Origin of the sequence: Bartonella acomydis, assembly GCF_039543025.1 — a bacterium.
Classification (GTDB): Bacteria; Pseudomonadota; Alphaproteobacteria; order Rhizobiales; family Rhizobiaceae; genus Bartonella; species Bartonella acomydis.
This window is the reverse complement of sequence record NZ_BAABIY010000030.1, coordinates 1-57,671: the sequence shown is the minus strand read 5'-3', so window position 1 is coordinate 57,671 and position 57,671 is coordinate 1. Positions and strand designations below refer to the sequence as shown.

Below are 57,671 nucleotides of genomic sequence, written 5' to 3'. Positions count from 1 at the left end.
TTATGAAAAAATATTTTGCATTTGATATTTATTAAATATCAAATGAGCTAAAATTAGACAAACTATTTATTTCTAAGAAAATATTTATCTAACTCTTTGTGAGGTACGCAAGAATGATTGAAGATTTAGCATTGCTATCATTTAGCAATGGAGGGTGGGGTGTGGTTATACTTTCTAGTGCTGGCATGACATTATCATTGGCTTTGTGTTGTGGGCTCTTAGGATTTCCTTTAGGTCTTTTTGCTGCTGTAATGATTCGATCTAATATTAAGATAGCTAAAACTATCGCTACCCTCTTTTCTTCAGTGTTTCGTGGATTACCAGAGCTTTTAACTTTATTTTTAGTGTATTATGGCTTGCAAAATATTATGCAAATTGTTTTTGATTATTTTAATATTGAAATCATGTTCAGCATTAACGCCTTTGTTGCGGGTGTTCTAGCTCTCAGTATGGTTCTTGCTGCCTTTTCTTGTGAAGTCTGGCTTGGAGCATTCAACATTTTTGATAAAGGTCAATATGAAGCAGCTAGAACTTTAGGATTGTCACGTTCAACAACGTTTTTTCGTATTGTCTTTCCTCAATTGATCCGAAACGCTTTACCAGGACTCTCTAATAATTGGCTTACTTTGCTAAAAGATACATCCTTGGTGTCAACCATTTCGCTTGTTGATCTTATGCGACAAATAAACTTAGCAGTTGCAGCCACCGATAAAGCCATGTTGTTTTATCTTGTAGCTTGCTTACTCTATTTGTTATTTTCAGCGTTTTTTTCTGCAATCTTGCGTTATCTAGAGACACACACGCAAACAGGATATAGAAAGGTTTCGGGCTTATGATTCCTGAGTGGCTTTATTTCCTTTTTAATCCTGCTCTTTTAAACCGTTATGGACCAAAATTTATTGAGGGCTTTATTGTTACTATTGAGCTTGTTTTGTTTGCTTGCTCTATTGGTTTTGTTCTTGGTATGCTTATTGCGTTTGCACGTTTGTCAAAGAATAAGTTTTTACGATATATTGCACATGCTTATGTCTATTTTTTCCGCGGCTCTCCTTTACTTGCCCAACTTTTTCTTTTCTACTACGGACTTGGTTCAATGAACAACTTCTGGCAACAGATTGGTCTATGGTGGTTTTTTCAAAATGCATGGTATTGTTGTCTCTTTATTTTCGCACTCAATTCTGCTGCCTACCAATCCGAAATCTTTAAAGGAAGTTTTCTATCTGTAACAACTGGACAACGTGAAGCATCAAAAGCACTAGGCTTGAATCCTTCTGTAACATTTTTTAGAATTATTCTGCCGCAAGCAATGGTTTTAGCATTACGCCCCTTAGGTAATGAGTTAATTTTAATGATTAAATCGAGTGCTATTGCCTCACTCGTCACTATTTACGATTTAATGGGTGTTGCCAAACTCACCTATTCGCGTACATTCGATTTCCAAGTTTACGTTTGGGCTGCCCTTATCTATCTTCTTACCGTTGAATTCATTCATCGCTTTATTGTTTTTATCGAATATCGTTTAACCAGATATTTGCGGTAAATAAAATAGTCATAAAAATCTTTATTAAATCAAAATGTTAAATTAATAAACTTATTTATCAATGAAAGAATACAACAAGATGAATTTGGAAAATAATAAATCTGTCCATACTGTACAAAACTCTGTGATTTCCATTCGAAATTTAAATAAATGGTACGAAGATTTTCAAGTACTCTACAATATTAATTTCGACGTTAAAACTGGCGAACGAATCGTTATCTGTGGTCCTTCCGGATCAGGAAAATCAACTTTAATTCGTTGTATTAATCAATTAGAAAAAGCACAGGAAGGTTCAATTTGCATCCATAATATTGATATTCATGCTGCTTCCCCTTACCAGCAAAAAAATGTTCTCCGTAAAATAGGAATGGTTTTTCAGAACTTTAATTTATTTCCTCATATGAGTGTTATGCAAAATTGTATCTTAGCACCTATGACTGTTCAAGGACTTTCTAAACAAGAAGCACAAGAACGGGCAATGCGTTATCTAACAAATGTTGGTATTGAAAAACACTGTAATAAATATCCTTTACAGCTTTCTGGTGGCCAACAACAACGTGTTGCGATTGCTCGTGCACTTTGTATGGAACCTGAAGTGATGCTTTTTGATGAACCAACCTCAGCGCTTGATCCTGAAAGTGTTGGAGAAGTTTTAGAAGTTATGGTTCAATTAGCAAACACGGGTATAACAATGCTTTGTGTAACCCACGAAATGGGTTTTGCACGTGAAGTCTCAGAAAGAATCCTCTTTCTCGAAAATGGGAAGATTATTGAGGATATAGATTCTAATACGTTTTTTACAAATCCTAAAAGTCAGCGTGCCTGTGAATTTCTTGCTAAAATTAAACATTAATTACCAATATTGTTTTGTCTACACAATTCTAAATGTTTTGTTTTTCCAAGAAGGTTCATAATAACTTGAGCACCAACAATTCCTGATGGAACTCCAGTTTTCATTTTCTGTTCCACTACTTCAAAAGAATCAAGCTGTGCTTGTCGTAACAAAGGATTATATAACAATTGTTCTAGCTGCCTTGCCAACATACCAGGGCGTATAAGTTCATTCAGATATTCTGGCATAATAGGTCTATCAGAAATAATATTTGGAAGAGCTGCACTCCATAACATTATTTTGGGGAAAATGAAGAATTTAGAAAAAAGATCAAGTTTATAGCAAAGAATCATGGGAATTTTTGCTAATGCTAATTCCAATGAAATCGTTCCATGTGCTGCAAGTGCAACATCTGCTTGTGCAAAAGCATGCCATTTTGCATCTTCACCCACAACAATTTCTACTTTGCTTTTCCAGTTCTGTACAAAATTACGAATATCATTCACTAAACGTGGTAAGGTTGGTAAAATAATGTGTAAATGAGGAATGCGTTGTGTGAGAATTTCTACCGCTTCTTGAAAAGGTGGCATTAAAGAGCGAAGCTCTGAATTGCGTGAACCTGGCAAAAGAACTAATGTAGGAGATGATATTTGTTTACCAGACAATTTTTTTTTCTCTGCTTGCTGTTTTTTTTTCGCTTGAACCGTCAAAAGCGGAGGATATGTCAAAAGAGGATGCCCAACATAGGTAGTGGCAGGTCCTCTTAAATCCTGCATAATTTTTTCTTCAAAAGGAAAGATGGCTAAAATATGGTCAACAAATTTGCGCATAGTTCTAGCGCGTTCCGGTCGCCATGCCCAAACAGTTGGTGCAACATATTTAATAATAGGAATAGAAGGCACTAAAGTACGCACTCTTTTTGCAACACGATGACTGAAATCAGGACTGTCAATCATAATTAAACAATCGGGCTGTTCCTGCGCGATAAATTTAGATATATTGTGAATATGCCGTAACAATAGTGGTAATTTTTTTAACACTGCCCCTAAACCAATTAAAGCAATATCTTGAGAATCAAAAAAACTTTTTAAGCCTAAAGCTTTTAAATTCCTCCCACCAACACCAATCAAATGAATATTGCTTCCTGTTTGTTTTGCTAAACAAGAAATTAAATCTGCTCCAAGGAAATCGCCTGATTCCTCACCTGCGATAACAGCAATTTTTAAAAAACAATTATTCATGATTAAACTTTTCAAATGTTTCTATAAATAAGGAATATTGATTGGCTTTTTCTATTGTTGTTTTTGCTGATAGTATAAGACTTTTATTTGCCTCCACCGCAATGCCAGATAATCCACTTTTTGCAATATTCATTATTGTCGCAGGCCCAATTGATGGTAAATCAACACGATGATCTTGTTGTGGTTTTGCACATTTAACCAAAACACCACCTTTAGGTGGAATCTGTTCTCTTTTTCGCATTTCACAAACCCGCCATAGCATATTATCGGTTCCCTCTGCTCCCTCAACTGCAACCACCCTGCCATTAATAGCTACCGCCGCTTGCCCAATATCTAACTGGCCTAAAAGCTTCGCGGCTTCTACTGCTAAGAAAATATCTTTTTTTTCTTTCCTAGTAGCGCGCCGTAATGTGACATCAAATTCTACCGGTGCTAAAAGATTCGGTACTATTTCATGAACACCAATCACACTAAAACCATAAGATTCAATTAGTCGTATAAAAGCTTTCAATAATGCGTCATCCCCAGATCTCAAACTACTGATTAATTTAGGAAGAGCTAAAAATGTTGTCCAATCAAAGCGAAATTGTGTAAAAAGTGGCCGTCTTTTTACACCACCTGCCAATACAATATTACAAACTCCAGCTGCCTTTAAGACTTTAACGAGTCGCGCTAATTCTATAATTGATAATATGCAATGCTCATAGCGACACAGCATAGGATCCGCCTCATCACGCAAAAGCACAAGAAAAGGATTCTGTCCATGTTTTTCCAATTCCTGTGCAACAGAAATAGGTAAAATACCATTTCCTGCAATAATAGCAGTACGACCGGGGAAAGAACTTCTAGCACTCGAGACAGGCACTTTTTATCCCTATATTCTTTTATTCTACCACTTCAAATTTTGGTGTACAATAAAAACGTTTTCCTTTTTGTTTAATAAAATTAACAACATCAACAACTGACTGAGAACTAGAATAGAAAGACGCAACATCACTAACACGCTCTTTAAATGGCTTACTATGATCAAAAAGCATAACGACAGCATGGCGTAATGCATGAATATCTTTACGCTCAAGACCTGCACGTTTCATACCAATAATATTTAACCCTGCAAGTTTTGCTTGCACACCAACAGCTGTTCCATAGGGGATAAGATCACCAACCAATGCCGATACACCACCAATAAATGCATGATGCCCAATACGAACAAATTGGTGAACAGCAGCACCACCACCAATAATAACATAATCACCAACAGTAACATGACCTGCGATCATTGCATTATTGGCAAATGTTACATGATTCCCTACATGGCAATCATGAGCAACATGTGCATAACAAAAAAATTGACAATTATCCCCCACAATTGTCACTCCTACACTCGAATCAGAGCCTCTATGCATTGTTACGCCTTCACGAATGATAGAATTTTTACCAATAGAAAGCGTTGTATGACCTCCCTTATGTTTATTATTTTGCGGTTCTGCTCCTAAAATTGCATGTGAAAAGACTTTACTATTAGCGCCTAATGTTGTGTTTCCCATTATTACAACATGACTCATCAAATTGCATCCATCGCCAATAACAGCTTCTGAACTAATATGACAAAACGGCCCAATTTGTACATTCTCACCAAGCTGCGCTCCCTTCTCCACAAGAGCAGTTGGATGGATTTTCGTACCGGACATTTTTAAATCCCCATTAATATCGTTTATTCTTTGTCAACAATCATCGCAGCAATTTCTGCTTCAGCGACCCGTATATTGTCTACTTTTGCAACACACAAAAAACGCCTCATACCAGACCTTCTTTTTAAAAGTTGAACATGAATCTTTAACTGGTCGCCAGGCACAACGGGCTTACGAAATTTCGCATTATCAACCGTCATAAGATAAACTAAATTTGTTTGCTTATTTCCTAATGCCAATAGTGAAATTGCTCCGGCTGTTTGTGCCATAGCCTCTAAAATCAATACTCCAGGCATCACTGGCTTTGCAGGAAAATGTCCGGTAAAATGCGGTTCATTAATCGTTATATTTTTAATACCAACAGCTTCTTGTTCGCCATTAATGTCAACAATGCGATCAATCAACAAAAATGGATAGCGATGCGGTAATATTGAGAGCAATTTTTCAATATCTACAACTTCTAAATTTTTAATTCCTTCAGTGCTGATCATATCAGCTTTTCTCCTTTTTAACTTTTCCCATACTGCGCAACGTCGCTACTTCTCGAAACCACTGCTTAACTGGTCGCGCTGGACTCCCTCCCCATTTTTCACCATCAGGAATATCATTCATAACACCACTACGACCAGCAATCTGAACAGATTTCCCTATTACGATATGATCCGCCACTCCAACACCTCCACCAAGCTGAGACATATCACCTATAGATGTGCTTCCTGCAATTCCACATTGAGCGGCAATAAGGCAATAACGGCCAATTTTTACATTGTGGGCAATCTGGACAAGATTATCAATTTTGCTTCCTTCACCAATAATGGTATCTTCAAATGTTCCACGATCAATCGTGGTATTTGCACCAATCTCTACACCGTCCTCAATGATGACACGACCAAGTTGTGGGATTTTTTCAATTCCGGAAACACTACCAACATAACCAAAACCATCTTGTCCAATACAAACGCCAGGGTAAAGCTGAACTCTGTTACCTATTAAAGAATACTGAATTGTTACCTTTGGACCAATATAGCAGTCACATCCAACACGACAATTCTCACCGATAACAGCTGTAGAGGAAATAAGCGTTCCTGCACCAATTTTAACATTTCGACCAACAACAGCACCGGCTTCGATACACACATCATGTGCAAATTTAGCAGTTGGATGAATATGCGCATGCGGTGAAATTTCTCTCTGCCCAAGCCATGGCACAGGCTTGACAGAATCAGGAAATAAAATGCGTCCAATCTGAGCAAAATCACGCTGTGGTGTAGATGTAACCAAAATTGCCATAGTTTCAGGAACTTTAAAAACAATTTCATTCGTACAGAAAACAGCCACTGCAGAACTCCCTATGAGAGCATCAGAAAACTTCCGATGCTCTACAAATACAAGGGACCCTTCCACAGCTCTCTCAAGTGAAGAAAGAGTATTAATAATTGTATTAGAAAACTCTGGATTAAGAAGTTTTGCCCCTGTCAACTCCGCAACATTAGCAACTGTTAACCGCCGGGACGGCGTAAAAAAAAATGTATCCGCCATCAAAACGCCTTCTCTCCCAGCCTAACCCACTCTTTTCAATTTTTTCCTTTAAAGAAAACTAAAATCAGAACTTCGTAGAAATACCAAAGTTTAATTTCTGCAAACGATCACCTTCCTGCTTCTTTATTGGCCAAGCATAATCAAAACGCAGAGGACCAAACGGCGAATCCCACATCAAACTAACACCTGCAGATGAACGCAAAGCACTTTTCGTATGAGTAACGGGAGATTCGCCTTGAAAAACAGGTTGATAATTATTCCCATAGAGTGTCGCAACATCAGCAAATAAAGCACCGCGCAATCCTAATCCTTCAGGAACAACAGGGATAGGGAACTGTACTTCAGCAGTTGCATTCATATAAGTTGTCCCTCCCAAGAAATAGACTTCACCTTTATTAGAAACTTGACGTGGACCTATTCCATTGTATTTGAACCCTCGGATCATATCAGAATTCACCTTAAACATATCAAAGATACGAACACCATTTCGGCCGATTTCGTGAATATACCCCCCACCAAGAGAGAATAAACCGACAAGATCCATTTGCTCAGACAATGTCTTGTACATCATTGCCTTACCCGTTGTCTTCAAGAACTTTGCACTTCCACCAAGTCCTGCATACTCTTGAAGAACACGCACATACCACCCATCATGGGGATTTTTCATATCGTCAATAGTATTATAGGTAAAACCATAACTAATTGACGAACGTTTCCAAGGACTATGCTTTGCTGCTTGAACAATTGCACCAGAATATTTCCCATATAATTCTTTTAAGTCAGCTTCTTTGTTTAAGTCATATTCTTTACCAAAATCATATTCTTCCTGAACATAAGAATAAGCCAAATTAGCAGATAATTGATCATTAACGGGCACTGAGAATCGAAGTGATCCACCAGTCTGTCGGACATCATATGCTTTATCTGCACGATAGGTACTACGAAAAACATCAACACCAGCAGATAAGCGATAGCCTAAGAAATAAGGATCAACAAACGACAAATTGTAATTACGGGATTTTTCCTGCCCTGCACCTAACCCCAAACGAACATATTGACCACGTCCTCCAAGATTACGTTCAGTAACCGATACTTCCAGTGACATACCAGGACTTGTACCACCTGTTGTATAGCCTCCAGACAAAGAAAGATCACCAGTTGGAGCTTCAACAACATCGATAACTAAAGTAACCTGATCAGACTGATCTGTGGGAACCATGGAAATGTTAACAGCTTTGAAAAAGCCTAAATTTTCTAGACGACGTTTTGCCCGTTGCACTAAGGTTTGATTGTATGCATCCCCTTCATTTAAATCAATTTCGCGGCGAATGATATAATCACGAGTCTTTTCATTCCCACGTATTTCAATACGCTGAATATAAGCACGCGGTCCTTGTTCAATGTTATATAAAATCGAAATTGTATGATTTGCAAAATTACGATTGCCCCGTGGCTCAACTTTAGCAAAAGCATACCCAGAATCAGCAGCTTTATTATTGATAATTGCAACAGACTGCTCGATATTCTCTGCACTATAAATGTCACCTGAACGCGTTTTAAGCAATCCTTTCACAGATTGAACATCAATCCCATCAATATCACTTTCAATCTGAATATCACTAATTTTATAGCGCACACCCTCATCAAGAACAAAATAAATTTTATATGTATTACTTGCTACATCAAAAGTCGCTTTAGAGGAAACAACACGAAAATCCGCATAGCCACGATTGTAGTAAAAACGACGCAAAGCTTCCCCATCAGCAGCTAAACGTTCTTCACTATAAACATCCCCCCCTAACAACATCGAGAAAATACCCGAAGATTTTGTTGAAATTACATCACGCAAACGACTGCTACCAAAAGCATAATTCCCCTTAAAGATGATATCACCAATCTTTGTTTTTCGCCCTTCAACAACATTAAAAACTACATTTACTCGTCCTTTTCCCAGATTAATGGTTTGGACTGTAACAGTAACATTATTACGACCAACAGTTTTATAAGCTTCACGAATCGTATTAATATCCGCTGAGAGTTTAGCAGAATTGAAAGGTTCATTTGGTTTTAAAGAAATAAATCGTTTAAGATCAGGATCTTTAAGAGATTTATTTCCCTGAAACAATACCTGATTGACTATCTCATATTCCTTAACGAATACAACGAGCCTATCGTTAACCTGATTTATTTTCACATCATAAAATAAGCCTAATCCAAAAAGACGCTTTACCGCAGCATCAATATCGCTATTAGAAAAACTATGTCCAGCTTTAATGCCCATATTGTCTTGAACTGCCTGAGCACTTACAAATTTGTTCCCGCGAACCTCAATAGAACGAACTACAGATGCTTGCACTTCCCCAACCATCGCAATCGATATAAAGGCTGTTGTAGGAGCAATCATCCCCACATTTAACACCAACACAGATGCTGCACTTAAAAACTTCGAACTTATAGTCATTGGCTCTTTTTACCTTATCTTATTCTCTAGACATGATGTCCCAAAAAGCTAACCGCCATAACAACTCTTCTTTCACAGCGAGACTTTTCACCCCTTAATTACTGATTATAGCAAACAATGCCACAATATTTTGTGGACATGGTAAACAACACTCAATCTATTATTACTCAATTTGTAAAATATTTTCCATAATTTAATTATCCAAACCAACAAAAATAATCATTAACGAACGCAAAACTCATAAAGCAGAGGAGAACAAAAAAACCTAAACGAAAAACAATTGTTCGAATTTTAGCTGATACCGTCCCTCCCGTAAGGACTTCTAGTAAATGAAACAACAAATGCCCTCCATCAAGTGGCGGAAGTGGAAAAAGATTAATAAGTCCAACACTTATCGAAAGAAAAGCCGTAAAATTTAACAAGGAAACAAAACCTGTTTCACTTACCTTCCAAGCGATTTTAGCAATCCTTGAAGGTCCACTTATTCCACAATGGTCTTCCTTTCCTCCTATTAAACGACCAATAAAAAAAACTGTTTGGGTAACAATAAATGTGGTGCGTTTTGACGCTTCTTCCATAGCTCTTATAAAATCGTAGTGGATATGTTTTATATAAGCTGGATCTAAACGCGCCTGGTTATTCGGATCAACAGGAGCACCTACACCGATCATGCTCTCTTGAATCCGATTACCGAGCCCATCATCCCGTTCAATCAACTTTGGTGTAATCACCTTGGTAATTATTTGTCCCATACGTTCTATTTTAAATTCTATAGGATCTTTACCATGCAAAGTTACATAATTCATCAAATCTTCAAAACTTTCAATCCGCTGACCATCCATTTCAATAAAACGATCACCTAATCCCAAACCTGCCTGAAAAGCAGGTGAATCTTTTTCTAAAGAACCAACAATGGGTTCAATGGCTACACGACCATACATAAAGAAAAAAAATGTTAAAATAATAACAGTAAAAAGAATATTGAATAAAGGACCTGCAAACACCGTTAGTGCTTTTTTCCAAGTATGCGCATTAGCCAATGAACCCTTAACTTCTGGTGAAGACTGAGATGATGATACATCTTCTCCATCCCCAATAAATTTTACATAACCTCCTAAGGGAATAAGAGATAAACACCACTGCGTACCCTGCCTATCTCTATACTCTAAAACCTTTGGTCCAAATCCAAGCGAAAAAACAGCTGCCTTAATACCGCACAAGCGCCCAATAAGATAATGCCCAAATTCATGCACAAAAATAATAATCATAATGACAAAAAGAATACTTAAACTTCTGAAAAGTAAGCCACCTACTGTAATCATATGATTTACAATTTCCAAAATATTTCCTCCTAATTAAACCATACAAAAAAGATTAAAAGGTGTATTCATATCCGATACAAACGAACCAATTAGATAAAGAAGGACAGCAGCACCAACTAACCCATCCATACGGTCCATAAATCCACCATGTCCAGGTAATAAAAAACCAGAATCTTTAACAGAAAAATGTCTTTTGAGCCATGATTGCCCTAAATCACTCAATTGCGAAAAAATTGATAAAATAAAAATAAGCAATGGTACAAAAAAACTCGTTAAATTTACATCAAAAAATCGAACAGCAACCAATATACCACAAGTAACTCCGATAAATGTACCACCAATGGCCCCTGTCCATGTCTTATTAGGAGAAAATTGTGGTGCTAATTTAGGGCCACCAAATGCACGTCCACTAAAATATCCAGCAATATCTGTTCCCCACACTATCGCAAATAAGAAAATAACAACTTGGAACCCTAACGTTTCATGCCCGCGTAAAAAGCATAAAGCCACAACTGGAAAAGATGCATACAAAAAACCAAAGAAAATCCACCCAATCTTTTCGAGTGGCCCAATAGCTAATACCACTGCTAAAATTATAACAACAAAAAAAATCAATGAAGCCGATAGACTCGAGAGCAAAAAAGAGCCAAAAACTAAATAAAAAATACCGGCGAATATTTTTTGTGAAACACGCCATTTTTCTTTAGTAATGCTAATCCACTCATAAAGGATAAACCCCCCAATCCCCCATACAAACACAAAAAAAGGAGTTCCTCCAACCCATGTTAAATATAAAGTAATAATGCCAAAAACAAAAGCTGTCAGAATACGATAAAAAAGATTAGACAAAATAACATCCAAACAATACAAATAAACATTACACACTCAAAAACTGACGCAAGGAAAGCATTTTACTGTGTAGTATTTTTATATCCGCTCTTTTCAAAACTTTTGCAATTTATCACAAATTATTCAATATGCAACAAAGTGATCATCAAACTAATAATCAGTAAAAATAGCCCAAGAGTCTAAAGATAAAGACTCGTTTTAAAATATGCTTTCAAACAGTACGATCAACCTAAAATGAAAAACTTTACTCTTTACCCCAATACTAATTATGAAATGTAGGTGGGACTTAACTTTGCATAAAAGCATTTTTCTATAATACCGTTCATCCTGCTTTGTGTTAAGCTTTCTCAAAAATCTGCTCTATAATATTTATAAACTTTTGATAATAAAATATTTTCATTAAGCAATGCAACAACAACCTCTCGTTGTACTATTCAAAACTTTTTCTAATAAGAAGCTTCATCCACAGTGCAGATGAAAAAATTAAAATGCTCACCACATTAAATCAATTTATCTTTTAGTATAGAATTGCGGTAAAAAAATAATGATCATTCTCTATCTATCACTTTCAATAGCAGACAGAATTCTCTCACCTTACCCACCCCAAAATATTACACACCATAACTAAATATTTTTAACAGTCCAATCACCTTAAACATGCATAATTTCAGATTCTTTTACAGCTAAAATTTTGTCAATATCAGCAATTGTCTCATCTGTAAGTTTTTGAACTTTCTCAGACAAACCATGTACTTCATCTTGACCAAGATCACCTTCTTTTTCTAATTTTTTTAAATTATCCATGCCATCTCGGCGAACATGGCGGGTAGCAATACGTGCTTGCTCTGCATATTGATGTGCAATTTTTACAAGTTCTTTACGTCGTTCTTCATTTAACTCAGGTAAGGGAATACGTAAATTTACACCATCAGTAATGGGGTTTAAACCAAGACCAGAATCACGAATAGCACGCTCTACAGCTCTTACCATTGTTTTATCCCACACTGTAACGGAAAGCATCCGTGGTTCTGGGACAGAAATATTTGCAACCTGATTTATATGTACAACGGAACCATAAGCGTCAACTGTTAATGGCTCTAATAAACTGGTAGAAGCTCTTCCCGTTCGCAAACCACCTAATTCATGTTTAAAAGCGGAAATAGCACCATCCATGCGACGTTTCAAATCATCCATAATCGATGCAACATTCATATCTCTGTCTCCTTCAATCATATCTTGAAGCTTATCCTTATTCCGATACTATTGTAAACCGTCCTATCCCATTTAACACTTTAGCTAAACCGCCTTTTTCATGAATAGAGTATACAATAATTGGTACATTGTTTTCGCGCGCTAAAGTGACCGCCGTTGTATCCATAACAGATAATCCCCATTGCAAAATCTCAACATGCGTCAATTGATCAAAACGCTTAGCCGTAGGATCTAGCTTAGGATCTGCAGAATAAATACCATCCACTTGTGTTCCTTTCAAAAGGACATCTGCACCAATTTCTGCAGCACGTAAAGTGGCAGCAGAATCAGTAGTAAAAAATGGATTTCCTGTACCACCAGCAAAAATAACAACTTTTCCTTGATTCATATAACCTATCGCTTTACGTTGTGAAAAACTCTCACAAATTTGTGGCATAGCAATCGCAGACAATACAACTGTTTCAACTCCTAGTTTTGTCAAGGATGTTCGCAACGCTAAAGAATTAATAGCAGTTGCAAGCATTCCCATATGATCACCTGTCACACGATCTCCACCATGCGAAGCAACCGCAACCCCACGAAAAATATTTCCACCACCGATAACAATAGCGACTTCCACGCCCATTGCCCGCACTTCAGAAATATCAGCAGCAATACGATCTGCAACGGAAACATCAATTCCAAAGCTCTGCGCTCCCATAAGGGCTTCACCTGAAACCTTTAAAAGAATACGCTTATATTGTGGCACCAATGTCATTGACAGCCTCCCCAAAAGCACATTTTTTTTGCTTTCGACACACCCAAGACACCACCTCACTAGGTGATGCCCTTTTAATAATCACACTTCTTCATAGCAATGATTTTATCATCAATGCTATGTTTTCAAACCTCGAAAATAACCTATAACAAGTTACCCTTTTGCAGCCGCAGCAACTTCGGCAGCAAAATCAGTCTCTTCTTTTTCTACACCTTCTCCTAGTGCAAAACGAATAAAACCTGTTATTTTTGCTGGTGCACCAATCGATTTTTCAGCATCCTTTAAAGCTGCTTCAACCGTCATATCAGGGTTCATAACAAAAGCCTGTGAAAGCAAAACAACCTCTTCAAAAAACTTACGCATACGTCCTTCCACCATTTTTTCAATGATATTCTCAGGCTTTCCAGATTGGCGTGCCTGATCTGAAAAAATTGCTTTTTCACGCTCAATAGCACTAGCATCAACATTTTCTGCTGTGAGTGCCAACGGATTAGTTGCCGCAATATGCATTGCTACCTGCCGACCAAATGCTGCTGCTGCCTCTTTATTTCCTGTGGTTTCAATAGCAACCAAAACACCAAGTTTGCCAAGACCATCAGCCACACTATTGTGTATATAAGTAGCAACAACACCACCCTCAACAGAGAGTTTAGCAGAACGGCGAAACGTCATATTCTCGCCAATAGTACCAATCGCATCTTTAATTGTTGTCTCTACAGTTTTCTCAGAACCAGGATAAAAAGAGGCCGAAACAGCGTCAACGCCTCCTTGTGTTTCCAAAGCTGCTATTGCAACATTACGCACAATGTCTTGGAATACATCATTGCGTGCTACAAAATCTGTTTCAGAATTAATTTCAACCAAAACCGCACTTGAATCCTTTGATACAATTCCGATCAATCCTTCAGCCGCTGTACGACCAGCTTTTTTGTCTGCTTTTGCTATCCCTTTTTTACGAAGCCAATCAACAGCAGCGTCTATATCACCATTGGTTTCTGCCAGCGCTGCCTTGCAATCCATCATACCAGCGCCTGACAATTCTCGAAGTTCTTTTACTTGTGCAGCAGTAATGCTCATATTTGCCTCTTTATTCTATTCTGTAATGATGAAAGCGTGCTAAAAATATGCACGCTTACAACATCTTCTTTAGAAAATAAACACCTAATAGGAATCTTAATAACTACTCGGAAACTGGAACCGTATTTTCCAAAATAGTCTCTTCCAAAACAGTTTCTACAGGTGCATCAGCTTGAGCTCCTAAATCGACACCCATTGCACCTTGTTGGCGAGCGATCCCATCAAGAGCTGCACGAGCAAAAAGATCACAATAGAGAGAAATTGCACGTGATGCATCATCATTCCCTGGAATGGGGTGTGTCACATTATCAGGATCGCAGTTGGTATCAATAATAGCAATAACTGGGATGCCTAAACGTTTTGCTTCTTGAAGTGCAATATTTTCTTTATTGGTATCGATAACAAATATAAGATCTGGAACAGACCCCATATCCTTAATACCACCAAGTGCACGATTAAGTTTCTCACGATCACGTTCAAGATTTAAACGCTCTTTTTTGGTAAAACCCTGCGCTTCAGCAGCGAGAATTTTATCTAGTTTACGCAAACGATGTATCGAATTGGAAATTGTTTTCCAGTTCGTGAGCATGCCGCCAAGCCAACGTGCATTAACATAATACTGTGCTGAACGATTCGCCGCATCAGCGATAATATCTGATGCTTGCCGCTTAGTACCAACAAAGAGAATACGACCACCACGTGCAACTGTATCTGAAACAAGTTTAAGTGCTTGGTGTAAAAGAGGAACTGTCTGTGCAAGATCGATAATATGAATATTATTACGCTCACCGTAAATATAAGGAGTCATTTTGGGATTCCAGCGATGAGTTTGGTGACCAAAATGGACACCTGCTTCCAAAAGCTGGTGCATAGTAAAATCTGGTAGTGCCATAATATATCCTTTCCGGTTTAACCTCCGCGGAAAAAGTAGAGAAACCTACTACCGGCGGACGCTTGCTAGTTTTTTCTTGCAAACACCCAAACTCCGCGTGTGGAATAGTGTCAACATACTAATATTTGATTCTTTTTCAAGTTATTTTCTATAATTCTTTAATGTTCACATTGATTAAGATTCTTTGTAACTTCGAGGAATTCAAGACTATTCAATTTAGCACGCACTGCAAAAGTTCCATAATCCACATGAAGATCCCGCATCACACCATTCTCATATAAAAGAAAACTTGTACGATAGACTGGCAAACCATCTTTTTTTTCTACATCATCAAAATAAGAAATTGTAATCGGCCATGATTCTTCTTCATCTAATTTTCCCATTTTTTTTGTTTCAACATCAGAATGTGGCAATGTCTTTTCCCCAATAACTATACTTTCTCTAATAATTTTATCTGCTTTATCGGTTCCATCAAAGACATTAACATTGTAAAAATGATGTCCTGCTTTTGCATTGCGGATAATATTTTTTAGTTGCATAATCGGAAATTCAGCCATTGCAAGTTTGTATTCTTTTTCTTTTGGCTTTGTCAGTTTTACGACAAGACCATCTTGAATACGTTCAGCTACCCCTTCCGCACGATGTACAATTTCTTGTCCAGTCTGATCTGTAACATTAAAATGAAATATACGACTATCACCCGTTTCATAACTTACCGTTTGTTGATCAGTCAAACGTACAGGCATATCGTCCATGTGAATACGGCTAATAAAGCGAAAACGTGTGGTATAGCCCTGACATGCTGACCCCGTCAGCTCATAAACCATGCGCCCAGTCATTCCCGAAATTGTCATTTCATGAGAAACACTATCAAGCTGAAAATCATAAATTGCTCGGTGAGGCGCAATAAAAATAGACTCTTCAGCTCTCGCAGTACATGAAACAACAACACATAAAACTATTATAAATAACGACCTGATCATTCTTAATTTCCAATTTTTATCTTCGTTGCATAACACCATACACGAAGGCAAAAAAGGTTCATGTCTCAATTAACCACACATTTCCTTAAATCAAAAAATAGTTTATGCAATAAATATCTTCATTAGAAAGCTAAGGAGTTTAAATTATGACAGATATAATTGAAATTCATCTTCAAAAACTGGGTATTGCCCTTCCTGAAGCAACGCAACCTATTGCCAATTACGTAACTACTTTACAAAGTAGTGGCAACCAATTGTTTGTTTCTGGACAACTGCCTCTTTTAAATGGAAAGCCAATAGCAGCTGGCAAAGTTGGTGTAACAGTTAGCGTCGAACAAGCAAAAAAAGCAGCTGAAGTCTGTGCACTTAACATTCTCGCACAAATCAAGACAGCTCTCGGTGATTTAAAGAGAATAAAACGCGTAATAAAAATCACCGTTTTTGTCGCTGTAGATCCTCATTTTACTGACATTCCTCTTATCGCCAATGGCGCTTCTGATTTATTTGTCAATATTCTCGGTGAATCTGGAAAACATGTTCGTTCTGCTATTGGTGTTGCTTCCCTTCCTATGAATGTTCCAGTAGAAGTTGAAGCTATTATAGAGATCTAAATCTTCATCAATGACAACATCACCTATATAAAGCGATAACTTAATGTTAAATCTTTCTTTTTTAACGCTCTGCCAGCTTTCACATTCTTCGTTCTCGAAGTTAAAATTCATAAATTAACCACATAACAAGGAAATATTGATATGAAACAAGCTTATGATGACAATAATGTTTTTGCTAAATTGATTCGTAATGAGATCCCTTGTGTTCGTGTCTATGAAGATGATGATGTCATTGCATTTATGGATATCATGCCACAAGCACCAGGCCATACGCTGGTAATCCCCCGAAAAGGCTCGAGAAACTTATTGGATGCAGATACTGAAACATTATTTCCTGTTATTAAAGCTGTGCAAAAAATTGCCAATGCGGTTAAAAAGGCCTTTCATGCAGATGGTATAACAATCATGCAATTTAATGAAGCTGCTAGTCAACAAACCGTTTATCATCTGCATTTTCATATTATTCCACGTATGGAAGGAATAGATCTTACCCCCCATAACAATGTTATTACACCTGCAGAAATACTGGAAGAAAATGCAAAAAAAATCCGTGCTGCTCTTTAAAACTTTCTTAAGTTGTTGAGCTTTTTTTCATCACACGTTGTTTGGTAAAATGCGCTGTTTTGTTATTTTTTAAAGGAGCAGATACATCAGAAGACGAGATGTGTAACTGCAATTTCTCTTCTTCTCCATTTGATTTTTGTGTCGACACGTGAACCATGCCACCACTGCGCAACTTTCCAAATAAAATTTCGTCAGCTAATGGCTTCTTAATATGTTCTTGTATAACACGACTCAATGGACGTGCTCCCATCTGGAAATCGTATCCTTTGTGAGCAAGCCAAGCCATTGCAGAAGGGCTTAATTCAAAACAAACGCCTCGATCAGCTAATTGTGCTTCAAGCTGAAAAATAAATTTATGCACGATTTGATTGATGGTGAACTGAGATAAAGGTGCAAACGGAATAATTGCATCCAACCGATTACGAAACTCCGGCGTAAAAAGTCGATTAATTGCTTCAATATCATCACCATCGCGATGTATTTTGCCAAATCCGATAGCTGATTTTGTCATCTCTGAAGCACCGGCATTCGTTGTCATAATTAAGATAATATTACTAAAATCAATTTTTTTACCATTATGATCTGTTAATTTTCCATAATCCATTACCTGCAATAAAATATTAAACAACTCTGGATGTGCTTTTTCAATTTCATCCAGCAAGAGAACGGCATGAGGATTCTGATCAATCGCGTCTGTAAGAAGACCTCCCTGATCAAATCCTATGTAACCTGGAGGGGCACCAATTAGACGCGCCACTGTATGGCGTTCCATATATTCTGACATATCAAAACGTAATAGTTCAACGCTTAAAGAAGATGCAAGTTGTTTTGCAACTTCAGTTTTTCCTACTCCTGTTGGTCCTGAAAATAAATAACTCCCTATTGGTTTGTTTGGTTCTCGTAATCCTGCTCGAGCCAATTTAATGGATGATACTAAAGCGGAAATTGCTTGATCTTGCCCATAAACAGCTTGCTTAATTTCTTTTTCCAGTTTTCTAAGCATCTTTTGATCGTCACCAGAAACTGTTTTTTGTGGAATTCTTGCCATAGCAGCAACAGTTGCTTCAATTTCCTTGACGTTTATAGTCTTTTTTCGTTGTTTTTTTGGCAAAAGCTTTTGTGCTGCTCCACTTTCATCAACAACATCAATTGCTTTATCAGGTAATCGGCGATCAATCATATAACGTGAAGACAGTTCTACAGATGCCTTCATCGCCTGATCCGTATATTTAACCTGATGGAAATCCTCAAAATAAGGCTTCAATCCTTGCAAAATTTTAATTGTATCAGCAATAGAAGGTTCATGAACATCAATTTTCTGAAAACGACGCACTAGGGCACGGTCTTGTTCAAAAATTCTGCGATATTCTTTGTAAGTAGTTGAACCAATACACCGAATAGTTCCAGAAGATAATGCAGGTTTTAAAAGATTTGCCGCATCCATATTCCCTCCCAATGTAGCCCCTGCACCAATTAAGGTATGGATTTCATCAATAAATAAAACAGCTTCAGGATATTGCTCAAGTTCTTTAATAATTTGCTTTAAGCGTTCTTCAAAATCGCCACGATAGCGTGTACCAGCTACAAGCCCTCCCATATCAAGAGAAAATATCGTTGCATTTGATAAAAATTCTGGAACTTGTCCATCAACAATGCCTTTTGCTAACCCCTCAATTATAGCGGTTTTTCCAACCCCAGGATCACCAACCAAAAGCGGATTATTTTTTGATCTTCGACATAAAATTTGAATCATACGTGAAATTTCTACTTCACGACCAATTAATAAATCAATTTTTCCATTACGTGCTTTCCAATTAAGATCAACACAATAATTTGTCAGTGCACTCGTTACCTTTTCATCATTGTCTGAAATCTGCTGATCTAACTGTTCTTCAAGCCCCTCAAGTAACATGGATAATCCCTCATCTCGCGTAACACCATGTGAAATAAAGCGCACGGCATCATAGCGTGTCATACCCATCTCTTGAAGAAAATACGCCGCATGGCTTTCACGTTCAGAAAAAATGGCAACGAGAACATTTGCTCCTGATACTTCATTTTTTCCAGCTGATTGCGCATGAATCACTGCACGTCGGATAACACGCTGAAAAAACGTTGTTGGTTTTGTATCCTCATCCGCTCTAATCTGCACATCCAATTCTGACTGGATATAGTTGATTAAGCGTTCTCGCAATTCTTCTACATCTACCTGACAAGCCTGAATGACTGAATTTGCATCAGCATCATCAAGCAAAGCAAGCAGAAGATGTTCTAATGTCGCATATTCATGCTGGGCTTGCGTAGCAATTGTTAATGCGCGATGTAAAACCTCTTCAAGACTAGGTGTAAAAGATGGCATAATCCCTCACTTCCATTCCATTACACATTGTAATGGATGTTCATTTTGACGTGCACACTCCCTAACTTGTATTACTTTCATTTCAGCAACTTCATAATTATAAGTCCCGCATTCGCCTACCCCATTGTGGTGAACGTTTAGCATAATACGCGTTGCCTCTTCGAAATTTTTATTAAAAAAGTTTTTCAAAATAAAAACAACAAAATCCATAGGAGTATAATCATCATTAAGTAAAAACACACGATATAATTTAGGCTTTTGGAATTTTACTCTCATCTTTGGCATTAAAACAGCATCATACCCACATTCATTCCAATTCTTGCCCTTTTCATTCCGCATAATAGGGATTATAAAATTTTTTATCAGCTCCTGTACCATCATTATTTCCTATGGAACACATTTTTTTAGTTTTAAGTTCTTTCATAACTATTGCAAGAACTGTCCTTGTAAAGAAAAAACTTTCTTCTACGGTTATAAGATCTAAGAGCAATATGAAAACTCATAAAATAACTTCTGTAAACAAATTAGTAATACCATTCGATTAAATTGTAGCAATAAGCTGTAGAAAAAAGAGCTTTAAAGAATTTTCAAGATAAATGGAGAAATAGGACATCGCAAGTGTATATTAACTGCCAAAAAATTATGCGTTGCTACTCAAAAGTAGCAATTGCCTTTATTATTTTAGCTCTTTCTTACTCTTGGGCATCGGCTACTCCCCAAGGAGCTTATCCTGATAAATATGCTGCAATCGTTATAGATGCAAATACAGGAAAAACTCTCTTTCAAGCCAATGCAACATTGAAGCGTTATCCTGCCTCTTTAACAAAAATGATGACATTATACATACTCTTTGAAGCTATGCATATGCGTCGTGTAACGCCAAATACACCGATTCCTATCTCACATTACGCAGCAACGCGTCCGCCAACAAAAATCGGTTTTAAAGCAGGACAAACAATTTCTGCAGAAGCAGCCGCTAAGGCACTCATTACCAAATCGGCAAATGATGTTGCCACGGCCATTGCAGAATATCTTGGTGGTAATGAAAAAAAATTTGCTCGAATGATGACAGCTAAAGCTAGAAAACTTGGCATGATCCATACGCATTTTGCAAATGCCTCAGGTCTTCCAGATGTGCGTAATTATTCCACAGCACGGGATATGGCGACTTTGTCGTTAGCTCTGCGCAAACATTTTCCACAACAATATAAATTGTTCAAAACAAAAAGTTTTACTTTCCGTGGACATACAATTAACAGCCACAATAAACTCGTTAAAATGATGAAGGGCGTCGATGGAATTAAAACTGGCTACACACAAATGTCAGGTTCTAATTTAGCATCGTCTATGCGTCTTGAAGGACGCTCTATTGTTGCTGTCGTTATGGGAGGCAAATCATCTACCGCACGTGATGAGCATATGGCTAGCTTATTGAATCAATATTTGCCAAAAGCCAGTCAAATAAAAGATAACGGACGCTTAATGGCTTCTGTAAACCACAACTTGCCCACTGGGAACAATATTCCTATCCCCCTCATTAAAGCTAAACCAACCAATCTTGAAGGTGAAGTTTCTACTCTGCTGACAGCATTTGCAGAACAACCTCGAAATTCCAATACAGCAATAGCTGCAGTAAACCAAGCAATTATACCAACTCCCAATCCTCAGAAAATCCTATCCGTTGAGACTAAAATTGTAACAGCCTCTCTATCCACAAACGCAGAATGGGCCATCCAAATTGGTTCACTCCCTAGTAAAGAACAAGCACAAACTCTGCTTTCAAAAGCAAAAAACATCGCTTATTCTTCTCTAAAAAACGCATCTTCACATATGCAACTGTTTGAAAAAAGTGGACGTCGTTATTACCGTGCGCGGTTTGTAGGCTTTCAATCAAAAAAAGCTGCATTTAATGCTTGTTCTACATTAAAGAAAGCAAATTTTAACTGCTACACTGTAACTTACTAAAAAGTTGTTAGATTACGCGTTAAGGATAGTATCATGACACACAATGCTCTTGCTTCATTCTATAAAAAAGAAAAGCTATTGAAGCAATCATCTTTCCTCTCATTACGCTCTCTTCACGATGCTATGACAAAACTTGCTGGTTTAAAATACACTCCAACTGCATTAGACACGCAGTCTCTTGTCAATCTTCTTATTTGCCAAACAATGCGCAATCGCCGTCTTATAAAGCCTCCTGTACGTATTCATTTACGTGTTGCAAGCCAAACTGGTAATGTGCCTATTAAAATTCATCTAGGTGCAACAAATCTTTAATTCTATAAGTAATTTTCCCTAAGAAGTATTTTGTTAGTAAAACTGTTCGTACATTCCCTACAGTCTTTAAAAATATTTTAGAAGGCGCACTTTTTTCAAATTGAGGAGATTAGACACTCTACTTTGGATTGCTTTAAAACTTATAAGAAATCCCATCTTAAACAAGATTAGATTTTTTAGATTGCTTTTAAAAGATTATATCGTAATCTCAAATAATAACTTTATTGTTTTCAAAGGCTTTGTTTAAAGAGAATTTTGTATCTTCATTTTGCTTATAGGTTTTGATGGTGCAAAAAAAGTAAAAACCCCCTCGAAACATATACTATTGATTGAATTTACAGGTTGTATTTTTGATATAGATTGTTTTTTGAAAACTTTAAAACATTAACCTCTTGAAATATAATGGTTTTTATTTTTTATGAAAAAAAATATATAAAAAGGAATAAAAAGAATCCTCAAAACTTCATAATCATAATACTCTTATAGCATTTCTTAATATTGAGGCATATTATAGAATAATCTCTTTATGAACAGTAGAAAAACCAAGTTTTGAAAGGGATGCCTTAAATGCAATAATCAGATCGTCTTCACCTTGAAGGTTATACACTATATTATGCAGTTACCAAATAATTTAGAAAAAAACTTAATAGCAAGTGCCTATATATAAAACGCATCATATTGCAAACTCTTTGTTTGTTTATGAAAACCTTTCAAAAGAAGCATAAATGATGGGTATGATCTTGATAGCATTCATTTGAATGAGAGAACCTATAAACGCTTTTCGTTGCTATAAAGCGTATCAATAATAACGCCCTCATATTTTAGGTGGTCCATCTGAAACAAAGTACATTATCAAAATGCTTCTTTAAAACGTTTCAATGTACTTACCTCAAAATTGAGTTGCGTGAATTGAAATAATTTACATTCTAAAATTAAAACATATCAAAACGTTTTTGTAAGTCGATATCAATACAATCAAAAGCAAATGATAACTGAGTTATAACTGTTATAAAACATAGGTTTCACCATTTAAACAATTCATTGAGTAAGACTATGCATATTTTCATTTGCATTAAGTATAACTGCTTTGCAAATTGGTCGGTCCATATCTGAGCTCGTTATCTTTAAAATAGAGCATTCTTTAAACATTTTAGTTTTTTACTAAAAATTTAGTAAAATCCCATGCCTTTATAATATTCAATGGTTTTGTATTTTGCTTGCCTATCTTGTTTCACTAAATACCCCCAATTTTGGGATAACTAAAATCACTCAGCCCATATTTGGGCGCAGTGCTTTTAAACTGTAACTTTTAAAACGTTTGTTGCTCGCTTGCTTACGTTTATCATTAAAAGACTTCCAATATAATAAGATATAACATTGTGAATTTCATACCTGCTTATTTCTTACTCCAGTAAAAAATACCGTGGTTATAAAATCATCTTTTAAAAATCCTTTTATGTGTCCTTAATGAATTAAAACCTACAACTCTTATGACAGTTTCAAACGATTATTTTCTTTTTAAGGTTTCGTTCAAAAAAGAGCAAAAACCATACCATTTATTTTATTGATAATTTTAAACGATTGCGTTTTGAACAATGCAATTTGTGAATAATAAAAACGTACCATAAAATTTATGAACTGTTATGAATGATAGCTGCTTTTCATTTCATTTGAATGCACACATGCGTTATAATATTTATATCTGATTTGCTTTTTATGGTCTGTTTATAGAATGAATCACGTATAAAAATGTGGATTTATAAAAATAATTATAACAACCTAACGATGGTGCTCACTTGTGTCTTCATAAACAAAAAAATACATAAAATTTCCAGATTAGATATCTGTTTGTTCTTAACAGGATATCGCATTGACTGCGAGACCAGCTTTACTCGTTTCTTTATAGCGTTCACTCATATCATGTCCAGTCTGACGCATTGTTTCTATACAAGCATCAAGAGAAACAAAATGTTCTCCATTACCATGTAAAGCAAGAGAAGATGCTGTTACCGCTTTAACAGCCCCCATTGCATTGCGTTCAATACAAGGCACTTGTACAAGCCCTGCAACTGGATCACACGTCATTCCCAAATGATGCTCAAGCGCAATCTCTGCTGCATTTTCAATTTGCGCTGGTGTACCACCTAAAGCGGCGGTCAATCCTGCTGCTGCCATTGAAGATGCCGTTCCAACTTCACCTTGACATCCCACTTCTGCACCTGAAATAGAAGCATTATGTTTGATGACACCGCCAATAGCTGCTGCCGTCAACAAAAAATTATATATTCCCTCTCGGTCTGAATCGTCATAAAATTGAAGATAATAACGTAAAACTGCGGGTATAACACCAGCTGCCCCATTTGTTGGTGCCGTAACAACACGACCACCGGCAGCATTTTCCTCATTCACTGCTATAGCATATAGCGAAAGCCAATCATTTGCTAAAAGTGGAAAGTTGCAGTTTTTCTTTCGATTTTGCAAAAGTGTTTCGTGTAGCTTTTTTGCGCGTCTTGGAACATGCAATCCACCAGGCAATTCCCCTTCTTGTGCAAGACCTCTATCAATGCAATTTGTCATAGCTGAAAAAATTTCATCAAGCCCTGTATTAAGCACAGAACGCTTCATCTTCTTCTCTTCATTTAGACGCTTCATTTCAGCAATTGAGAGTCCTGATTTTTTCGCCATTGATAACATTTCACGAGCAGAACAAAATGGATATGGTACTTTAGAGATTTCTGATTGTATATTGCTATTCATATGACTTAATTCATCTTCAGTCACAACAAAACCACCACCGATAGAATAATAAATCTGCCGTAAAAGAATATTTCCATCAGTATCAAGCCCTTCAAAAGCAATTCCATTAGTATGTCCAGTGAGAATTTTCTTTCGTTCAAAAATAAGATCATTTTGCAAATTAAACTGATAGGCAGGGTGGCCTTTTGGTTGCACTTTTTTTTCACGCATAACCTTTTCTAATAAAAATTCTATAGAATCAGGATTAATAGTTGAAGCTTTTTCTCCTAACAGCCCTAATATCACAGCCCTATCTGTAGCATGACCAATTCCTGTAAAAGCCAAAGAACCGTAAAGATAAACACGTATACGAAAAACTTTAGCATCAAATGGCTGGGAAAGATTCTTTGTAAGAATCTCTTGCAAAAACATATTAGCTGCCGTCATCGGCCCCATTGTATGAGAACTAGAAGGACCAATACCAATTTTAAAAAGTTCAAAAACAGATAAAAACACGCATCACCTCAAAACTCTATAGTTTTCAAATATATGCTTTTTTATCACGCTTGTCCCATTTAAAATCAGATTGCAAGATAAGCTAAAAAAATAACTGCTATAAATACAAATATAGCCCGTCTTGCTACTATCCAACACTTACTTTCTAGAGTGCTTTCCATAGGCCAACCTTCAAAAATGGAAAATGATCTAACAATAATCACTCTCTTAATGTTATGAACGTAGTAAAATAAATATTAATATACAATATTAAAATTTAATAGGAATAAGAGCTTCCCACCAAAATATTCTTACGATGCCCAAAATTCTTAAAAAATTAAGCTCATTGATGTAAAAATATTTCTATGGATATCATGAAATAAAACGAACAAAATTCTCTATTGGTTCGCGTTCAGTTTCAAAACTGTTCTCTGGAGCATTCTTATCACGATAGCCAAGCGCCATACCACAGATAATATTTCGATCAGAAGGTACAGATAACAGTGTACGAATTTGTCTATGATAATCAGCAAAAGCCGCTTGAGGACATGTATCTAATCCAAACCCACGTGCTGCCAACATAATGTTCTGCATAAACATACCCAAATCAAGCCAACTCCCCATTTCCATATCATGATCCATTGTAAATAAAAGACCTACAGGTGCGCCAAAAAATGAAAAATTCCGCGCTTTTTGGCAAAGCATTTTTTTCTGATCATTTTTTTCAATTCCAAGGCTTTCATAAAGATCTACACCAATTTTTCGACGTCTTGAAAGATAAGGCTCACGCCATTTACGTGGATAATAATGATATTCACGCTCTCCTTTTACACCTGAAAGTGCAAGATGTGACAGCTCCTGTCCTAACTTCTGTAATGCATTTCCTGTAAGAACAATAACTTGCCATGGCTGAAGATTTGTCCCAGATGGAGCACGTGCTGCAAATTTTAAAATTTCTCTAATTATTTTTTGCGAAACGGCTTGGTTCGTAAAAGCGCGAATCGACTTACGTGATAGAATGGATTGGAAGATATCAAGAGGAGAATTATCTATCATTGCTTTTAGTTTTCTCTAGGCTACTATTCTCTTTCTTATCACACACAACCTATTACTTTAATGAACATTTTAAACGTAAGGGATGATTCAAATAAAAAAGGATTAGCATTTTTCAATACACTTTTACAAAGCGTATTCTTTATTTACTAACTTATTTCTTATAACTCTTTGAATGCGTTTTAGCTCTTTTGAGAAAAACTATTCACAGTGCGAACAAACAAGACAATAGCTTTATAACTAAATGAATCAAAGGATTCTATAAAAAATGCGCAGTAATTACCAATTTCTTTTTTAGTACTATGATCTTTTGAGTACACTGTTTTCTATGAAATTAAAAATATTTTTATCAGCATATTTGGCTCAATTTTTTTCTAAACTTTAATATTCTTTTTCAAAGAGATGTGGACTTTCAACAATAAGCTTTTCTCGTGCTTTTTGTAACTGCTTAATGACTTCATCAATTTTTGATGGGGAATGGAAAGATTCTTGGCTATTTAATAAATGCTGTTTTTCCTCCCCTTCATAAAAACATTGAATCTGAGATTGCAGTATTCTCATCTCTTGGAAGAAAAGACGTCCAGTTTCCTTGAATGCACTGTTAAGTGAAAAAAGTTGATCGGAAATTGACAGCAAAATCTGTTTTAAAAAGCGCTCATTTTCTTGGCGTTTACGATATTCTAAAATAAGAGCATGACTTATCTCGTCCAGCTGTTTTTTTGTAGAATCAATTTGACGCAATAAATTTGGTTTTTCCCCCATATGACCTTCTTTCGCCTTCAAAAGCATAGCATGAATATTTAATAACTTAACCGCGGAATGAGATAAATAATCAACTAATGTAGGCGTATTGGCATAGTGCTTTCCTGCAACCATTATGAACTCACCTAATGACTGGTTTTTATATTCATTCCGCTATTCATTTTTTATTTTACAAAGCCATTCTAAAAAAAGTGCTAAAAACATTGAGCACTTCTCCATTCTTTTCACAGTTAATGTGGAGCGAGTGGAGACAATAAGCGTATTGGAGTATAAAGAATAATATGTGTTGTTTTCTCCAATACAGTACTACTATCAGTAAGAAGCGCCTGGCTGGGTGACAACTCTGTACCCTGCATAATTGTGGAAGCTAAAGAACCCTCTCGAGAAAGCGCCATCAATGTTGGCGAAGATGCAAAAACATTGTGTTCTCCACCATCGACATTAGAGACATCAAGAACAGCTATACCATTTTTACGCAACATTTCAATATCTGAACCATCCCCCACACGATGATGACCACCTGTAAGGCGCCCAGAAACAGCGAGTGCTTTGTCCATCCGAGAGACCAAAATAGCGGTTGGCTGAGGTAATCTCTTAATATCATTAAGTTGGCGTTCAAACACATCAACATCAATGTCGGGTGCTGCCATTAAGAAACTGGTAATACGGCGAATAGGTTTATATTTTCCCTGTAATGCTAAAGTTCTAAATGCCTCCATGATAACGAAATTGCCCATAGAATGTGCAATAACAGAAATTTGATCAGCATTTGTTTCGCTAATGAGTGTTAAAAGCTCTATTAATCCATCACGTGCAAAATTAGCGCTATCACGGTCATAAATATAAAGAGGAACTGACCCAGCAGAAGGCCATGAATAATGTAAAGTGACAACATTTAAAGAATAATCGTATGCAAACTGAGCTGTGCGAAATGTGCCATCTGCAAAATTATTATTATAACCGTGAATAAAAAGGAAAATTTCTCTTTTTCCTTTTGGTTTTTTTGCTAAATCATTATTTAATTGCTGCTTAAATTGTTCTTTATTTTTATATTTTTGCAAGGCTACTGCTGAAAAATATTTGTCGTGAGAAGGTCTATAGGCGTTTGTTTCTACCATCCCCTTCACATGTTGTTGAGGAATTCCTACATCGACGCGGTTATAGTGCACTTTATTTGACCGCTCTGCTCCATAAGGCTGAGCATAGTTGTTTTGCATCATACGACTTGTTGCAACATACACTGGAACAATAGCTTTAGGAAGGATTGGTTTTTCTTCAACTTCCCTTTGTACTGCAACCATAGATGGTGTTGCATGCACCCCATGCCAAAGCACAGCACGCGAATTGCTACATGCTGTTAATAAAGAAATGCAAATAAAGAATGCCAAACACTTTAAAAACACTCTGCCTTTCATTAACACCACTCAACCCTCTTAAATATTTAACAATTTAAATCTACGGGAAAATGCAAAATTTTCGTTGATTTGAAATAAACTCATTATGTGAAATATACTAATAGATTATATACGAAGAAAAACTTTACTGCAATGCAGTACCTAAAATGAACAACGTATAGAATAATGCTCTTCATATAAAAAACACTTATCCCGCTATGGAAGATTTAAATGGTGCGGTCGAGAAGAGCCATTTAATAATAATTCCTTACTATTTTTCAATAAGTTAATAAAAATATTAAAAAATAAAACCACCTTTTAAACCACCTAGCATATAGAATCCACAGCGCTATCAGATAGCAACATCATCTATATATTGCAATTGCGAATCAGGAGTTCTTTTCGAGGTGTTTTTTCTGCCATACCTGCTACCCAAAGGGTCTCTACTTCTAAAAAGTCAAAATCTTTAAAGATATCTCGAACCTTATCACAATCATTCAGACTCAAGACAAATTTGCCTTGAATACCTTTAAGAACTTTTGCCATGATCACAAAATCATCTTCAACAAAATTCCCAGAGCTATAATACTTCTTCTTAAAAAGATAAGGTGGGTCTAGATAAAACAAACTGTCTGGCGCATCAAACAGCTCAATAACTCGTTCCCATGATAAATTTAAGATAGTGGTGTCTAGAAGCTTCTGTCTAACACGTCTCATCCTTGCTAAAAGTTTGTCGGGATTAAACATTGCTGTCCTTTTTTTGCCAAAGCTAAAAGATACATAATCTCTTTTCCCATACAGGACACAACGTTGGAGAAACAAAAATCGTGCAGCTCTTTCAACTTTGGAGAGGCTCTCTGGAGCAATTGCCGCAAGTTCAAAAAACAACTGTCGCGAACAAACAAACCACTCCAATCGTTTGGCTAAATCATCAAAGTCATTTTGAACACATTGAAACAGATTCGTTATCTCTCCATTCAAATCATTAATGACGGAATATTTCGCTGGTCGTTTGTTTAAGAAAATGACGCCTGAGCCTAAAAACGGTTCAATATAAGTTGCATGATTAATACTATTTAAAATCGGTATAATTTTCTTACGTAGATGATGTTTTCCACCCATCCACGCAAACATTGTTTGTGTAAAGTCTTGTTGCATCATATTTTAAAGGAAAGATTTGGTGTGTTACTAACTTTTCGTTATCCACTTTTTAAAGTGTGAGAAGCTATTCTCTATGGCATCTATAAAACGGGATAAATCGATTACAAATATAAAGAGAATGAAGGCTAACCATTTCATGAAGCGTGACATCATCTTTAAGCCTTGATAGGTTTCTATCATCTCGTGAAGAAGCTGTTGTTCTGCTTGTGTAAGCTCTTTTTCTTGGTTATTTCGTTTCTTGGACATCTTTCCAACCGCATAAGCGTGCTCCCTGTTGATTATGTTTCAATATATCTCTTGCTAGGTTGGAACTGATGACATCAAAATCTTGTTTGTCTAAATAAATCGGTAACCAGCCACCACAAAAAAAAGATCTATTTGCCGCGCACCCAACGAGACAAAGCAGAGCGCACATCGGTATCGCTTTTTTGATTAACTTCATTTTCTACCTCAAGACGAGTTGTTGCTGCCTTTAATGTATTCTCTGTTTGCTTGTGCCGTTCGCTCTTCTTGCCAAGATGAAAGGCTTTCGCCAAAGCTATAAAAAAAACGGCTAAAGCCGCTAACAGTAAAGAAAGATTTCTTTTGAACCAAAAAATCACAAGCGCTGCTCCTTAAAGCGTTTGGCGACAATCACAATCCCTGTACAAGCTGCGAGAACCATGATCCCTGCCAATGCCCATTGGATCGGTCCATTGCCTACCAACAATCCACCAAAGCCTGAACAAGACCCTATAATCGAGGCTAGCGCTTCTACCTTTAAAAGTCCTCTTGCCTCACGCGTTTCTACCCTGTGATAGTTCGAAGCAATGTAAGCCCCCTTTGCCCACAAACCGGCTTCGGCTGCTCGACGGTTGGATAATCCCACAAAAGGCTTGCCACCCACTTTATTCCATTTCTGTAATTCTCCAGGAACAGCTTCATAATCCCCTTGATTAAGCTTCTTCAACAACGTTGACTTGCAAAAAGCTTTTGTCCCTACATTATAGCAAAACGACACCAAGGCAGCGAATTGCGCATCCGTTAACGAAACCGTCACTGCTTCTTCTACTGCCTTCTCAAATTGCTTTAAGTCTTTACAAAGGATTTCTTCCGCTTGCTCTTGGGTGATACGCATACCTTTTTTAACAAGCGGGTGACCAGCATTGCTGGTGTGACCATAACCAATCGTCCAAATACATGCGACATCTCTATATGCCTCTAAACGTAAACCTTCCCATTGTTTAATCAGCTCTAACCCTTCTTTCGATATTTTCCTCATCCCATCCTCCATAAAAAAAGCCCCACATAAGTGAGGCTAAATAAAAGCTTCTTTTATGATCTTTATTGGCTATGTTCTTTGATCAACTGCTCGATTTCTTCAACACGAAAGCCAAGTTGAAACAGCGGCGCATATTCGCTTTCCTGTAATTCATACTGACAACGCTTTTCTACAAAATCACCCTCTAAATCAGACGGCATTTCGGTTGTGAGAACAACCTTATGCCTGTCATCTTCTACCCCCTCTTCTCCTTCACTGAGCTCTTTAACAAAGACCCAGTAAAAACGCGTTAATAAAAGCATCTCTAATCGTCTCAACGTTTCTACCTTATCAAAAGAAAGCATGTTTAAATAATCTTCCTTGCTATTTAAGTGCTCTGGATCATCTTTCATTTTTCCCTCCTAAATAAAATGCCGTGGGCGGCTACTTCCACGAGCTCCTAATTGTTCATAGCCTTTAGAAGAGACGGCAGCACGTGCAAAACAACCGCTATCCGCATGACTCCATCCTCCTCCTCCTAATAACCACCTGATTTCCATCTTAGGCAGCCCTCTATTGGTTATTTGCATAGGAAAAGTTCCTGATAAAAACTGCCAAACATAACCGCAACCATCCTCGCAGCCTATATGCGATATCATTCGACGATATGCCGTATCCTTATGTCCTCCTGAAGTCTTAGGAGAGGGTGCTTTCCTGCTGAAAATACTTGTCTTGTCATTGCTTCCATACATCGCAGAGGAAAATTCCTCATCACTCAATAAAGACTTATTTACACGCATCATATCCGTTACATGATCTGTATAGGTACGACCCGTTGTGATAGGAACCTTATACGCTGATTTCGTATTTTCACCTGTACCTGACTGAAGATAAATATCAACCCAAAGATCTATAGAGGGATCATAGACCATCCCCTCTGGTGAACTATGCGGGCGGTGATTCAAACACCAAACTGAATTAGGTAATATATCCCCTGCTCGATAACCAGACAATGGATGACCAGAAATTGTACCAACATCTGCACAAAGCGTATGAAACCCTCCTATCTTGCGTGAATTATCACCTGTATAACCTCTTGGATAGGTAGAGTTTTCTGATACAACAAATTTGTGAGACTGTCCTCCATCATAAACCAAATAAATATAATAATCCTTACCCGCCAAAAGAGACGAAACCCTTATTATTTTATCTACCGTATTATTTGCAACCAAAATATTACTGGGTAATTCCAAGGTTAGACACGTTCCTTTTTGCAAGGTTAATTGCGCTTTGCCTGTAACAAAAAGAAACGGAGTGAAAGTTGACAAAACCGTTAAATTAGACAATTTCAAAAAAGCGTTTACTGTTTCAGCTAGATTTTTTGCTTGTATGGCTACTGTATAAGCTGTTGTCGCTGTTGCTAGAGAACTCCTGATACCACTAAGCTCTTTCTTCGTTGTATCGGCTGTTGTTTTGGCTTCTTTAGCAATTTTTTCCGCTTCATTCGCTACTGTCTCTACCTGTACAGCTTTCTTCTGCGCTCCTTCGGCAACCTTTTTTGCCTCTTCCGCTAGGCTTTTCACCGCCTCAGCACTTACTTGCCCTGCCTCCTCTCCTGAACGCACCGCCGCCTCTGCTGCTGCTTTCGCTTCATTGGCTATTCTCGTTGCTTCTGTTGCACCCTGTTGCGCTTGCTCGGCTTGCGATGTTGCGCTCTCCGCTGCGCTTTTCGCTTCTAAAGCGGTCGCTTTGGCACTGCTTGCCTCTTCTTTCGCTTTTTCTGATAAACTTTTAGCAATAGAAGCAGTTTGACTTGCCTCATCACTCGTTTCTTTCGCTGCATTCGCAACTGTTTCTAAACTTTCAGCTTTGGCTTTTGCTTTGTCTGCTACTTCTTGTGAGGTCGATGACAACTGTTTTGCCTCTTCTGCTAACGTCTTCGCTTCACTAGACTTCGTTAATGCTTCTGAGGTTTGTTGACTGATCTCATCACCTTTCTGCTTAGCTGTATTCGCTATCGATAATGCCCTTTCTGCAAGACTTTTAACATCACCAATCGTTTGTTTGGCTTCATCACAAGTGGTCTTGCTTGTTTGTGCTAAGCTCTTTGCTTCTTCTGATAATGTTTTAGCTTCCTCTGCAATCCCCTTGGCATCATGAGCTGTCGTCGATGCCATATCCGCGGTTGCTTTTGCAGCTGTAGATTCTCTTAACGCTTGCTCTGCTGTCTTTTGCGCCTCTGTAGATGCCGTATTAGCTGTTTCCGCTAAACTTTTAGCCGTTTCAGAAATACCTTTACTCTCTTGTGAAAGCGTTTGTGCCCCTTCAACCTTCTTCTGAACTTCTTCTATCAAACTCTTAGTGCTTTCATCACCTTCACGAACCGTTTGTCTATCAGCTTGCAATGCCTGCTCTGCTACTGCCTTCGCTTCATTGGCTACTCGAGATGCTTCTGACGCATCTTGTTGCGCCTGGTCGGCTTTCGCTGTTGCACCAGCCGCTGTACTTCTTGCTTCCTCTGCTAAACCCTTCGCTTCGGATGCTGTTTGGGATGCTTGTTCTCCTCTTGCTTTTGCATCCTCTGCAGTACTCTTGGCTTCTCTGGATGCTGTTAAAGCTGTCTCTGAGGTGCTTTGTATTTGTGACGCTGTTTTTATAAGTTCTGTAACAGAGGCTGTTGCACGTTCCGATAAACCTTTTGCTTCTTCTGCAATATCTTTAGCATCATCCGCTGTTTGTTTGGCTACATCCGCCTTAAGACTGGCTTGGGTCGCTACCGTCTTTACTTCATGACACGTCGCTACCGCCGTCGCGGCTACTTGGGTCGTCTCTGTCGCTGTTTGCTTTGCCTCTCTCGCTGTTTGTTCTGATCGTTCAGCAATCGACTTTGATGCATCGGCTAACTTCTTAGCTTCTGTCGAGACATTCACGGCATTCTCACTTGCCTGCTTGACATCTGCTAAACTTTCCAATGCTGTAGCAAGTGAACCTTTTGTTGCTCCTACTTCTCCTGATACCCTATCTATTGCTGCTTTCGCAAATTCTGACGTACCCTTCGCTTCTAAAGCCATTGTCTTCGCTTCATTGGCGCTCGTCACTGCTCCAGAAGCTGCCGTCAATGCTTGTCCAACCGTCACTGCAGTCCCATCCGATAATTCTTTTGCATCATCCACCAACCTTTTCGCCGCATCTGCTGTCTGTTTGGCGATCGTCGCTAAACCCAGAGCACGTTCTGATGCTTGCTGTGCTTGGACACCCTGTTCCGCTGTCGCAAAAACTTCATACGCATAAAGACTCGCCGTTCCTAACAATTTCGGAACAACAAAACTATCTTGCGAACTCCCTTCTAAAATTTCTTCTCTCGTCGCTACCGGTATTGAATATTCATGGTTATGATCAGGTATTTTCATATGCTTTCGTCCTTACATCATCTACAGCGCTTCATCTAAGGAACACCCTTTTAAATCTTCAACTTCTTCCCTTAAGTCCCCTAAACGCTTCTCTAAATCTTTCACTGAATCTTCAAAATCTGACTTCAAAACGCCACGAAACAACTCTAAAATCCCATTAAGCGGCGCATGGACAAACCCATGCCCCGTATACAAAACAACCCGTACTTGAGATGGGTCACTAATCTCTGATATCGCAAACGGTTTCGATAACATTAATTCTCCTCCTCAGCTCTTTATCCCATAAACAACACTCATATTTATCGGGCGAGTTTCAACCCCACCAAAACTATTCATCAGGATGGTATGATCATGCTCTCCTAAATCTTCTCCTGATGGACGAGGAATTTTAAAAACATTAAATCGTGAATGCTTGAGAAAAAAAGGATGCGAGGTATATATCTTGCTTTCAACAGATGATTCTTCTCCTGGTGTCTGCTCTATATTGTCAAATGCTTCGTTACACCTTTTAAAGGCGTCACCTGTTAAGCCCACACACTCTTCATCTACATGGGATGTATGCGGGAGAATCTCATAATCTACATAAACGCTTCTCTTGCCCCTCGAAGTGCCTGAAGAAAGAGCACGTCTACCCCTTGAACGACTTTCTGAGGGAGGAAAAAAACCAATACTGTGTTCATGGGCTCTCAACGAACATTGTTGCACACTGGGAAAAACTCTATCTGCATCAACAAAACCAAAATAATCATAACCACGCAAAAACATCCCACGTAAATCAGGAACATTAAACGTTGTTTCATTATCGCCACCACCCCACATCGTTCCTATCGTCGCAAATAGATCACGATACGTCGCACGTAAATAAGTACCACCATCACACAATAACCAACCAGCTGGAAGGTTTTCCATGGCAAATGCTCCTATAAATCCTGTCGGTAAATGTCTTAAGCGTGAAGATCTTTTTAACGTAGGATTAAGCAACTGCCATCCTGAAAGACCTTCATCATAGACCAATGCGTAAATGCAACCCTGCTGGATTTCCCCTCCTTCTAATAAAACCGGATTACCAACTTCTGAAGCCTTGTAAATAGGCTTACTTGCAAAACCATTCAGAAAAAACTTCGTCGCACCAACATTCTTGCCATTCGCTTTAAATCGTACAACAATGTCATTCTTGTACTCTAAAAATTGTGTTTTGCTTTGAAGTCTTATCGATGTTGTTTGCTGCGCGTTATCAACGCTAACAACACCTTCAAGCCCACCACCTGTATCCGATAGGTATTCCCGTACACGTTGCATCATGCCGCGTGCACTATCATTTACTGTATGCGGCGCTTGTCCTTCTGACCAGTTGATAAAACTATCCGCACCAGCGTTGTTCGACGCCGTTAAAGACCAATTATAAATTGTCGACATATCTACCTCAGGTTTTTATCGCAAATACTACCGAAACATTAATGGGGCGCGTTTCACTGCTTCTATCCCTCAATGATGAAAGATGTTGGGTGTGGTGCTGCATAAAAGGAGTACTCAAAATATCATAAGTTCTAATATCTTCTGCTCTTACTCCGGAAACCGCTGCAACTCTCGTTTTTTGATTTTCATCAAGCGAATGCCCCCATAAAATTGTTGCATCTCCATGCCAATAATGTTCATTATCCTCACTCATCTGTGAAATAGAAATCCTATGATCATTATGTTTATGAGATTGGATTAAATCCTCCTGTACACTCGCAAAATCCCGTCCAATATCAATATTACCCCCTCCATCAAAGCCCCGTAAAAACATCCCACGCAAATCAGGAATATTAAACGTTCTAAATCCATCGCCACTCCCCCAACTCGTGCCTATCGCTGCAAAAAGATCACTATAAACACTGCGTGAATAAGCACTTCCATCACACAACAACCAACCACTTGGCAATGCTTGCATCGCAAACGTTCCTATAACTCCTGCAGGATAAAGAGAACTGGCCAAATCTTGTGGTGACAACGTGGGGGTAGGATTAAGCAACTGCCATCCTGAAAGAGATTCATCATACACTATACTATAGATGCAACCTTGTTGGATTTCTCCACCAGATAATAAAACCGCTCCTAATTCTGTCGCCTTGAAAACAGATTGGGCAGGTAACGTATTCAAAGAAACTGTCGTCGCTCCAACATTCTTGCTCTTGGCTTTAAAACGTACAACAATATCATTCTTATACTCTAAAAAATCAGACTTGCTTTGAATCTTTATCAAAGTCGCTTGATTACTATGATCAACTGTAACAATCCCTTCAAGCGCTCCACCCGTATCCGATAGATATTCCCTTACCCGTTGCATCATACCACGTGCGCTGTTATTGATCATGCTGGGGCGTTGACCTTCTGACCAATCAATCAAATCATCTGCACGTGTGTTATCCGCCGCTCTAAGCGACCAATCATAAATCGTCGACATAGCTCTATCCTAAATTCCGTAAAAAGCCCGCATGAATTGCGTCATCAAAGGATTATCATCATCACGCTCTTCTTCCGATGGCTCTTCCTGTGATGCTAATAATGCCCGTAAAACCTCTAGAAAGTTCTCTCTATTGCCAATGCTCCCTCGGGCAATAGGAGAACCATAAGCAAAAGGAGTTGGGCGTGCTACTTGCTGCCCACCATACATCTGAAAAACACGATTGGTAAAATCACTGGCACGCATACCGCTGTTTCCACCATTCAAACCAACCGCATTGCTGCCAACAATTTGCGCCGCATTGGCATGAGGATTTTGTAGAAGGCGCGCTGCTCCCCCTGCCCCTTGTTGATGTGCTAAATACAGTTCCGCTTCCGAGGGCGCCCTTCCCAACAGACGGCTTAAATGGTTGCGATTATCAAGCGTAAACCGCCCCATAGCATCGGCTGCCTGCATGGGGTCAAAACGGTCTTGCAAACCATATTGTTTGGCGGTGCTGTCTATAAACTGATATAACCCACCCGCAGAAGAACGTGGATTCCTTGCATTGGGATTACCGCCACTTTCAACTTGCGCAACACGGTATAAATAGCTTTCCGGCAAACCATAACGCGCCGCTGCTTGACGGATCGCTTGATCTATTGAAGGGTTATAACGGGTCATTTCGCGTACTCTATTGAAACACTAGGACCTAGCCCTTTTGCTATAGCTCTAGAAACAATCTTCAAGCCACCATCTGTTAATACCTCTGCATGATGCCACTTCAAAGCACTTTGAATGAGTTTAGCAATTTCATTGCGCTCCATTCCTTTAACGCCAAAAGTTGCTAATTTTGCTATTCCGCGTTCTAACTCTTGTTTTGCTTGCAATGCCTCTGGTGCGTTCGGATGAAAAAATATGTTGCGTGCTAATTTAAAAGCTTGAACTGGTACATCAGGAATACTGTGCGGTACACGAACTCCATCAAAAAGAGAAACTCCAGGAGTGCCTTGAAATTCTTGATAACCTTTTGGGGACGCATCAGAATAGAATTTCTCCTTATCTACTGCCTTTTTAAAAGTAGAAAACCGTTCAGGTCCTATAATCCTTTCAAGATTCTCAGATGCAAGATCTTGTTTTAAAAGATTAGAGAATTCATTAATAGGATCACTCTTTTTCCTTAATAAATCATCTAATGCATCTCTCAACCCCATTTTATAGGTATTATTTTGTTCACTCCAATTTCCTTTAGAAAGATTTTCCTTAACGGCATCTCTCTCAACACTCTTTTCAAGTTTCGTGTGAAGAGCACGCCTACCTTGTTTTATCGCTTCTTCAAAGCCTTCATATTTTTCTGCACTACCTCGAGCTACTTTATAAATAGGAGAAACCTTGTCCGCTATCTCTACTAAATCTTTCTTAAGCGATTGATATACAGAAGCCATTTGATTATCGCCAAAATTTTTATTCTTTCTATAAAAGTAATCAAGAGACCTCTTGATTTGATCTAATAACTCCATTGTAGGTTTATAATTAATATGTCTAAAATCTCTAGAATCAAACATTTCTGGTTTTGCATTGCGAATGTCTTTTCTTAAGGTTTTAACAGCTCGCTCAACAGCTTCTTGAAATGCTTCTTCTTCAAAAAGCCTATTAAGAGTCGGATAATGCTCTTTTCCTATCGGAGTACGATAAGCTTGAGCATAGAGAGGACCATGTGCCATGTCCCCTTGCTGTTTTAACGTCCTGCTTAACGTATCTCTATGCTGGTATGGCGCAATTGTCTGTTCCATCATATCATCAAGTCGTTGAACAACACCGCCTAATCTTTTCTCATGCGCTTGCTTTAAGATATTAAAAACATCTTCATTTGTTTTAGACGAATTCCACAAAGCTTGTCGTAGCTTTTCATTCATGTCTGTCAAAAACACCTCATGGGGTTCTGAGCTAAGGCGTTCAGTAAAGTTTTTAGTTTTATTATCGTAAAGATGCTTAGCAACTTCTCTCAAAGCTTTATTGGAAATCTCTTTATGAGCAGGATTAAAATAATTTCTTACAAGTGGAGGTGACTTTAAAGTATTTATCGCTGCACCACCTAACTTAGAAACTAAGTTGCCTCCTAAAGCAGCAACCGGTGTTAAAACAGCACCACCCGCAGCTCCAGCTAGTGCCGAATTCAGCGTATCATTGTAACCTTCTCCCGCACCAGAACCATGTAAAGCACCAGAACCAGCTCCTACAAGTGCTCCCCTACCTAAACTTCCTAAAGTTGTCCCTGCTCTCAAAAAATTTAATGCGGGAATACCCAATGATGCCAATGTTGGCAAAATAGAACCAGCAATATAAGCGCCGGAAGATAACCATGGATATTTCTTTTTCAAGGCGTTTTGGTAAGCGCGCTCTTCTACTACCCGTCTATTATAAATCTCCTCTGCCCGTTTATCTCCACGCCAATAATCCGTAAGACCTGCTTCATTCACTGCTTGTATCTCATCACTATACCCTGCTGTCAAACCAGATGTTCCATGACTCCTTAGTGCATCCCACCACGTAAGATCTTTATCATCAAATGAAAAATCGTCTGTTGTAGATTTTGAATTAAATGAAGCCGTTTCATCATCATCAATAATACGAGAATAAGGAATATAACCCGTTGTTTTTTTGCCTTGATAACCACGACCCTTCTTGACTGAAGACGCGCCTTTATTATCAGATACATCATCAACAATACGAGAATAAGGAATATATGCCATTTTAAGCCCCTTTAACCCTTATCTTACCATCTTCACCAACAAAGCGTGCACCATCAGGCAATGCATCTTCCTGTTCTTTGCTGCTAACAAGCGATAAATCACTACGTTCTTTCTGTGGTGCTACGGAGTGTGGCTGTGAAGTAACTTTATCAATATTCTCTTGCGTTATTGCAATGTTACCGTTTTCTAGCAACGACAATACGTCTGATTTCATTTTACCTAAAATCTGATGAATTTTTTTCAATCTAAACAACAGCTCTTTATGACCTAAGTTGTATTTTATCTCTCCCAAATAGCTCGTTAATACATCAAGCTCTTTTTCTGTGAGATTACCAAAACCAGAAGCGCCATTACGTGAATACTGTCTCATGGTTTCTAAGCGGTCAATACCTATACGGTTTCTAATAGAATCAAGTAGTGAACTCATATCACGGTGTTGAGGAACACCTAACTTAGCTTGTGCATTAGCCCAATTACCTGTAGCCCATTCCCCCTTTTCTTCTATGTAATTCATAAAACGTTCAATGTCATGGAGTGTATTACTACTGATCGCTTCACTATTTTTAAGCTCTATCGTTTCTCGTAGGCGATCAAGTTCTTCTTTAGATCTAGCACCGCTGCCCCCATTCGCTGTTTGTACTAAAAAGGCATTTAACGCATCTTTATTCCCAGCTATGAACCGCGCTTCTTCTTCACTGTAGCCTTTAGACTTTAGATACTCCACGGTTTGGTTAACCTGTCCTCTTTGTTTATCACCTTCATTAAGATGCTTAACACCACTTGCTAGCGCATCCCATCCAGAACCACCAGATGGTGCCGCAGACATACCTGCAAAAAGATCTTGAAGCTTTTTATAAAAATCCGATTGTACAAACTTTTCAAAACCAGTCCCCGTAACTACTGGAGAAATTTGTAACTGTGGTGACGAAGTTGCCTCTACCATAGGCGTAAATGCTTGTCGATTAACCTCCTGTGCAGTGGGGAGAGGTGAATGATCCCCTACACCAAATGGTATTTCCGCTTCAGGAACCATATAGGGTTCTTTCTTCTCATAATAGATTCCATCAGGAATAATAGAACCTACGTTAACAGAAGAAAGAGAACCTGTATCAAACGGTTGATTAAGAGAAATTGCGCTAGGAACAACGGGATCTTGATGCTGCTGTATTAATTGCTGCAATATTTTCATTTTATCAATTGGTCTTTCACCAAACTTCGGAATAACCATTCCTAACAGCTTTCGATTATATATTTCTTCATATTTTTGGCGTTCTCTATCTTCTTGAACTACAGACCACTTCTTTTTCGCACGTTGTATTGTAGGTGAAAGGTGTGGACTAATTAAGCCATCAGCACCCATTTTAGACATTCTAACTAAAGGATGTTCGCCTTGATCAGGAGGAATAAAAAAACGTGAAATGTTATTAAACCAAGAACTTTTTTCCATCTCTTCCTCTCCTATACACCAAATCTTTTTCCTAAAAATGCACCAAAAGGCTTAGAAATAACAGGAATCCCCATAAAACTTGTCGCTAGATTTGCTACTGTCGCAAAATTCTTCCAAGGATTGTTGCCTTGTATCAAAGAATTCGTACTGTTATTCGTCGTCGTGCCATAATTTCTTGCAAAACCATGACCGGCATTCATCAACATGTTTAATCTATTCCAACCGCTATTGTCTTGCTCCAGCCAACGTTCACGATTGGCATCAACAAGCCGTTGATTATAGTCATTAAGAACAGATGAACCCTGCAACATATTGGAATAGGCATTGTTGTAAGAGGGGAATAAGTTTCCTACCATGCCTAAGCGATACTTGTTTAAGTCACCTAGTAAGGCATTAGCTTGTAGCATATCCTGCTTATTCTCACGATAATGATTAATCCTAGCACTTTTAGACAATGCATCAAGTTCACGTGCCAACACTTTCACATGCGCACCAGATCCATAACCACCAGAACCTGCAAAAGAGCTGTTAATCGTATCTCTCACATCCTCCATAGATTTTTGAAGGACATCTTCAAAATCTTGATCATATCCCCCTTTATAACTAGAAGCCAATGCACCAATATTACTTTCTGCCTGCATAGGCGTATTCATCAAATAATTCATATAATTCTGATACTGATGAGGAATACTTCCAAGCCCCCCAATGGCTTGATAAGTTGGAGCACTTAACGGCGCAACACGAGGTCCCCCATAAACATTGCCACCAATCCCTGCGTTATACATTTGATAAGCATCCGCACCACCACGTTTAAAAACATTCTGCATCCAAGAAGGCGGGGCGCTTGTCTGCACCTGTTTCTGTTCTGTTGTTGTTGGTCGTCTGCTCCCCATGTCACAATTCCTTCCTGTAATAAAGCATATCTATGCCGTAACCTTGCTTGTTCAGTGCACGCTTCCAACCCAGACGCCCTAAAATCTCTATCTCGAAGGCACCATTCTCACGCGCCCAATCCTCTGCAATTTTCAAATTGTCAATTTGATCAAGAATGCCCTTGCCACTGCATTCACAAATCAAGGCGCGCTTCTTTCCCAAAACTGTCTCTTGTATCTGGGTCGTAACAGCCGCTAAAAATCGCTTGTCATCATCCAAAACAAGCCACAACTGTTTCTTGCCACTACAAATGGCTTCAATCAGTTCCTGCAACGTAATTTCATGTTTGAAACGCTCTACATATGCACTCAATGACGCAATGATATCTTCAAAGTATGGGGCTATGCGCTCCATATCCCAAAAAGTGGTCAAAAAAACTTTTGCCATTACCCTCTGCCCAAAGGACGTAAATCCACATTAAAACCCGTGATATGGTTCCAATGAACCCTTTCAGGGATACGCAATTTAAAACGGTGATAACGATTGCGCGAACGTCCATGATAAGCACCCGTGACGTAAGAACACACCCTCTCCTTGTGCCATGTGATCGGCGTCTGATCATTGCGAAACCTACGTTCTCCTATGCTTAAAAGACCTTCCATCGTATCAACTTCTGCAAACATCTTCGTGATAAAGCTAAAACTGTCATCCAGTGCCCCCATCTCTTGCGAAACAACCGTTGCCTCCATCGGCGCTCCAGTAAACACAACAAGATGATTTTGATCATCAAAACCACCAAGCATTGGAGCGCCACTTTGCCAACGAGGGCTATCTAAAGAAGCCGGCAATGCCTCAAGACTTGTCGAAATCTCATCCAACTGTTCTAAGCTATAGCCTGCTGTAAACACTGGAAACAATGTGAAAGGCTTCCCTTGTATCGTCGACCATTTCTGCAAACCCCAATCATAAACAAAGGTGGTTTGCTCATGATTACCCCTCTTCAAGGACCAATAAATCCGGTTATTAATGGGGTCTATAACCCCTTGCATCTCATCAAGAGCAAACTTATCAAATGTCTTAAAAACCGTTCTATCAACTTTTTCAAAACCTATCGGCAAAACTTGACCATCGCTATTTATCTGATAAAAGCCTCCATCACCGGCAAAAAATGCATCATTGCCACGACAAGCTATAGAGGCTGCACTGCGCGCTCCTCGCTTATCTTGAATCTTTTGGAAACTGTATACAAGTTCAGACCCTGGAGTAAATAAACCTGCATAAATAGCAGAACGCATAAAAATAAGGGGATTGGTAGATTCTGTTGCCCCTTGTACATATTCTCCATCCGAAAAATCTATATGATCACATTTTTTTTTGCCTATTTCCCAGAAATTTACATCATTCACACCCGACCAATGAATCCGATTGGGATTATCTGTCAATTGCATCAAACAAACAAAAGGTCCCCAAACTTTAACCAATCCCGCTTTCGGTGGATTGCCACCTAAATCTTCAAACCGTTCGGAACTACGAACATTAAAAACTTGCGGTTTGTCGTTTTTATTCACCGCAATAATGGTTTCACCAAATAAGGCAAATGACCATTGATTATCCTCATTTGCTTGATAAGTCACACCAGTTTGGCTAATATCTTTCCAACCCTGCGTTTGGCTGTCATAACTATAAAGCTTTTGCTTACCTCCAACAATAATCTTAACACCATTGCCACTTCTAAAAGCTATGCAACCCAACGGTTTCTCTTCTAAAGGAATCTTAGAAACAACCATTGCACTCGGCATGGGGATATAGCTACCATCTGCCGGTAAAACATTCACAAGCGTATCTGTAAAGCTGCCATTAACAACCGCAACATCCGGTCTGTAATCGGCTACTGGAAAATAAACCATGTTAGAAATCCGTTGGAATTATGCGGGTGACGTTATGGCGTTGAGAGGTCTCTGCACGCAATTCATGCAACTGCTCGTTAAAGTCATTGTAAGCTGCCGTTGCACAATCGGGCTCTTTTAAAATATTCTTGTAAAGTTCATATTTTGCACGCGCCTTAATCAGATCAAACGCATGCACAAACCATAGATGCTCTTCATCAACACTCTCTATCTCTGCTAAGCGCAAGGGAGAGAGAATGAGTTGAATCTCATAGGTTCTATCCGGTGTGGGATAAAGATGCAATTTCCTATCAAAATAACTGTAACAAACCGGCATTCCTTGCTGTTCTGATCGCAACAAAGGCTCTAAAGAAACATGGTCCTTCCATTCTAATGCAAACTTATGATGTTGATTAGAACTCAAATAAACGCTTTTGATTTTAGCAGCGGTTTCGATATGGTGGGTATCGGTTGCATCATAAGCCCCTTGCCCCGCTCTTGTTTGAAACACCACATCACGGCTTTCGTTAAAATAAAAACTTTCCCTCTCACAAAAACGAATAGCAGCAAATATACTTTCTTGTATTTGCGCTACATATTCATCCCCAATGTCATCAATCTCATCTTGAATGACAAATTATATCATAAAAAATACAATAAAGTCAATATGTTGAGTGCAATTATTTTATATGAATCCACTCAAGAATCCATCCTTTTATACGTGTTTAATTTGACCATTTTTTATATAGGATTGTCATGTATGAATAGAGCATAAAAAGCAAATCATGATGAAAATATTATTGCATGTGTGCATTCAAATGAAATGAAAAGCTGTTATCATTCATAACGGTTCATAAATTTTATGATACGTTTTTATCACTCAAAATCGCATTGTTTTAAAATTTAGTCATTTGAAATTATCGATAACATACGTTTAAAGAGCATAGCTTGTTTTAAAGATTGGATTGTTATCACATAAAAAGAACAAATTAACGCTCCCCAAAATTGGGAAGCAAAAATCTAAAGATGTTATAGCAACATTAGATTATCCTGTAAGAAGGTAATCGTTTGAAACTTTTATAAGCTTATAGGTTTTAATTCATTAAGGACGCATAAAAGGATTTAAAGACAAAATCGTTTTTAAAGCGCTTTCTAAAAATTTAGAAAATGATAGGCAGGCATTATACAGATCCATCATCACAACAGATATGAAATTCAAAACGTTATGTCTTATGATGTGAAAATCTTTTAATGAATATAGTGCATGCTTAAGTTTTGAAGAACGGAACTATATTCGCTTTCACAAAAAATGGAGGTGCATAATGCCATAGAAGTAGAATACTATATACCTTAGACATGGTATTAAAAAACGTTTTAAAAGTTATCGTTTAAAAATACGAAGCCAAATGAGATCTCCTCAAATTTGAGGGCACCTATTGAGACAAAGATAAGCAAGCAAAATTCAAAATCGTTGTAATCTCAAAACATGGGATTTTATTAAATTTTGGAGTCAAAAACGACATTGTTTTAAAAATGCTCTATTCTAAAAATAACGCCCTTAAAATTGGGGTGGTTAATATTGCCAACTCAAATTTGAGCCGGCTAATTTTTAAAGAAATTAGGTTTTAATGAAAAGTAAAAATACGCTTCTAAGAACCTCTTTAAGTGAATGTATAAACGTTTGAAACTGATGTTTTATAACAGTTATCATTTGCTTTTAAGAACGTTTCATTTACTAAAAACAAAGATCTAGATTTCACAGCAGAGCCAATCTTAAAAGCCTTATATTCTATAAAAGCGGCTGTTTATTTGTCTTATAAAAAGCTGCTTTTAAAAACCAATGCTTGTAAATGTAAAAAACGGATTTTGTTATAGACATTTCACTTAATACATATTTGCTTTTGATTGTCTTGATAAACCTACAAAGCATTTTGATAAATTTGATTTTAGACAATGCGTTATTTGAATTCACTCAATTCAATTTCGAAGTCAGTATTTTAAACATTTGAAAGAGGCATTTTGATAATGTGCTTCGTTTCAAATGAATCTCTTAAAAAAAAAGGGCATTATGATTGATACACTGATAGCAGAAAAAAGCGCTTATAGTTTCTCTCATTCAAATAAATGCTATCAAGATCATACCCATCATTTACGGTTCTTTTGATAAGTTTTCATAAAAACAATAGAATGCTTGCAATATAATACGTTTTAAACAATGTATCTTATAATGCGTTTATAACCATTAAAGGCGCCCCCCACGCGCCATTCTTTATTCTGTCTCATCAATCTTGACAAGGTTATCGCTTTCATAAACCTCATAATTTATAGGAATTTCCTTTACTTTGCTTTTCTTAGTTAATTTTGCATTGCCATAGGCACGCCCCCAGACCTTGGCACAATATGAGATCTTGGCATTGCCAAAAACAGAACCATAAATCTCAGAACACCCACCCACCAAAGCACCTCCATAGACCTTGCCATATATTTTTGCACGACCATTAATAACAGCATAATTATAAACATGGGCATAGCTATGAATACGTGCAGACCCAGCAACAATGGTACGACCATAGACCCTTGCATAATTAAAAACCGCAGCATCATAAGAAACATGGGCATGATCATAAACATGAGCATCAGCAAAAACGCGCGCCCCACCACTTACATGGGCATACCCATAAACATTGCCATAAACATGGGCATTGCCATAGACACAAGCATTGTCATAAATCATTGCATATTGAGAGATAAAAGCCTTACCATAAACCTCACAATTCCCATAAACTTGACCACAGACTTGAGAAAAATGGCGTATTTTTGCGTTTTCATAAACACGGGCATGACCATACACACAAGCCTCATCATACACCCAGCAATTACCATCATGTGATAGGTTGACTTCCTTTTCAATAAAGCCGCCTAAATCGCCAGCTTTGATATCATCAAAATCTTTTAAAGCCCGAATGCGATAAAGATTTATAATATTTCGAGTAAGAGCATGTTTGATTTTTTTGATTTCGCTGGTTAATTCATACTTTTTAGACATAAGGATACCCTCACAATTTAATGTGATAAACGTTTGCTAAAATTTGGAATGGAAAATTTGAAAGAGGGGCGCCCCCACAACGCCCGTGCTTTATTTAAGCAGCTTTGTTTTCACTAATCTTTACAACGTGATCGCTTTCATAAACCTCACAATTTATGGGAACCGAACATAAACCGCTATGTCTTTTTAACCTTGCATTGCCATAGACATTGCCTCTAATCACGATATGATCAGAGATTTTCGCATTGCCATAAACAGAACCATAAACATCAGCATTGCCCCCCACGCTAGCATTGTCATAAACCTTGCCATAAATTTTGCAAGCGCCACTCACAACAGCATGGTCATAAACTATCGCCTTGCTATGAATACGTGCACTTCCTGATAATTTTGCATTCCCATAAACCCTTGCATGTTGATAAACCCAAGCGTTATAAGAAAGATGCGCATTGTCATAAACATGAGCATTTGCATAAACGCGGGCGCGGTCACAAACATGTGCATTGCCATAAACAAAGCCCATGATAATAGCCTTATCAAAAACCTTTGCATTTTCATAAATATAGGCAGGATTTAAAACAAGAGCATTATCATATACCCAGCAATTGCCATCATGAGAGAGATTGCTTTCATTTTCGATAAAGCCCCCTAAATCCCCAGCTTTAACATCAGCAAAGTCTTTTAATGCTTTAATGCGATAAAGAGTTTGATTATTAAATACACGTGTCTCATTTGTGAGTGCAAACTTTTTTTGCATGGCACAATTCCTTTATAAGAAGATTCAATTTTTAAATGAAATGTTTTAAAGAGGGGGCGCCCCCGCACCGCCCGTGCTTTATTTAAGCTGCGTCATTTATGGTTTTGTTATTATTACCAATATTATCATAAATTTTTTGATTGCCATTAACGATAGCATTGTCAGAGATTTTTACTGAGTGACTAACATATACATTGTCAGAAACGACGGCATCATCGTAAACATGAGCAGCCCAATCAATATGAGCAGAGCCTAATATTTTTGCATTGCCATAAACAAAGCCCCTTACATAAGCATTATCAGCAATTTTCGCATTGTCATAGATTTTTGCATCAAAAATGATATTAGCTTTATTACAAACAAGGGCATTGCCATAAACTTGACCACGAATGATAGCATTGTCATTAATTTTTGCATTGCCATAAACATGAGCATTCGCACTGAAAACCCATGCATCATCATTAACAACGGCATTGCCATAAACCTTGGCATTTCTATTAACACGGGCATTATCATGTATTTTTGCATTCTCATAAACGATTGCATTCAAAAAAACCATGGCATTGTCATAAACCCAGCAATTGCCATCATGGGATAGGTTGCTTTCCTTTTCAATAAAACCACCTAAAGTACCTGCTTTGATATCATCAAAATCTCTAATGGCTTTAATACGGTGTAAAGTAACCCCTTCAATAATCTTAGTTTCATTCGTAAATTCATATTTTTTTGTTATAGGTAAAGAGATACAATCATCATCACAAATTTTAGATGAAAAATTAATCGTTTCATTATTCTCAACACGCGTATACCAATTAATAAAAGCATTCCCATAGACTTTTGCTTTGTCTCTTATAACAGCCTTATCACATACAACGGCGTTATTAAAAACATGAGCATGTTTGTAAACATAAGCATAGCCACAAATATGAGCATTTTCATAAATATGCGCATTGTCATAAACACTAGCAAAATCAAACACCTTTGCATTATCACAAACCGTTGCATTATCGAAAACACTAGCATAATTAAAAACAGTAGCATTATCAGAAATAAGAGCATTATTATAAACACAAGCTTCATTAGCTACCCAGCAATTACCATCATGTGATAAGTTACTTTCCTTTTCAATAAAGCCGCCGAGGTCCCCCGCCTTTATATCAGCAAAATCTCTAATGGCTTTAATGCGGTGTAAAGTGTGACCAGCTACGCAACGCGTTTCATTCGTAAATTCGTATTTTTTCATTGGAATATTTCCTAGTAGTTTAAAAAGTTTTGAAATTGACAGCCTATAAAGGCGCCGGGCGTTCAAAACACGGCTACTAGTCCGTTGTTACACTTTTCTCATAAAAGAGTATTGTATGATGTAACTACACCCGACAAAAATCTCTATATACTAATAAAAGCATAAAAGACAATCAGTATTTTAAAGACTTTGGAAAGGTTATTTCGTAACCTATTCGCTAGTAGTTTAGTGTTTTGATCACTCGATTATTTATATAACAAAATACGTATTTGTTGTCAAATAATTTATGCACTTTTTTGATATTTTTTATGATTTTTTTAAATGCATTGTGTGTATAGATTTATCACATGCTTATTAATTGCTTCTTTTGTATTATATGCTTTTAAAGCTATATTATGGGCTTTCTTAAACGATTGCGTTCTTTTTTGAATCTATACATTTATAATATTAAAAAACACTCTCATCATGCGTATTTTTATCTTTATAACCTATCATATTTTTTGCGAAATGGTTTTAAAGATTTCTGTTAATTTCTTTTATAACACATTTGCAACTTAACAGCCTTTATAGAGATTGTCTTTATAATCAATGTGTTTATTTGCATTGTGATTATGAAAATGCATTATGATTATAAAAGCCTGCTGTTTTCACACGTGCTTTATAGCTGTTATCTGCTTTATAACCACCGCATCATTTTTCATTTTCATAAGAGAAATGATAATTGTGATTTATAGTCTGTTATGAAAACATCTTAAAAGAAACTGATAATTATAGAGATGAGCGAAATCCCTTTTAATAGACTTTGTCAGTGCTGTCAGTCTTGTCAGTTCTTTTAGCCCCCCCCTTTATATATTTTTTTCAATCAAAAATAAAAGTTATTATATTTCAATAGATTAATTCCTTTAAAACACAACTCATATCAATAGTGCAATCTTTAAAGATAACCAATGATGTAAGTTGAATAAAACCTGTCAGTTATCTGTCAGTAAATTGAACTGACAAAATGATTATTTTACTTAGTGCTTTAAACACGTCTTAAAAAAAGCATATGCTCTTTTAAAACCTTTCAAAAGACAGTTTATAATCATAAGAAATGCTATTAAGATCATTATGATTATGAGTTTTGGAGGGGTTTTGAGTTTTGACGGTTGCTACTTTTAGATAAAAAAACAACAAAAAATAAAAACATTGTATTTCAATATGTTAGTATTTTACAGATGTTTAAAAAACAACCCCTATCAAACATATAACCTATTAATTCAATCAATGGTATATGTTTTGTAGGGGGNTACAAACCAATCATTAAAACAAGATGTGATCTTTAAACGTATGTTATCGATAATTCCAAACGACTAAATTTTAAAACAATGCGATTTGTGAATGATAAAAACATATCATAAAATTTATGAACTGTTATAAATGATAATTGCTTTTCATTTCATTTGAATGCACACATGCGTTATAATATTTACATCATGATTTGCTTTTTATGCTCTATTCATACGTGACAATCCTATATAAAAAATGGTCAAATGAATCATCCATAAAAGGATGGATTCTTAAGTGGATTCATATAAAATAATTTTACATAATATATTGATTTTTCTACATTTTTATATAACATGTGGCGCCGGGCGCTACACGGCATCAAGTCCGTTGTTACGCTTTTCCCATAGGGTATTTTATGGCGTAACTACACCCGACAAAACCATTATATGCTAATCATAACATAAAAGACAGTCAGTATTTTAAAAGATGGGAAAGATTGTTTCGTAATCTACCCGCTTGATGTTTAAGCGTTTCTATCACTTGATTATTTATATAACAAAATACGTATTTATTGTCAATTAATTTATGCACTTTTTTGATATTTTTTATGATTTTTTTAAATGCATTGTGTGTATATATTTATCACATGCTTATTAATTGCTTCTTTTATATTTATATGCGTTTAAAGCTATATTATGGGCTTTATGAAACGATTGCGTTCTTTTTTGAATCTATACATTTATAATATTTATAAACGCTCTCATCATGCGTATTTTTATCTTTATAACCTATCATGTTTTTTACGAAATGGTTTTTAAGATTTCTGTTAATTTTTTTTAATAACACATTTGCAACTTAACAGCTTTTTATAGGTACTGTCTTTATAGCCACCGCATCATTTTTCATTTTTATAAGAGAAATGATAAATAGGATAATTGTGATTTATAGTATGTTATAAAAACATCTTAAAAGAGAGTGATAACTATAGAGATTAGCAAAATCCCTTTTAATAGACTTTGTCAGTGCTGTCAGTTTAGTCAGTTCTTTTTAGACCCTATAGCATTTTTTTAAATGAGAGAAAATTAAAAACAATATATTTCAATATGTTAGCATTTTAATGACACAACTTATATCGATAATACAACCATAAATTCAATCTATAATATATATTTGTCAGTTATGTGTCAGTAAATTGAACTGACAAAAGTAATCATTTTAGTGAGTAATTAAAACGTGCTTTATGAAAAGCGTATGAAAGTGAAAACTGATTACGTTATCAAAATCCCTTTAATGAATTTTTATCAGTCTGCTTAAATAGATAAATTTATGATTTTAGTGAGTGGTTTAAACACGTCTTATGAAAACATGTGATCCTTTAAAGCCTTTCAAAAGACAGTTATAATTATAAGAAATGCTATCAAGATCATTATGGTTATGAGTTTTGAGTATTTTGAAGATTTTGAGGGTTCCTTTTACGCCTCCCTTATATATTTTTTTTCAATCAAAAATAAAAGTTATTATATTTCAATGTGTTATTATTTTAATAATACAACCTATATCGATAACACAACCTTAAATTCAACTAATGTTATATGTTTTGAAGGTATTTTGAGGGTTTGAGAAACCTTCAAAACTTATAAGCAAAATGAATATACAAAACTCTCTTTAAACAGAGCTTTTGAAAAGGATAAGGCTATCATTTGAGATTACGGTATAACCTCTTAAAGGCAATCAAAATTATAGTGTTTAAAAGTGCAAATCCCTTTTTAGAATAATGCATATAAACACTCCTTTTAAGATAATAGGTAATCAGCTTAATAAAAGAGGTATAAATCTATAGTTATAAGATCCTATACCCCTTATGATTAGCATACCCATTATGTGAGCATGCTTTATAAGCTTATTCAGTTTCTCTTATTTCTAATTTTGGTAGTTTTTTCACGATTTTCATTGTCTCTAAACTTACAGTAATAACTCTTTGAAACAATTCTAATGGATAAGCAGGATTACCCATTGTCTCAACAGCATAGCGATTAGCATCATTAACAATGCCACTCTTTTTATCAGTCTTAACACATTGACGCCCCATAATCCATTCAAGAGCGGGTCTACCGTTAACGATATAGTCATAAGCTTCAAGAGGGATATCTGTCATGATGATATTACTGTTGTAAATAACAGTGGATTTATCCTTTTCCTTACTATTTCCAAAGAATTTCATTTCTGTAACGTAGTAAAACTTTTCGGGATTAGAAATATCTGTCTGTTTTGGATTACCCTTTTTAAAGGTCACTTGATAAGGTTCCACATCTTCATAATTTACATGCAAATGACCGAGTTCACGCCCTGCTGTTACAAATTTCCAAAAATCATCAGCCGTTTTTACGCAAGGGATACGAGGCAATTCTTTAGAGAGGTTATCAGCATAACGAGCACGATAATCTTCCGAATGTAAAAGACCATAAACATAATAGAATAGATCATCTTTTGTTATATTCTCATTAGGATAAGCTGCTTTAAAATGGGTTAGTCCTTCATCCGTAATGGCATCACGCCTCTGTAAACCAGCATTTTTACTTTCTTCTGTAGAAATTAAAAATAAATGGGATTGTTTCTCACTTTTACTTTTTGAAACCATAGTGTCTTCGTAAATATAGCGTGGAAAGCATTGACTAGTATCTATTGTATGAGCATTAGGTATAGCCTTGGTCATCAAAACAGAAAAACCACTTCTTGCTCCTATGCCGGTAACTTGTATTACTCTATTTTCAACTGCTTTTCCCATAGGGAATATACATAGCATTTGATAAACGCCATCGTTTAGATCTCTATTATAATAAAGCCACTGTTGTGTAAAAGGACGATACAAGCTTTTTGTAAGGTAATCCTCTTTAAAATTGAAAGATTTTCCCTTTAGCAAGTCTCTTTTGGCATTATAACTCCAACTGATTTTTCTTTCATCTGAGTTTACGAAATTATCTACAACCTTTGTACGTGTCTTGTGGTCAGCATGTGAATAGGCATTATTAAAACGTTCAACCTCACTATTATAAAAGGTAATCATATTGCGCATATTTTTCGTCAAAGCTTTATGGCTTGCATTATATACCCAAGCGTCACGACAGGTTTTTACACCACAAGAATAAATCTCAAAAAGCTTTTTATCGTGACTTTTCTTATCACCTATAGTCTTATAACCCATGGCTAAAAATGCTTTGAAACTATTATCACGTTGTCCAAGCCAATCACCATGTTCATCTGGTGTAATCATTTGCCAAGCATTTTCACGTGTAATGCCTTCAATACTACCAAAGTACTCAAGAGCTGTAAGCTTTTCTTTTGTCGTGAGATTATTACCAATGTCATGATAGTAAATTTTACACTCTTCAGAAACATTGGGATTTTTGATAAATAGTGTTACGGCGATACCGGTCATACTTCCATTACCAAAAACATTTTCTCCTTCTTTGGCTTTCCCATTGCTTAACATATTTTTACGAATATCCCCCCGTAAATTAAGCACGTAAATACTCGTAAATTCTTTGGCTAAAGATTTTCGTAAGCTGTCCATTGTTGGCTTTTCTACGTAACCAGAACCAGAAACAAAACCGATTACCCCTGCATTATCAATACGATCACTAGCCCAGCGAATGGCACGGATATAACTGTCATAAAGCGCTCGTATATTAGTGACTTTCGATTGAGCGGCATAAGTCTCACGAATACGGTCATCTAATATCGGATAAGGACTATTCTTTGCATTATCGTTTTCGCTTTTTTGTCCTACGGAATAAGGGGGATTGCCAAAGATAACTTTGATATTCAGATTTTTTTGAAGTTCTAAATATTCGCTGTTTTCTTTGAGTATACCGTCTATCAAGTTTTTTTCTTTAAGCGTCTGAAACGTGTCAACCAAACCAATATGCTTAAAGGGAATATAATCGCCTTTTATAAGACTATGATAAGTCGATTCAATGTTAATGGCTGCTATGTAATAAGCCAGTAAAACAATTTCATTAGCATGAATATCATGACGGAATTTATATTCCATATCCTCTGGTTTTATGAGATTGGATTGTAACAACCGTGTGATAAAGGTACCAGTACCCGTAAAAGGGTCAAGAATAGAAACACCCCGTGATCCTAGANAAGACTCTATGCCCCTTATGAGGTTATTATGTCTTATAAGTCTATTCAGTTTCTTTAATGTCTAATTTTGGTAGGTTCTTAACAATTTTCATTGTCTCTAAACTTACAGTAATAACCCTTTGAAACAACTCCAATGGATAAGCAGGGTTTCCAACGGTTTCAACAGCATAGCGATTGGCATCATTTACAATACCACTTTTTTTATCAGTCTTAACACATTGACGACCCATAACCCATTCAAGAGCAGGCTTGCCATTGACGATATACTCATAAGCTTCAAGAGGGATATCTGTCATGATGATGTTGCTGTTATAAATAACCGTCGATTTATCCTTTTCCTTACTATTCTTAATTTTTGCGAATTTCATTTCAGTTACATAATAAAACTTTTCTGGATTAGGAATATCTGTCTGTTTCGGATTGCCTTTTTGAAAGGTCACTGGATAAAGTTCTACAGTTTCATAATTGACGTGCAAATGACCCAGTTTACGTCCTGCTGTAACAAATTTCCAAAAATCATTAGCTGTCTTTACACAAGGGATACGAGGCAATTCTTTGCATAAATTATGAGCATAACGAGTACGATAATCTTCTGAATGCAAAATTCCGTAAACGTAATAGAATAAATCATCTTTAGTGATTTTTTCATTAGGATAAGCAGACTGAAACTTCTGTAATCCCGCATCTGTAATGCCATCACGAACTTTCTTTTTTGCTTCTGTAGAAAATAAACTATGCTCATGATGTTTTTCTTCTTCACAATAGAGCATAAGTGGATAGCATCTTGATTTTTCTAATGTGTCAAAACTAATAGGCTTATTTGTCATGAGACAAGAAAAAGCTTTTTGACTTCCTTCTCCCGAAATGCAAATTCCAAGGTTATAAGGGATATCCCGATTAAAAAATTGATGAGTTTGCCCTAGCGCTTCATTTAGTAATGGTGATGCATAATGCCATGTTATCATAAACGGGCGATAAAGAACTGGAACCTTTAAATGAACATCAAAAGTTGCGTTGATTCCTTGCTTTAATTTAGAGATAAGAGCATTTGCCCAACTAATTTTGGTAGCATCATAATCAATAATCTTCTTTATAGGTACAGATGGATTCTCAGCAATAAGACGTTTTTGTATATTAAAAAATTCAATTGTTTTTTGAATAGATAAATTTAATGCATTACTTGAAAAGTTGTAAACCCAAGCATCTCGAGCAGAATTCACACCACGTGATGCCTTCCTAAATAGCGCAGCATCTATTGAGTTATTTTTAATCCCCATGGGTATAAACTGATTAAAATCTGCTTCTCTTTGTTTTATCCAATCCCCATGCTTATCCGGTTCGATTATTTGCCATCCTTGTTTGTGTGTAATACCATCAATGCTACCAAATTCCTTAATTGTCTTAAGCTTTTCTTTTCTCGTAAGGTAATCTCCAATATGACGAAAATATATCTTACCATGCTGCTGTGCATTTGGATTTTTTACGAGAATAGAGATGGCTATAGGAGCTCGAGAGCCAGAACCAAAAATTTTGCCACCTTCTTTACGAGAAAGTTCTCCAGAGGTTCGTTGATTACCACGTAAATGGAAAATATAAAGGCTCGAAAATTTCTTAACAAGGCATTTGCGTAACCCGTCCATAGAACTTCCATCAATGAAGCCCGCGTTTGTGACAAAACCAATAATGCCACGCTCTTTTATACGGTCACTCGCCCAGCGGATAGCACGGATATAACTGTCATAAAGTGCTTGTAATAAACTTGTTGTTGAATGAGCGGCGTAAGTTTCAGCAATACGTTTATCTAATACGTGATAAGATGTATTTGGATTATTATCATTAGCGCTTTTTTGTCCTACCGAATAAGGAGGATTTCCAAAAATAACTTTGATATTCAGTTTCTTTTGAAGTTCTAAATATTCGCTGTTTTCTTTGAGTATACCGTCTATCAAGTTTTTTTCTTTAAGCGTCTGAAACGTATCAACCAAACCAATATGCTTAAATGGAATATAATCTCCCTTCATAAGACTATGATAGGTTGATTCAATGTTAATCGCTGCTATGTAATAAGCCAGTAAAACAATCTCATTGGCATGAATATCATAACGGTATTTATATTCCATATCTTCTGGTTTGATGAGATTTGATTGTAAAAGCCGTGTGATAAAGGTACCTGTACCTGTGAAAGGATCAAGAATAGAAACACCACGTGACCCCAAGCTTTTTCCAAATTCATTGCGTAAGACATCATCAACAGAGTGAATGATAAAATCAACAACCTCAACGGGGGTATAAACAATCCCAAGTCTATCGGTGGTTTTCTTAAATGCCTTGGCAAAAAAACTTTCATAAAGCTTGATAATAAGTTTCTGTTTTGCTTGAGGTTCGGTAATCCCTGCTGTACAGAACGTGATACTTTTATAAAATTTTTCTAGATCTTGTGCTTCTTTCNCGTAAAACATCATCAACAGAGTGAATGATAAAATCAACAACCTCAACGGGGGTATAAACAATCCCAAGCCTATCCGTGGTTTTCTTAAAAGCTTTGGCAAAAAAACTTTCATAAAGCTTGATAATAAGGTTCTGCTTTGCTTGGGGTTCAGTAATCCCTGCTGTACAGAACGTGATACTTTTGTAGAATTTATCAAGATCTTTTGCTTCTTCCTCAATATTCGTTTTATCCAGTTTTGCTAAAATCTTTTCCATCGCTTGAGAAATGGCATTGTTTTGTACAAATTTATTGCCATCAAACAAAGCTTCAAATACGGGACGCGTTACAAGATGTTGGGCTAACATCTCAACGGCTTCCTCTTGTTTGATTTCACTGTTTACGTTGTTTTTTAGTTCCTTATGAAAGATATCAAAAGCGTGAAAAGTTTCACTCTTTTCATCCACAAGCATATCTTTAAGACGGGTAATATGGTTTTGTGCAATCTCAGCAACATTGCCAGCCCAATCTTCCCAATAATCCGTGATTTTAAAACTATCCAAAAAAATTGTCTTGATAAAATCAACAAATTCAGAAGGGAGGGGTAATTCTCCTTGCTCTGTAGTCGATTGAGATTTGCTTGCTGCTGTTCCAATAACATGTCCAGAACTTTCTGCTTTTGATTGTATCGATACCTCATCAACCGTTGTGGTGAGTTCTTTTAATTCATCGGCACGCTTAACCTCTATAATCTCAATCGTATGACTGCTATCTTGTCCTAAAGACATTTGATTAATCGTCCGAGCCAGCCTCTCATCATGGGAATGTAAAGCATGCAAAACTTGCCAAACAACATGGTACTTCTTATTATTCCGTAAAGCTTTTTTGGCTTCTAGGTGTGAAGGAATGATAACCGGTAAAATGATATAACCTGTCTTTT

General features: G+C 37.1%; 46 protein-coding genes and 2 pseudogenes (1 of these 48 running past the window's edge). 8 read left to right on the top strand and 40 right to left on the bottom strand.

Features of this window, described 5'->3' with window-relative positions; genetic code table 11:
* The 4 genes from ABD909_RS05350 to ABD909_RS05335 form a co-directional block, all read left to right on the top strand.
* On the top strand, positions 1 to 35 hold the final stretch of the coding sequence (locus ABD909_RS05350; RefSeq protein ID WP_345096936.1) for a transporter substrate-binding domain-containing protein. It extends 718 nt beyond the left edge of the window; the window shows 35 of its 753 coding nt (coding positions 719-753); its start codon lies beyond the left edge, outside the window; its stop codon occupies positions 33 to 35.
* Positions 36 to 113: 78 nt separating this feature from the next.
* Positions 114 to 836: an ABC transporter permease gene (locus ABD909_RS05345; RefSeq protein WP_345096935.1), complete on the top strand. Its 723-nt coding sequence runs from the start codon at positions 114 to 116 to the stop codon at positions 834 to 836.
* The gene (locus ABD909_RS05340; protein WP_345096934.1) at positions 833 to 1,540 is read left to right on the top strand and encodes an ABC transporter permease; all 708 of its coding nucleotides are present in this window, start codon (positions 833 to 835) and stop codon (positions 1,538 to 1,540) included. Before ABD909_RS05345 ends, ABD909_RS05340 begins: the two co-directional genes overlap by 4 nt.
* 79 nt (positions 1,541 to 1,619) lie before the next feature.
* Complete coding sequence (locus tag ABD909_RS05335; RefSeq protein ID WP_345096933.1) at positions 1,620 to 2,393, top strand: amino acid ABC transporter ATP-binding protein; 774 nt, start codon at positions 1,620 to 1,622, stop codon at positions 2,391 to 2,393.
* On the opposite strand, the gene lpxB is transcribed toward ABD909_RS05335, so the two are convergent.
* From lpxB to ABD909_RS05270, 13 genes and pseudogenes are all read right to left on the bottom strand, one after another.
* A complete protein-coding gene (gene lpxB / locus ABD909_RS05330) occupies positions 2,390 to 3,613 on the bottom strand; it encodes a lipid-A-disaccharide synthase (RefSeq protein WP_345096932.1) in 1,224 nt (407 codons plus the stop codon). The two genes, ABD909_RS05335 and lpxB, sit on opposite strands and share 4 nt — an antisense overlap.
* The gene (locus ABD909_RS05325; RefSeq protein ID WP_345096931.1) at positions 3,606 to 4,478 is read right to left on the bottom strand and encodes an LpxI family protein; all 873 of its coding nucleotides are present in this window, start codon (positions 4,476 to 4,478) and stop codon (positions 3,606 to 3,608) included. Before ABD909_RS05325 ends, lpxB begins: the two co-directional genes overlap by 8 nt.
* A 5-nt stretch (positions 4,479 to 4,483) precedes the next feature.
* A pseudogene (gene lpxA / locus ABD909_RS05320) lies at positions 4,484 to 5,304 on the bottom strand (acyl-ACP--UDP-N-acetylglucosamine O-acyltransferase); the annotation flags it as partial.
* A 23-nt stretch (positions 5,305 to 5,327) separates the two neighbouring features.
* Positions 5,328 to 5,795 (bottom strand): 3-hydroxyacyl-ACP dehydratase FabZ, encoded by a 468-nt coding sequence (fabZ, locus tag ABD909_RS05315; RefSeq protein WP_345096929.1) that lies wholly within the window; start codon positions 5,793 to 5,795, stop codon positions 5,328 to 5,330.
* Between the two features lies 1 nt (position 5,796).
* Positions 5,797 to 6,843: a UDP-3-O-(3-hydroxymyristoyl)glucosamine N-acyltransferase gene (lpxD, locus tag ABD909_RS05310; protein WP_345096928.1), complete on the bottom strand. Its 1,047-nt coding sequence runs from the start codon at positions 6,841 to 6,843 to the stop codon at positions 5,797 to 5,799.
* Between the two features lie 64 nt (positions 6,844 to 6,907).
* Positions 6,908 to 9,304 (bottom strand): outer membrane protein assembly factor BamA, encoded by a 2,397-nt coding sequence (gene bamA / locus ABD909_RS05305; protein WP_345096927.1) that lies wholly within the window; start codon positions 9,302 to 9,304, stop codon positions 6,908 to 6,910.
* A 197-nt stretch (positions 9,305 to 9,501) separates the two neighbouring features.
* Positions 9,502 to 10,644: an RIP metalloprotease RseP gene (gene rseP / locus ABD909_RS05300; protein ID WP_345096926.1), complete on the bottom strand. Its 1,143-nt coding sequence runs from the start codon at positions 10,642 to 10,644 to the stop codon at positions 9,502 to 9,504.
* Positions 10,645 to 10,659: 15 nt separating this feature from the next.
* A complete protein-coding gene (locus ABD909_RS05295; RefSeq protein WP_345096925.1) occupies positions 10,660 to 11,475 on the bottom strand; it encodes a phosphatidate cytidylyltransferase in 816 nt (271 codons plus the stop codon).
* 651 nt (positions 11,476 to 12,126) lie between these two features.
* Positions 12,127 to 12,687 (bottom strand): ribosome recycling factor, encoded by a 561-nt coding sequence (frr, locus tag ABD909_RS05290; protein WP_345096924.1) that lies wholly within the window; start codon positions 12,685 to 12,687, stop codon positions 12,127 to 12,129.
* Positions 12,688 to 12,724: 37 nt separating this feature from the next.
* Entirely contained in the window at positions 12,725 to 13,444 is a 720-nt protein-coding gene (pyrH, locus tag ABD909_RS05285) for a UMP kinase (protein ID WP_345096923.1), read from the bottom strand.
* A gap of 153 nt (positions 13,445 to 13,597) precedes the next feature.
* A complete protein-coding gene (gene tsf / locus ABD909_RS05280; protein ID WP_345096922.1) occupies positions 13,598 to 14,521 on the bottom strand; it encodes a translation elongation factor Ts in 924 nt (307 codons plus the stop codon).
* A 103-nt stretch (positions 14,522 to 14,624) separates the two neighbouring features.
* Positions 14,625 to 15,413, bottom strand: coding sequence for a 30S ribosomal protein S2 (gene rpsB, locus ABD909_RS05275; protein ID WP_345096921.1), 789 nt, complete (start codon positions 15,411 to 15,413; stop codon positions 14,625 to 14,627).
* A gap of 158 nt (positions 15,414 to 15,571) precedes the next feature.
* Entirely contained in the window at positions 15,572 to 16,396 is an 825-nt protein-coding gene (locus ABD909_RS05270; protein WP_345096920.1) for a cell envelope integrity EipB family protein, read from the bottom strand.
* Between the two features lie 146 nt (positions 16,397 to 16,542).
* On the opposite strand from ABD909_RS05270, the gene ABD909_RS05265 reads away from it, so the two are divergent.
* The gene (locus tag ABD909_RS05265) at positions 16,543 to 17,007 is read left to right on the top strand and encodes a RidA family protein (protein ID WP_345096919.1); all 465 of its coding nucleotides are present in this window, start codon (positions 16,543 to 16,545) and stop codon (positions 17,005 to 17,007) included.
* A gap of 141 nt (positions 17,008 to 17,148) precedes the next feature.
* Entirely contained in the window at positions 17,149 to 17,571 is a 423-nt protein-coding gene (locus ABD909_RS05260; protein WP_345096917.1) for an HIT family protein, read from the top strand.
* Between the two features lie 7 nt (positions 17,572 to 17,578).
* Here ABD909_RS05260 and clpA read toward each other — a convergent pair whose 3' ends face one another.
* Positions 17,579 to 19,930, bottom strand: coding sequence for an ATP-dependent Clp protease ATP-binding subunit ClpA (clpA, locus tag ABD909_RS05255; RefSeq protein ID WP_345096916.1), 2,352 nt, complete (start codon positions 19,928 to 19,930; stop codon positions 17,579 to 17,581).
* 6 nt (positions 19,931 to 19,936) lie between these two features.
* A complete protein-coding gene (gene clpS, locus ABD909_RS05250) occupies positions 19,937 to 20,308 on the bottom strand; it encodes an ATP-dependent Clp protease adapter ClpS (RefSeq protein WP_345096969.1) in 372 nt (123 codons plus the stop codon).
* Between the two features lie 240 nt (positions 20,309 to 20,548).
* On the opposite strand from clpS, the gene ABD909_RS05245 reads away from it, so the two are divergent.
* A complete protein-coding gene (locus ABD909_RS05245) occupies positions 20,549 to 21,895 on the top strand; it encodes a D-alanyl-D-alanine carboxypeptidase (RefSeq protein WP_345096915.1) in 1,347 nt (448 codons plus the stop codon).
* 33 nt (positions 21,896 to 21,928) lie between these two features.
* Entirely contained in the window at positions 21,929 to 22,207 is a 279-nt protein-coding gene (locus ABD909_RS05240) for a hypothetical protein (RefSeq protein WP_345096914.1), read from the top strand.
* A 1,854-nt stretch (positions 22,208 to 24,061) separates the two neighbouring features.
* On the opposite strand, the gene ABD909_RS05235 is transcribed toward ABD909_RS05240, so the two are convergent.
* The 25 genes and pseudogenes from ABD909_RS05235 to ABD909_RS05115 all read right to left on the bottom strand — a co-directional run.
* On the bottom strand, positions 24,062 to 25,459 hold the full coding sequence (locus ABD909_RS05235) for an L-serine ammonia-lyase (RefSeq protein WP_345096913.1): 1,398 nt from the start codon (positions 25,457 to 25,459) through the stop codon (positions 24,062 to 24,064).
* Between the two features lie 351 nt (positions 25,460 to 25,810).
* Entirely contained in the window at positions 25,811 to 26,494 is a 684-nt protein-coding gene (locus ABD909_RS05230; protein WP_345096912.1) for a nitroreductase, read from the bottom strand.
* Positions 26,495 to 26,872: 378 nt separating this feature from the next.
* A complete protein-coding gene (locus tag ABD909_RS05225; protein WP_345096911.1) occupies positions 26,873 to 27,367 on the bottom strand; it encodes a hypothetical protein in 495 nt (164 codons plus the stop codon).
* A gap of 116 nt (positions 27,368 to 27,483) precedes the next feature.
* Entirely contained in the window at positions 27,484 to 28,668 is a 1,185-nt protein-coding gene (locus ABD909_RS05220; RefSeq protein ID WP_345096910.1) for an alpha/beta hydrolase, read from the bottom strand.
* Between the two features lie 348 nt (positions 28,669 to 29,016).
* Entirely contained in the window at positions 29,017 to 29,808 is a 792-nt protein-coding gene (locus ABD909_RS05215; protein WP_345096909.1) for a DNA adenine methylase, read from the bottom strand.
* Positions 29,809 to 29,835: 27 nt separating this feature from the next.
* Positions 29,836 to 30,054, bottom strand: a complete 219-nt coding sequence (locus ABD909_RS05210; protein WP_345096908.1) for a hypothetical protein — start codon at positions 30,052 to 30,054, stop codon at positions 29,836 to 29,838.
* Positions 30,055 to 30,182: 128 nt separating this feature from the next.
* Positions 30,183 to 30,410: a hypothetical protein gene (locus ABD909_RS05205; protein WP_345096907.1), complete on the bottom strand. Its 228-nt coding sequence runs from the start codon at positions 30,408 to 30,410 to the stop codon at positions 30,183 to 30,185.
* A complete protein-coding gene (locus tag ABD909_RS05200; RefSeq protein WP_345096906.1) occupies positions 30,407 to 31,069 on the bottom strand; it encodes a lysozyme in 663 nt (220 codons plus the stop codon). The genes ABD909_RS05205 and ABD909_RS05200 overlap by 4 nt, the downstream gene beginning before the upstream one ends.
* 62 nt (positions 31,070 to 31,131) lie before the next feature.
* Positions 31,132 to 31,461 (bottom strand): hypothetical protein, encoded by a 330-nt coding sequence (locus tag ABD909_RS05195; RefSeq protein WP_345096904.1) that lies wholly within the window; start codon positions 31,459 to 31,461, stop codon positions 31,132 to 31,134.
* A gap of 9 nt (positions 31,462 to 31,470) precedes the next feature.
* Complete coding sequence (locus ABD909_RS05190; RefSeq protein ID WP_345096903.1) at positions 31,471 to 34,458, bottom strand: phage major tropism determinant; 2,988 nt, start codon at positions 34,456 to 34,458, stop codon at positions 31,471 to 31,473.
* 21 nt (positions 34,459 to 34,479) lie between these two features.
* On the bottom strand, positions 34,480 to 34,713 hold the full coding sequence (locus tag ABD909_RS05185; protein WP_345096902.1) for a hypothetical protein: 234 nt from the start codon (positions 34,711 to 34,713) through the stop codon (positions 34,480 to 34,482).
* 12 nt (positions 34,714 to 34,725) lie between these two features.
* Positions 34,726 to 35,874 (bottom strand): phage tail protein, encoded by a 1,149-nt coding sequence (locus ABD909_RS05180; RefSeq protein ID WP_345096901.1) that lies wholly within the window; start codon positions 35,872 to 35,874, stop codon positions 34,726 to 34,728.
* Between the two features lie 7 nt (positions 35,875 to 35,881).
* The gene (locus ABD909_RS05175) at positions 35,882 to 36,904 is read right to left on the bottom strand and encodes a phage tail protein (protein WP_345096900.1); all 1,023 of its coding nucleotides are present in this window, start codon (positions 36,902 to 36,904) and stop codon (positions 35,882 to 35,884) included.
* A gap of 9 nt (positions 36,905 to 36,913) precedes the next feature.
* On the bottom strand, positions 36,914 to 37,567 hold the full coding sequence (locus tag ABD909_RS05170) for a transglycosylase SLT domain-containing protein (RefSeq protein ID WP_345096899.1): 654 nt from the start codon (positions 37,565 to 37,567) through the stop codon (positions 36,914 to 36,916).
* Entirely contained in the window at positions 37,564 to 39,636 is a 2,073-nt protein-coding gene (locus ABD909_RS05165) for a glycine zipper family protein (protein WP_345096898.1), read from the bottom strand. The genes ABD909_RS05170 and ABD909_RS05165 overlap by 4 nt, the downstream gene beginning before the upstream one ends.
* Position 39,637: 1 nt before the next feature.
* Positions 39,638 to 41,083: a hypothetical protein gene (locus tag ABD909_RS05160; protein WP_345096897.1), complete on the bottom strand. Its 1,446-nt coding sequence runs from the start codon at positions 41,081 to 41,083 to the stop codon at positions 39,638 to 39,640.
* A gap of 11 nt (positions 41,084 to 41,094) precedes the next feature.
* Positions 41,095 to 41,976, bottom strand: a complete 882-nt coding sequence (locus tag ABD909_RS05155) for a hypothetical protein (protein ID WP_345096896.1) — start codon at positions 41,974 to 41,976, stop codon at positions 41,095 to 41,097.
* 1 nt (position 41,977) lies between these two features.
* Positions 41,978 to 42,403 (bottom strand): hypothetical protein, encoded by a 426-nt coding sequence (locus ABD909_RS05150; protein WP_345096895.1) that lies wholly within the window; start codon positions 42,401 to 42,403, stop codon positions 41,978 to 41,980.
* Positions 42,403 to 43,863 (bottom strand): hypothetical protein, encoded by a 1,461-nt coding sequence (locus ABD909_RS05145; protein ID WP_345096894.1) that lies wholly within the window; start codon positions 43,861 to 43,863, stop codon positions 42,403 to 42,405. Before ABD909_RS05145 ends, ABD909_RS05150 begins: the two co-directional genes overlap by 1 nt.
* A 1-nt stretch (position 43,864) precedes the next feature.
* Positions 43,865 to 44,473, bottom strand: coding sequence for a phage adaptor protein (locus tag ABD909_RS05140; RefSeq protein ID WP_345096968.1), 609 nt, complete (start codon positions 44,471 to 44,473; stop codon positions 43,865 to 43,867).
* A gap of 1,638 nt (positions 44,474 to 46,111) precedes the next feature.
* On the bottom strand, positions 46,112 to 46,888 hold the full coding sequence (locus ABD909_RS05135; RefSeq protein ID WP_345096893.1) for a hypothetical protein: 777 nt from the start codon (positions 46,886 to 46,888) through the stop codon (positions 46,112 to 46,114).
* Between the two features lie 94 nt (positions 46,889 to 46,982).
* Positions 46,983 to 47,645: a hypothetical protein gene (locus tag ABD909_RS05130; protein WP_345096892.1), complete on the bottom strand. Its 663-nt coding sequence runs from the start codon at positions 47,643 to 47,645 to the stop codon at positions 46,983 to 46,985.
* A gap of 82 nt (positions 47,646 to 47,727) precedes the next feature.
* Complete coding sequence (locus tag ABD909_RS05125; RefSeq protein ID WP_345096891.1) at positions 47,728 to 48,888, bottom strand: hypothetical protein; 1,161 nt, start codon at positions 48,886 to 48,888, stop codon at positions 47,728 to 47,730.
* 3,169 nt (positions 48,889 to 52,057) lie between these two features.
* A complete protein-coding gene (locus tag ABD909_RS05120) occupies positions 52,058 to 54,208 on the bottom strand; it encodes a type ISP restriction/modification enzyme (RefSeq protein WP_345096890.1) in 2,151 nt (716 codons plus the stop codon).
* A gap of 139 nt (positions 54,209 to 54,347) precedes the next feature.
* Positions 54,348 to 57,671, bottom strand: a pseudogene (locus ABD909_RS05115) (type ISP restriction/modification enzyme); the annotation flags it as partial.

Coding starts and splice junctions, on each gene's coding strand:
- lpxD (WP_345096928.1), bottom strand. CDS start 6,843: ATGGCGGATACATTTTTTTTTACGCCGTCCCGGCGGTTAACAGTTGCT.
- ABD909_RS05165 (WP_345096898.1), bottom strand. CDS start 39,636: ATGGCATATATTCCTTATTCTCGTATTGTTGATGATGTATCTGATAAT.
- ABD909_RS05335 (WP_345096933.1), top strand. CDS start 1,620: ATGAATTTGGAAAATAATAAATCTGTCCATACTGTACAAAACTCTGTG.
- clpA (WP_345096916.1), bottom strand. CDS start 19,930: ATGCCATCTTTTACACCTAGTCTTGAAGAGGTTTTACATCGCGCATTA.
- tsf (WP_345096922.1), bottom strand. CDS start 14,521: ATGAGCATTACTGCTGCACAAGTAAAAGAACTTCGAGAATTGTCAGGC.
- clpS (WP_345096969.1), bottom strand. CDS start 20,308: ATGGTACAGGAGCTGATAAAAAATTTTATAATCCCTATTATGCGGAAT.
- ABD909_RS05120 (WP_345096890.1), bottom strand. CDS start 54,208: ATGGAATATAAATTCCGTCATGATATTCATGCTAATGAAATTGTTTTA.
- ABD909_RS05185 (WP_345096902.1), bottom strand. CDS start 34,713: ATGTTATCGAAACCGTTTGCGATATCAGAGATTAGTGACCCATCTCAA.
- ABD909_RS05190 (WP_345096903.1), bottom strand. CDS start 34,458: ATGAAAATACCTGATCATAACCATGAATATTCAATACCGGTAGCGACG.
- frr (WP_345096924.1), bottom strand. CDS start 12,687: ATGAATGTTGCATCGATTATGGATGATTTGAAACGTCGCATGGATGGT.
- ABD909_RS05135 (WP_345096893.1), bottom strand. CDS start 46,888: ATGTCTAAAAAGTATGAATTAACCAGCGAAATCAAAAAAATCAAACAT.
- lpxB (WP_345096932.1), bottom strand. CDS start 3,613: ATGAATAATTGTTTTTTAAAAATTGCTGTTATCGCAGGTGAGGAATCA.
- ABD909_RS05200 (WP_345096906.1), bottom strand. CDS start 31,069: ATGAGGAAAATATCGAAAGAAGGGTTAGAGCTGATTAAACAATGGGAA.
- ABD909_RS05160 (WP_345096897.1), bottom strand. CDS start 41,083: ATGGAAAAAAGTTCTTGGTTTAATAACATTTCACGTTTTTTTATTCCT.
- ABD909_RS05170 (WP_345096899.1), bottom strand. CDS start 37,567: ATGACCCGTTATAACCCTTCAATAGATCAAGCGATCCGTCAAGCAGCG.
- ABD909_RS05215 (WP_345096909.1), bottom strand. CDS start 29,808: ATGATGCAACAAGACTTTACACAAACAATGTTTGCGTGGATGGGTGGA.
- ABD909_RS05345 (WP_345096935.1), top strand. CDS start 114: ATGATTGAAGATTTAGCATTGCTATCATTTAGCAATGGAGGGTGGGGT.
- ABD909_RS05225 (WP_345096911.1), bottom strand. CDS start 27,367: ATGGTTGCAGGAAAGCACTATGCCAATACGCCTACATTAGTTGATTAT.
- ABD909_RS05270 (WP_345096920.1), bottom strand. CDS start 16,396: ATGATCAGGTCGTTATTTATAATAGTTTTATGTGTTGTTGTTTCATGT.
- ABD909_RS05340 (WP_345096934.1), top strand. CDS start 833: ATGATTCCTGAGTGGCTTTATTTCCTTTTTAATCCTGCTCTTTTAAAC.
- pyrH (WP_345096923.1), bottom strand. CDS start 13,444: ATGACATTGGTGCCACAATATAAGCGTATTCTTTTAAAGGTTTCAGGT.
- ABD909_RS05130 (WP_345096892.1), bottom strand. CDS start 47,645: ATGCAAAAAAAGTTTGCACTCACAAATGAGACACGTGTATTTAATAAT.
- ABD909_RS05125 (WP_345096891.1), bottom strand. CDS start 48,888: ATGAAAAAATACGAATTTACGAATGAAACGCGTTGCGTAGCTGGTCAC.
- bamA (WP_345096927.1), bottom strand. CDS start 9,304: ATGACTATAAGTTCGAAGTTTTTAAGTGCAGCATCTGTGTTGGTGTTA.
- ABD909_RS05265 (WP_345096919.1), top strand. CDS start 16,543: ATGACAGATATAATTGAAATTCATCTTCAAAAACTGGGTATTGCCCTT.
- ABD909_RS05260 (WP_345096917.1), top strand. CDS start 17,149: ATGAAACAAGCTTATGATGACAATAATGTTTTTGCTAAATTGATTCGT.
- ABD909_RS05240 (WP_345096914.1), top strand. CDS start 21,929: ATGACACACAATGCTCTTGCTTCATTCTATAAAAAAGAAAAGCTATTG.
- rpsB (WP_345096921.1), bottom strand. CDS start 15,413: ATGGCACTACCAGATTTTACTATGCACCAGCTTTTGGAAGCAGGTGTC.
- fabZ (WP_345096929.1), bottom strand. CDS start 5,795: ATGATCAGCACTGAAGGAATTAAAAATTTAGAAGTTGTAGATATTGAA.
- ABD909_RS05175 (WP_345096900.1), bottom strand. CDS start 36,904: ATGTCGACGATTTATGATTGGTCGCTTAGAGCGGCGGATAACACACGT.
- ABD909_RS05150 (WP_345096895.1), bottom strand. CDS start 42,403: ATGGCAAAAGTTTTTTTGACCACTTTTTGGGATATGGAGCGCATAGCC.
- ABD909_RS05210 (WP_345096908.1), bottom strand. CDS start 30,054: ATGTCCAAGAAACGAAATAACCAAGAAAAAGAGCTTACACAAGCAGAA.
- ABD909_RS05230 (WP_345096912.1), bottom strand. CDS start 26,494: ATGATAGATAATTCTCCTCTTGATATCTTCCAATCCATTCTATCACGT.
- ABD909_RS05195 (WP_345096904.1), bottom strand. CDS start 31,461: ATGAAAGATGATCCAGAGCACTTAAATAGCAAGGAAGATTATTTAAAC.
- ABD909_RS05155 (WP_345096896.1), bottom strand. CDS start 41,976: ATGGGGAGCAGACGACCAACAACAACAGAACAGAAACAGGTGCAGACA.
- ABD909_RS05145 (WP_345096894.1), bottom strand. CDS start 43,863: ATGGTTTATTTTCCAGTAGCCGATTACAGACCGGATGTTGCGGTTGTT.
- ABD909_RS05220 (WP_345096910.1), bottom strand. CDS start 28,668: ATGAAAGGCAGAGTGTTTTTAAAGTGTTTGGCATTCTTTATTTGCATT.
- ABD909_RS05180 (WP_345096901.1), bottom strand. CDS start 35,874: ATGTCGACAATTTATAATTGGTCTTTAACGGCGTCGAACAACGCTGGT.